The organism is Streptomyces sp. NPDC014894 (genome assembly GCF_043080985.1).
Taxonomy (GTDB): domain Bacteria; phylum Actinomycetota; class Actinomycetes; order Streptomycetales; family Streptomycetaceae; genus Streptomyces.
This window is the reverse complement of sequence record NZ_JBIBWD010000015.1, coordinates 1-56,449: the sequence shown is the minus strand read 5'-3', so window position 1 is coordinate 56,449 and position 56,449 is coordinate 1. Positions and strand designations below refer to the sequence as shown.

Genomic DNA, 56,449 nt, shown 5'->3' with positions numbered 1-56,449 from the left:
AGCCCCCGCCCGCCGGTCGAGATCGGCGACTCCTGGTCGTACAGGAACCACTCGTCGGCGCGGAAGGGCCGGTGGAACCACATCGCGTGGTCCAGCGAGGCCATGTCGTACCCCCGCCGGCCCCACAGCGGCTCCACCGGGATCCGCACCGCGTCCAGCAGGGTCATGTCGCTCGCGTACGTCAGCGCGCAGGTGTGCACCAGCGGATCGTCGCCCAGCGGGCCCACCGCGCGCATCCACACCGCGCTGCGCGGGTCCGACTCCTTCTCCGCGATCTCCTCCGGCGTCCAGCGCAGCCGCTCGGTGTAGCGGATGTCGAAGGGCACCCGGCGGGCCATCAGCTCCAGCGCCTCCGGCAGCGCCCCGAGACGCTCCCGGATCTCGTCGGCGACCGAGGGCAGCGTCTCCGGCTCGGGGAAGTCCAGCCGGGGCGGCAGCTGGTGCTCGATGCCGCCCTGCTCGGGCCGGTGGAAGGAGGCCGTCAGATTGAAGATCGTCCGGCCCTCCTGGACGGCGGTCACCCGGCGGGTGGTGAAGGAGCGGCCGTCCCGCACCCGCTCCACCTGGTAGACGATCGGCACCCCCGGGCGGCCCGGCCGCAGGAAGTACGCGTGCAGCGAGTGCACCGGACGGTCCCCGTCGGTGGTGCGGCCCGCCGCGACCAGCGCCTGGCCCGCGACCTGCCCGCCGAAGACCCGCTGAAGGGACTCCTTCGGGCTCGGCCCGCGGAAGATGTTGACCTCGATCCGCTCCAGATCGAGCAGATCCACCAGACGCTCGGCCGGATTCGCCATGCCAGTTCTCCTCAGTGCGCAGAAAGCCGGAGCCGGGTCAGAGGCGGCCGACGGAGGTGACCCGGACGACCGCCCGGCCCTCCTCGTCGGAGGCCGCCAGATCGACCTCGGCGCTGATGCCCCAGTCATGATCGTCGCTCGGGTCGGCGAAGATCTGCCGCACGCGCCACAGACCGTGCGGTTCGTCCTCCTCGATCAGCAGCAGCCGGGGCCCGCGCGCGTCCGGACCGGTGCCCAGGTCCTCGTGCTCGTCCCAGTACCCGTCCATCGCCGCGCCCCAGGCGTCCGCGTCCCAGCCGGACTCCGCGTCCAGCTCGCCGAGATCGCCCACCTTGTCGAGCGCGGCCAGCTCCACCCGCCGGAACATCGCGTTCCGCACCAGCACCCGGAAGGCGCGGGCGTTCGCCGTGACCGGCTTGACCTGATCGGCCTTCTCCTGGGCCTGCTCGGCGGTCTCCACCTCGGGATTGGCCAGCTGCTCCCACTCGTCCAGCAGGCTGGAGTCCACCTGGCGCACCATCTCGCCCAGCCAGGCGATCAGGTCCTGGAGATCCTCCGACTTCAGATCGTCCGGGATGGTGTGCTCCAGCGCCTTGTACGCGCCCGCCAGATAGCGCAGCACGATGCCCTCGGTCCGGGCCAGCTCGTAGAACGAGGTGAACTCGGTGAACGACAGCGCCCGCTCGTACATGTCCCGGACCACCGACTTCGGCGAGACCGGGTGGTCGCCGACCCACGGGTGGCTGGTGCGGTAGGTGTCGTACGCGTGCCACAGCAGCTCTTCCAGCGGCTCGGGGTGGCTCACCTCCTGGAGGCGCTCCATCCGCTCCTCGTACTCGACGCCGTCGGCCTTCATCAGGGCGACGGCCTCGCCCCGCGCCTTGTTCGTCTGCGCGGCGAGGATCTGGCGCGGATCGTCCAGCGTGGACTCCACCACCGAGACCATGTCCAGCGCGTACGACGGGGACTCGGGATCGAGCAGCTCGAAGGAGGCCAGCGCGAAGGTGGACAGCGGCTGGTTGAGGGCGAAGTCCTGCTGGAGATCGACGGTGAGCCGTACGATCCGGCCCTGCGCGTCCGGCTCGTCGAGGCGCTCCACGACACCGCCGGCCAGCAGCGAACGGTAGATCGCGATCGCCCGCCGGATGTGCCGGAGCTGATTCCGGCGCGGCTCGTGATTGTCCTCCAGCAGCCTGCGCATCGCGTCGAAGGCATTGCCCGGCCGGGCGATCACCGACAGCAACATGGTGTGCGTGACCCGGAAACGCGAGGTCAGCGGCTCGGGCTCGGACTCGATCAGCTTCTCGAAGGTCGCGTCCGACCAGGCGACGAAGCCGTCCGGGGCCTTCTTGCGGACGACCTTCCGCCGCTTCTTCGGGTCGTCGCCCGCCTTGGCGAGCGCCTTGTCGTTCTCGATCACATGCTCGGGCGCCTGGGCCGCGACCAGCCCCGCCGTATCGAATCCGGCCCGGCCCGCGCGGCCCGCGATCTGATGGAACTCCCGCGCCCGCAGCGTCCGCACCCGGGTGCCGTCGTACTTGGTGAGCGCGGTGAACAGGACCGTGCGGATCGGTACGTTCACCCCGACGCCCAGGGTGTCCGTCCCGCAGATCACCTTCAGCAGCCCCGCCTGGGCGAGCTTCTCGACCAGCCGGCGGTACTTGGGCAGCATGCCGGCGTGGTGCACGCCGATGCCGTGCCGTACATAGCGGGAGAGATTGCGGCCGAACTTCGTGGTGAAGCGGAAGCCGCCGATCATCTCGGCGATCCGGTCCTTCTCCTCCCGCGAGCACATATTGATGCTCATCAGCGACTGGGCCCGCTCCACGGCCGCCGCCTGGGTGAAGTGCACGATGTAGACGGGCGACTGCCGGGTCTCCAGCAGCTCGGTCAGCGTCTCCGTGATGGGGGTGCGCCGGTACTCGTACGAGAGGGGCACCGGGCGGGTCGTGGAGCGCACCACGGCGGTGGGGCGGCCGGTGCGCCGGGTCAGGTCCTTCTCGAAGCGGGAGACGTCGCCGAGGGTCGCCGACATCAGCACGAACTGCGCCTGCGGCAGCTCCAGGATCGGGATCTGCCAGGCCCAGCCCCGGTCCGGCTCGGCGTAGAAGTGGAACTCGTCCATCACGACCTGGCCGATGTCGGCGTCCTTGCCGTCGCGCAGCGCGATGGAGGCCAGCACCTCGGCGGTGCAGCAGATCACCGGGGCGTCGGCGTTGACGGACGCGTCGCCCGTCAGCATTCCGACGTTCTCCGTGCCGAAGAGCTTGCACAGGTCGAAGAACTTCTCCGAGACCAGCGCCTTGATCGGCGCGGTGTAGAAGGTGACCTGGTCGTTCGCGAGGGCGGCGAAGTGGGCGCCCGCCGCGACCAGGCTCTTTCCGGAGCCGGTGGGGGTGGAGAGGATCACATTGGCCCCGGAGACCACCTCGATCAGCGCCTCCTCCTGAGCCGGATAGAGCGAGATCCCCCGGTCCTCGGCCCAGGTGGAGAAGGCCTCGAAGAGGGCATCGGGGTCGGTGTCCGGCGGCAGCTGATCAATGAGGGTCACACCCCCCATCTTGCCTGTCCCCGTCCCCGTTCCGGGAACCGGGCGGCGGGCCGAAGATCACGAACGATACGCTGGCCTGTCAACTGGGCTCGGACGGCCGAGCGATGGCCGCCGCCACGGCGGCCGACCGACGGGGTGGGGACACGTACATGATGGGACCGGCGCACTCGCTGTCCGGGGCGGCCGCCTGGCTGGGAGTGGGGGCGGCGACCGCCGCGGCGGGTCACCCGATGCCCTGGCCGGTGCTGGTCGTCGGCGCTCTGATCTGCGCGGGCGCGGCGCTCGCACCGGATCTCGACCACAAGGCGGCCACCATCTCGCGGGCCTTCGGGCCCGTCTCCCGGGTGCTGTGCGAGATCGTGGACAAGCTCTCCTTCGCCGTCTACCAGGCGACGAGGAAACCGGGCGACAAACGCCGGACCGGCGGCCACCGCACCCTCACCCACACCTGGCTGTGGGCGGTCATGATCGGCGCGGGAGCCTCCGGGATCGCCGTCGCCGGCGGCCGGTGGGGCGTTCTGGCGATCCTCTTCGTCCATCTGGTGCTGGCGGTCGAGGGTCTGCTGTGGCGGGCCGCGCGGGTCTCCAGCGACATCCTGGTGTGGCTGCTGGGCGCGACCAGCGCCTGGATCCTGGCGGGCGTCCTGGACCAGCCGGGCAATGGCTCGGACTGGCTGTTCACCGCCCCCGGCCAGGAGTATCTGTGGCTGGGCCTGCCGATCGTGCTGGGCGCCCTGGTCCATGACATCGGCGACTCGCTGACGGTCTCGGGCTGCCCGATCCTGTGGCCGATACCGGTGGGCCGCAAGCGCTGGTATCCGCTGGGCCCGCCGAAGGCGATGCGCTTCCGGGCCGGCAGCTGGGTGGAGCTGAAGGTGCTCATGCCCGTGTTCATGCTGCTGGGCGGGGTGGGCGGCGCGGCCGCGCTGAATGTGATCTGACCGGGCGGTGCGGTCCGGGGCCTCGGCCCGCGACCCGGCCCGGGCGGTCCCGCACGTGGGGCCGGGAGGGCATGTGGGGCCGGGAGGGCCCGGCGACCCGCCCGCCCGGACCGATCGCCCCGCGCCGGACCGAAGCGCCGGAACGGACGTCCGGGGACCGCGACGGTGAACGGCCGACGAGCCCGGGCCCGGCGATCACACCGCCGGGCCCGGGCTCGTCCGCGTCTCGCGGGCATGCCTACCCGTGCCAGGAGCGCCAGAGCGCCGCGTACGCCCCGTCGACCGCGACCAGATCGTCATGGCTGCCCAGCTCGCTGATCCGGCCCTGCTCCACCACCGCGATCAGATCCGCGTCGTGGGCGGTGTGCAGCCGGTGGGCGATCGCCACCACGGTGCGGCCGTCCAGGACCCGGGAGAGGGAGCGCTCCAGCTCACGGGCGGCCCGGGGATCGAGCAGCGAGGTCGCCTCGTCCAGGACCAGGGTGTGCGGATCCGCGAGGACCAGCCGGGCCAGCGCGATCTGCTGGGCCTGCGCCGGGGTGAGGGCGAGCCCGCCGGAGCCGACCTCGGTGTCCAGACCGCTCTCCAGCGCCCGTGCCCAGCCCTCCGCCTCCACCGCGGCGAGCGCGGCCCACAGCTCCGTGTCGCCCGCCCCGCTGCGGGCCAGCCGCAGATTGTCCCGCAGCGTGCCCACGAACACATGGTGCTCCTGATTGACCAGGGCCACATGCCGCCGTACCCGCTCGGCCGTCATCCGGGACAGCTCGGCGTCGCCGAGCGCGACCCGGCCGGTGCGCGGGGCGTAGATCCCGGCGAGCAGCCGGCCGAGCGTCGACTTCCCGGCCCCCGACGGGCCGACCAGGGCCAGCCGGGTGCCCGGCTCGACCTCCAGGGAGACCTGGTGGAGCACGTCCACGCCCTCGCGGTAGCCGAAGCGGACCTCCTCCGCCCGCATCTCACGGCCCTCGGGCCGCACCGAGTCGTCGCCCGCGTCCGGCTCGATCTCCCGGATGCCCACCAGCCGGGCCATCGACACATGCGCCACCTGCAGCTCGTCGTACCAGCGCAGAATGATGCCGACCGGGTCCACCAGCATCTGGGCCAGCAGTGCGCCCGTCGTCAGCTGGCCGATGTCCATCCAGCCCTTCAGGACGAACACACCGCCGATCAGCAGCACGGAGATCAGCACGGTGGTGTGGGTGAGGGTGATGACGGGATAGAACACCGAGCGGAGGAAGAGGGTGTACCGCTCCCAGCCGGCCCACTCCCGCACCCGCTGGTCGGAGAGCGCGATCCGGCGGTCGCCGATCCGGTGCGCCTCCACCGTCCGCCCCGCGTCGACGGTCTCGGCGAGCACGGTGGAGACCGCCGCGAATCCGGCCGCCTCCGAGCGGTAGGCCATCGGCCCGCGCCTGAAGTACCAGCGGCAGACCACGATCAGCAGCGGCAGGGCCACCAGCACCGAGAGCGCCAGCGGCGGCGCGGTCACCGCGAGCCCGCCGACCAGCACCGTCGCCCACACCACGCCGATGGTCAGCTGCGGCACCGCCTCCCGCATCGCGGAGGCGAGCCGGTCGATGTCGGTGGTGATACGGGAGAGCAGATCGCCGGTGCCGGCCCGCTCCAGCACCCCCGGCGGCAGCCCCACCGAACGGACGAGGAAGTCCTCGCGCAGATCGGCGAGCACCTCCTCGCCCAGCGTCGCGCCGCGCAGATGCATCATCCGGACGAAGACGGCCTGGACGACGACGGCTGCCGCGAACACCGCGACCGTGGGCCCCAGCCGCAGTTCGCGCGCTCCCTCGGTGAGCCGCTCCACCAGCGAGCCCAGCAGATAGGGGCCCACCATGGAGGCGACCACGGCGAGGGAGTTGCAGGCGACCAGCACGCCGAAGGCGCGCCGATGGCGGCGCAGCATCTCGCGGACATAGCCCCGCACCGTCGTGCTGTCGCCGACCGGCAGGGTCTCCGCCGTGTCCGGCGCGGCCGGATCGTACGCGGGCGGCTCCATCCGGAACAGCTTCGGCACTCGTCTTCGGGGCGCGCGGCTCACGCGGTCTCCTCCAGCTTCGTCAGGGCGTCCGCGCCGGACGGAGCGGTCCGCGGCCGCCGGGCGGCGGCCTCCTCGTCGGTCTCCCGGGTGACGACGGCCCGATAGCGGGCCTCGTCGCGCAGCAGCTCGCGGTGGAGTCCGACGGCCACCGCGCGCTCCGCCTCGACCAGCACCACCCGGTCGGCCAGGTCGAGCAGGAGCGGCGAGGAGGTGAGGACGACCGTGGTGCGCCCCGCGCGCAGCCGTTTCACGCCGGCCGCGATCCGGGCCTCGGTGTGCGAGTCGACGGCCGACGTGGGCTCGTCGAGGACGAGCACCTCGGGGTCGGTCACCAGGGAGCGGGCCAGCGCGAGCCGCTGGCGCTGGCCGCCGGAGAGCGAGCGCCCGCGCTCGGTGATCCTGGTCTCCATCGGATCGGCGGCGTCGTCGGCGGAGGCCCGGGCGAGGGCCTGGAGCACATCGCCGCAGTGGGCGGCCTCCAGCGCGTCCGCGGGGACGACGGCTCCGGAGGCGGGCACGTCGAGCAGCTCCCGCAGGGTGCCGGAGAGCAGCACCGGGTCCTTGTCCTGGACGAGTACGGCCTTCCGGGCCGCGTCCAGCTCCAGTTCGTCCAGCGGAGCCCCACCCAGCAGCACCGAGGCCCGGCCGCCGTCGGCCGGATGGCCGCCGAGCCGGTCGGCGAGCAGCCCCGCCGCGTCCGGGTCGCCGCAGACCACGGCGGTGAGCAGGCCCTCGGGGGCGAGGACGCCGGTGACCGGGTCGTACAGATCGCCGGCGGGGGAGTCGAAGACGGCGCCGGAGCCCGCGGTCTCGCGGCGCAGCGACAGCACCCGGGCCGCGCGCTTGGCGGACGGACGGGAGTAGGAGTACGCCATGGCGATCTCCTCGAACGTCCGCATCGGGTGGGCGGCGAGCAGCACCGCGCTGTACACGGTGACCAGTTCGCCGACGGTGACCCGGCCGGCGAGGGCGAGATTCGCGCCGTACACCACGACCGACAGCATCAGCGCGCCGGGCAGCAGCACCTGGATCGCGGAGATCAGGGACCACATGCGCGCGCTGTGCACGGAGGCGCGGCGCATCTCCTGGGAGGCGCTGCGGTAGCGGGCGAGGAACAGCTCCTCGCCGCCGATGCCGCGCAGCACCCGTAGTCCGGCGACGGTGTCCGCGGCGAGTTCGGTGGCGAGCCCGGCCTTGTCGCGCTGGACGTCGGCGCGGCGGGTGGCGACGGGCAGCAGCGGCAGCACGGCCAGCGCGAGCACCGGGATGCCGAGGGCGACGACCACGCCGAGCGCGGGCTGATAGATCACCAGGCCGACGCAGATCGCGATCAGCGCGGTGGCGGCGGCGACGAACCGGGAGAGCGACTCGACGAACCAGCCGATCTTCTCGACGTCCCCGGTGGAGACGGCGACCACCTCGCCCGCGGCGACCCGCCGGGTCAGCGCCGAGCCCAGCTCGGCGACGCGGCGGGAGAGCAGTTGGTGCACCCGGGCGGCCGCGGTGATCCAGTTGGTGATGGTGGCGCGGTGCAGCATGGTCTCGCCGACCGCGATCGCCACCCCGAGCAGCGCGATCAGCCCCGCCGCCTGGGCCAGCCGGACGCCGGAGCCGTCGACCACCGCCTGGACCGCCATGCCGACGCCGATCGGCAGGGCGGCTATCCCGAGTTGGTTCACCAAACCCCAGAAGACGGATATCGCCTGACCGCCCAGTTGTTTTCGGCCGATCCAGATCAGGAACCGGGCACCGGACCGGACATCTGGGTCACCTGGGTCGGTATACGGAAGGTCGCGAATTTGCATGACGTCCCAGCACGTTCGAGGTTGGCGCAAAGAGTGCAAGGCTCGCCGTTCGTGGCCCGTTTCCGCAATCTCTTTCGGGACGGCACCGGCATATCGCGCCAGGGCGTACCGGGGGTACCCCGACACCGGGGGCCGGGGCGCGGGCCCTCGCACGGGCCCGCGCACCTTTTCTCACTCCGAAGGTTTGTCCGAATCCACACCGCTGCGCTCGGTGCGCCACTCGCCGCGGGTGAAGTCGGGGATCGGCAGCGGCGCGCCCTGGGCCCTGATCGAGGCATGGCTGAGCGGAACCGGCGCGGACCAGGTGGCCGCGTCGTACACGTCGAAGTCGGGGGCGAGGCCCAGCCGCATGCACTGCGTCAGCCGGAAGACCATCAGATAGTCCATGCCGCCGTGGCCGCCGGGCGGATCGGCGTGCTCCTTCCACAGCCAGTGGTCCCAGTCGGCGTACGCGGCGAAGCTGCCCCACTGGTGGTTGGAGTGGTCCGGCTCCAGATAGACGCGCGCCGGGTAGTCCTCGAAGACGCCCTTGGTCCCGCCGAGGCTGTTGATCCTGCTGTACGGGTGCGGGGACGACACATCGTGCTCCAGCCGGATGACCCGCCCCTTCGCCGTCCGGATCATGCTGATCGTCCGGTCGCTGGAGACGTACGACTCCTTCCAGCTGGGGTCGCCCGCCGGCATGTGCGCCTCGCGGTACTCGGCCATGCTCAGCGCCGGGGTCCCGAAGCTGGAGACGGACACCGCGCGGTCGCCCCGGTTCACGCCCATGTAGTTGGCGATCGGGCCGAAGGCGTGGTTGGGGTAGAGGTCGCCGCGCAGCCGGGTGTGCCAGCGCCGCCGCCAGGGGCCCTCGTAGTAGTCCGGGTGGAAGAGCAGATCGCGCAGATCGTGGTGGTACGCGCCCGCTCCGTGCAGCAGCTCGCCGAACAGCCCGGCGTGCGCCATCCGCAGCACCCGCATCTCGTTCCTGCCGTAACAGCAGTTCTCCAGCTGCATACAGTGGCGGCGGGTGCGCTCGGAGAGGTCGACCAGCGCCCACAGCTCCTCCAGCCGCATGGCGGCCGGACACTCCACGCCGACGTGCTTGCCGTTGAGCAGCGCGGACTTGGCCATCGCGAAGTGGGTCTCCCACGGGGTCGCCACATAGACGAGGTCGAGATCGCCGCGGGCGGTGAGATTCTCGTAGTCGTCCTCGTCCTTGGCGTAGACCGCGGGCGCGGGCCGGCCGGCCTTCACCACGGTGGCGGCGGCCCGTTCGGCCTGGGCCCGGACGGGGTCGCAGACGGCGACCACCTGGACCCCGGGCATCGCGAGGAAGACCGGCAGCATGCTCTGGCCGCGGTTGCCGAGGCCGATGATCCCGAGTCTGATCGTGCCGCGCCGCTGGAAGGGCACGCCGGCCATGGTGCGGCCCTGGCGGGCGGGCGCGGCCGCCTCGGCGGGGGCCGCCGAGCCGTCGGCGGCGGCGGCCGTCCCGGCGCCGAGCGCCCCGAGGGCCAGCCCGGCTCCGGCGGCTCCCGCCGCTCCCGCCGTGGTCCGCAGAACGCGACGACGGCTCACGGAGCCGTCGTCGTCGCCGTCGTCCTGGTTCAGTGGTGGTGCTGCGTCGTTCATCGAGCCTCCACAAGCGCTGATGGTGCGCGGCCGGTTGCCGTCTCACGCTCGCAACCTCGTGGAGGACCCTGACGGGTGGGGCGGCCGGTGCGCAAGAGCACCGTTTGGACTCTCGCGCACCGGCACATGGACTCTTGGCCGGGCGTTCGCCGTCTGCCGTCCGTCCGCCGCCGGTCCTTCGCCGATGCGTCTCCGATGCGTCGCCAGTGGCGGAGGGGCTGGTTCCGGCCATGCGGCGCGCCGGGGGTGCGGGAGCCGGCGCCGAGGCTCGCTCCGGGAGGCGGCGCCGAGGGGTGACGCAACCCCGGGTGCCGGGGGTACGGGGGGGGAGTGGCCGGGTCCGCCGCCTCAGCGAGCGAGGTCCGGACCCTCCAGCTGTGCCCACAGCTCGCGTTCGCACGGGGAGAGCGGCACCCCGCGCGACAGCCGTTCGGGATGACCGGCGGGCGGCTCGTCGAGCCGGGGCGCGGGGGCCCCGGGCCGGTCCGGGCGCGGGGCGGGGGCGTCACCGTACGGGGACGAGTCGTACGGGTGAGAGTCGTACGGGTACGGGGCGTACGGGCCCGAGTCGTTCGGATACGGGGCGTTCGGGTGCGGGGCCGGGGCGTCCGGTCGGCCGCCGGGGGGCTGGGCGGACGGGGAAGCGCCGGGGGCCAGCCATCCGCGCGACGCCTCCCGATGGGCGTCGGCCGGAAGCACTCCGAAGACCGCGGCCTGCGAGGCGAGTCCGCGCACCAGGGACATCCCGATCCGGTGCGCGGTCCGTCGCAGGGACGGCCATCCGCTCGACGTCGCCATCACGCCCTCCTCCGCGTCCGGTGGACCGGTGGTTCCGGTGTCTGACGCACTTACCCCGGCGGAGTCGGAAGACTCTCCTCCGCGGGATCGTGGCGGAATAAGGCCCTCCCCCCGCCGCCCGGGCGGAGGCCGTTCAGCAGTGCTGTCCGGATCCGTCCGCGGGCGGCGCGACCCCTCCGTCCACCAGGGTGGAGAGCAGCCCGCCGAAGATCTCGCGCTGCTCGGCGGTGAGGGGGGCGAGGATGTCCTCGGCGGCCGCCCGGCGCGCGTCCCGCAGCGCGCGGAGCGTGGCCCGGCCGGTGTCGGTCAGCTCGATCCGTATCACCCGGCGGTTGGCGGGATCGGGGGCGCGCCGCACGCAGTCGTTCGCCTCCAGGCCGTCCACCAGGGAGGTCACCGCCCGGGGCACCACCTCCAGCCGGGCCGCGATGTCCGCCATGCGCGGGGCCGACTCGTACTGCGTGAGGGTGCGCAGCAGCCGGGACTGGGCGGGGGTGATTGCGATGTCCGCCGACTCCAGCTGTCGCTTCTGGCTGCGGTGGAGGCGGCGGCTCAGCCTCAGCAGCTGCTCGGCCAGCAGGCCGTCGGGGTCGGGGGTGCTCATACGGGAACAATATCAGGACCCCGTTCATTGTGAAGATAGGTAACAGTGAGCTAGGCTCTTGAAAGGGGTTCGGGACGCCTGTCCGGGACCCTGCCGCACGCCCTCCCGGGCCCTCGCCCCCGCGAGCCCCGGCCCGGAAGGCCTTCCACCCCTCGAAGGAGCACATGCGCACCGAACCGCCCCCGTGGGAACCGCCGACATCCCCGGCAGCCCCGTCCCGAGCGGTCGACGGATCCGAGCAGCAGCCCGCGCAGGTGCGGCGGATCCTCCGGCTCTTCCGCCCCTACCGAGGCCGGCTCGCCCTCGTCGGCCTGCTCGTCGGCGCGGCCTCGCTCGTCTCCGTCGCCTCGCCGTTCCTGCTGCGCGAGATCCTCGACACCGCCATCCCCCAGGGCCGCACCGGGCTGCTCACACTGCTCGCCCTCGGCATGATCCTCACCGCCGTGCTCACCAGCGTCCTCGGAGTCCTCCAGACCCTGATCTCCACCACCGTGGGCCAGCGCGTCATGCACGATCTGCGCACGGCGGTCTACGCCCGGCTCCAGAGCATGCCGCTCGCCTTCTTCACCAGGACCCGCACCGGAGAGGTCCAGTCGCGGATCGCCAATGACATCGGCGGCATGCAGGCGACGGTGACCTCCACCGCCACCTCCCTGGTCTCCAATCTCACCGCCGTGATCGCCACCGTCGTCGCGATGCTCGCGCTGGACTGGCGGCTGACCGTCGTCTCCCTGCTCCTGCTGCCGCTCTTCGTCTGGATCAGCCGCCGGGTCGGCCGGGAGCGCAAGAGGATAACGACCCAGCGCCAGAAGCAGATGGCGGCGATGGCCGCGACCGTCACCGAGTCGCTCTCCGTCAGCGGCATCCTGCTGGGCCGCACCATGGGCCGGTCGGACTCGCTGACGCGGTCCTTCGCCGAGGAGTCGGAGAAGCTCGTCGGCCTGGAGGTGCGCTCCAGCATGGCCGGCCGCTGGCGGATGTCGATCATCGGCATCGTGATGGCCGCCATGCCCGCCGTCATCTACTGGGTCGCGGGCTTCGCCCTCCAGAGCGGCGGCCCCGCGATCTCGCTGGGCACCCTGGTCGCCTTCGTCTCGCTCCAGCAGGGCCTGTTCCGGCCCACCGTCAGCCTGCTCTCCACCGGAGTGGAGATGCAGACCTCCCTCGCCCTCTTCCAGCGCGTCTTCGAGTATCTCGATCTCACCTCGGACATCACCGAGCCGGAGAACCCGGTCGCGCTGGAACGAATCCGCGGCGACGTCCGCTTCGAGAACGTCAGCTTCGGCTACGACCCCGCCCAGCCGGTCCCCACCCTCGACGGCGTCGAGGTGACCGTCCCGGCCGGCTCCGGCCTCGCGGTCGTCGGAGCCACCGGCTCCGGTAAGTCCACGCTCAGCCATCTCGTGCCCCGGCTCTACGACGTGACCGGCGGCCGGGTGACCATCGACGGAGTCGACGTCCGCGACCTGGACTTCGACACCCTCGCCCGGGCCGTCGGAGTCGTCTCCCAGGAGACCTATCTCTTCCACGCCTCCGTCGCCGACAATCTGCGCTTCGCCAAGCCCGACGCCACCGACGCGGAGATCGAGGAGGCCGCCCGCGCGGCCCAGATCCACGACCACATCGCGTCCCTCCCCGACGGCTACGCCACCCTCGTCGGCGAACGCGGACACCGTTTCTCCGGCGGCGAGAAGCAGCGGCTGGCGATCGCCCGCACGATTCTGCGCGATCCGCCCGTGCTGATCCTGGACGAGGCCACCAGCGCCCTGGACACCCACACCGAACACGCCGTGCAGCGCGCCATCGACGCGCTCTCGGCCGGCCGGACGACGATCACGATCGCCCACCGGCTCTCCACCGTCCGCGACGCCGACGAGATCGTCGTCCTCGACTCCGGACGCATAGCCGAGCGCGGCACCCACCAGGAGCTGATCGACCACGACGGGCGCTACGCGGAGCTGCTCCGCCGCGACGCCCCGGCCCCGGTCGTCTCCTGACCCGTCCACCCAGGCCCGCCCCGCCCCGGCCCACCCCGGACCGGCTCTGCCCGACCTGCCCGGTCCGGCTCGGCCCTGCCCGGTCCGGCTCGGCCCTGCCCGGTCCGGCTCGGCCCTGCCCGGTCCGGCTCGGCCCTGCCCGGTCCGGCTCGGCCCTGCTCGATCCGCCCTGCTCGATCCGCCCGGTCCGGCTCCGCGCGCTACGGCGTGAGCGCGGGTGCGCGGTCCAGCAGCCGTTCGATCCCGCGCACGGCGGCCCGGCCCGCCCGATTGGCCCCGATGGTCGACGCGGAGGGGCCGTACCCCACCAGATGCACCCGCTCGTCCCGTACCGCGCGGGTGCCGTCCATCCTGATGCCGCCGCCCGGCTCCCGCAGCCGCAGCGGGGCGAGGTGGTCGATCGCCGCGCGGAAGCCGGTCGCCCACAGGATCGCCTCGGCCTCCACCGTCCGGCCGTCGTCCCAGACCGCTCCGGTGGGAGTGATCCGGTCGAACATCGGCAGCCGGTCCAGCACGCCCTCGGCACGGGCGCGCCGCACGGCGTCGTTCAGCGGCAGCCCGGTCACCGAGACCACGCTCTCCGGCGGCAGCCCCCGGCGCACCCGGTCCTCGACCCGGGCGACGGCCTCCCGGCCCGCCGCCTCGCCGAAGTCGCCGTCCACGAAGACGGGCGGTCGCCGGGTCACCCAGAAGGTCTCGGCCGCGTACGGCGCGATCTCCATCAGATGCTGCGTCCCCGACGCACCGCCGCCCACCACGATCACCCGCTGCCCGGCGAACTCCTCGGGCCCCCGATAGCCGGCCGTGTGCAGCTGGCGCCCGAGGAAGGTCTCCTGCCCGGCGTACCGGGGCCAGAAAGGCCGGTCCCAGGTGCCGGTCGCGCTGATCAGCGCCCGAGCGGACCAGTTCCCCTCCGAGGTCTCCACCAGCAGTCGCCCGCCCTCGCCCTCGCGCACCGCCGTGACGTCCACCGGCCGCCGCACGCCCAGTCCGAAGCGCTCCTCGTAGGCGGCGAAGTACTCCCCGATCACCTCCGACGAGGGCCGCGAGCCGTCGGCCCCGGTCAGCTCCATACCGGGCAGCGCGTGCATTCCGTGCACCTTGCCGTACGTCAGCGAGGGCCAGCGGAACTGCCAGGCTCCCCCCGGCCGCGGCGCGTGGTCGAGCACCACGAAGTCCCGTCCGGGCGTCAGCCCCACCCGCCGCAGGTGATAGGCGGCCGACAGTCCCGCCTGCCCCGCGCCGACGACCACCACGTCCACGTCCCGCACCGCGATATCGTTCACGCTTCTACTAACTCACCCGCTCCCGTGGATCTTCCCGCCCCGCCGCGACCCGTCCGCCGGATCCTTCCGCCGCGGCCGGGCAGGATGTCCCCATGCCCAGCCCCTTCACCACTCAGCTGCTCGACATCACCACCGGCTCCCACGAGACGGTGACCGATCTCACCGAGGCCTGCGCCCGCTTCCTCCGCGCGGCGGCCGACGGCCGCGACGGCCTCCTCAATGTCTTCGTCCCCCACGCCACCGCCGGCGTCGCCGTCATCGAGACCGGCGCGGGCAGCGACGACGACCTCCTCGCCGCCCTCCGGACCCTCCTCCCCGCCGACGACCGCTGGCACCACCGCCACGGCACCCCCGGCCACGGCCGCGACCACGTCCTCCCCGCCCTCGTCCCCCCACACGCCACCCTCCCGGTGGTCGCGGGCCGCCTGGAGCTGGGCACCTGGCAGTCGGTGTGCCTGGTCGACACGAACGTCGACAATCCCCGTCGGCAGGTGCGGCTGAGCTTCCTCGGCTGACCGGGACCGTGCCGGGGGCGGCCCGTCGTCCCGGTGGGCGGTCGAGGGGCGCAGGCGGCTGCCGCCGGCCTTCCGGGGAGCGCTTCGGCGGGCGGCCGCGGCCGGGCGGGGCGCTTCGCGGGGGGCGGACCCGGGGCGATCGCGGGTGCCGGAACGCGCCGTCGGGAATCGGTCACGCCGATCCGCTCCCCGGCGCGGTTCAGCGCCGGCCGCCGGTGATCCGGCGCGAGCGCACGCGGGGTGTCGGTAAAGGTCCTCGCCCGGACGCTCGTTGCCGATGTTCGTTGCCGACGAGCACCACCACCGGCTTGGCGGGTGCGGTGGTGGCGGCGCTCGTCGGTGACGCGAAGTCGCTGATGTGTCGCCCGCCGGGAGGACGGGCCCGAGGGCGTGTGCGCCGGAGGTCATGGAGGCGCGTGTGGCGCTGTCGGGGCCCGTGGGCTTCGGGTGCTGTGCGTCAGTCCGATGGGGTGCGGGGGGTTTCCGCACCCGGCGGGCGTCGGCCGAGGGCGTCCGGAAGGCCCTGGGGCGGAGGCCCGGCGCCCGGCGGGGGGCTGGATCAGAAGGCGGTCATGCTGATCAACTCGCCCATCCTGGTCCAGCGCTGCTGCGAGGAGGACGCGTTGCATCCGGACACGCTGACGGCGAGGAACGAGGGGTAGTTGGTGGAGAGGCACATGCCGGGGTGGGCGGCGAGCCTGATCAGTTCGCCGTCGAAGGTCCAGCGCTGCTTGGACGAGGAGGCGTTGCAGCCGTCGACGCTGGCAGCGTAGAAGGACGGGTAGTTGGTGGAGAGGCACTGGCCGGGGTGGGCGGCCAGTCTGATCAGTTCGCCGTCGACGGTCCAGCGCTGTTGGGACGAGGAGGCGTTGCACCCCTTCACGCTGGCCGCGTAGAACGAGGGATAGGCCGTGGCCAGACACTGGTTGCCGACGAGCGGGGCGACCGCGCCGGGCGCGGCCGCGCCGGCCGGTTCGGCGGTGGCCGCCGCGGCGGGCGAGGGCAGTGCGAAGGCCGCCAGCGAGAGCAGCACGGGTAAGAGGAACTTGCGGGACACCTTGGCCATGACGAGACACCTTTCGGAGCGGGCGGACAGCGGATGCACGTCGGCGGGGCGCGTGTGCCGGTCCCGGGCGGCGGATCCGGTTGATGAGAGCCTTCAGTGGCTCCCCTCCGCCGTGACGCCGTATGCGTTCCGCGTGCAGTGATGTCCGCCATACGTCATACGTGATGTGTGGGACGGGTTGATGTGCGGAATCGAGCCCGGCGCGCCGAGATCGCCGGGCTCACGGCCGGGGCGGCCCGGCCGTTCGTCCGACGCGTCCGGCGCCCGCGGCTTCGACGGGCTTCGACGGGCTTCGCGGAACCTCCTCCGGCCCGCGCGTCCCGCCGGGGAGCCTCCCGGTCAGCCCCACGACGTGTCCCTGCGAGGTGGGCGGGGAGTGCGCCTCGGCCGCGCGCACCCGTACGGCCCGTTCGCGAGGCACGCCGCCGCACCCCTCGTGGACGCGCCGCCGCCGGCGATCCCCGGCGTCAGATCCGGCTGAGCCTCCCGGGCTGAGAGGGCTGAGTTGGCTGAGAGGGCTCAGGGGGCGACGGCGGCCCGCGCCGCCGTGGCGCGGGCCGCCGCCGCCCGGTGTCCGGCCGGAGCCGACTACCAGGAGGACTTCGTCACCCCGGGCAGAAACCCGGCGTGGGCCTGTTCGCGCATCCGTACGCGGGACAGGCCGAACTTGCGCAGGTAGCCGCGGGGCCGCCCGTCCACGCCGTCCCGGTTGCGCACCCGGACCGCGGCGGCGTCGCGCGGCTGGCGGCGGAGTTCCGCCAGGGCGGCGCGCCGTTCGGCCTCGGTGGACGAGGGCCGCCGGACGATCTCCTTCAACTCGGCGCGCCGGGCGGCGTACCGCGCGACGATCGCCCGGCGCTTCTCGTTCTGCGCGATCTTGCTCGCCCTCGCCATCAGACCTTCCCCCCTCGCGCCCGGACGCGGGCGACGGCCGCCTCGACGCCGATCGCGTCGACCGTCCTGATCGCCCTGGCGCTGAGCGTCAGCCGGACGTGCCTGCCCTCGCTCGGCAGCCAGTACCGCTTGCGCTGGACATTGGGGTCGAAGCGCCGCGAGGTGCGCCGGTGGGAGTGCGAGACGCGGTTGCCGAAGCCGGGCTTGGCCCCGGTCAGTTGGCAGTGCGCGGACATCCAGTGACCTGCCTCTCTCCGTGGGAACGGTTATTGGAAATGGAAATCATTGCCATATAGTAGCGGCATGGCACGCAACGAGATCCGCCCGGTCATCAAGCTCCGGTCCACCGCCGGCACCGGCTACACCTACGTCACCCGCAAGAACCGCCGGAACGACCCCGACCGCATGGTCCTGCGCAAGTACGACCCCATCGCCCGCAGGCACGTCGACTTCCGCGAAGAACGCTGACCCGGCCCTCCCCGTCCCCGAAGGATCACGTCATGAAGCCCGACCTCCACCCGCCCTACGGCCCCGTCGTCTTCCGCGACAAGGCCGCCGGCTCCGCCTTCCTCACCCGCTCGACCATGACGAGCCACAAGACGATCGACTGGGAGGACGGCAACACCTACCCCGTCGTCGACGTCGAGATCTCCAGCGCGAGCCACCCCTTCTACACCGGCACCGCCCGCGTCCTGGACACCGCCGGTCGCGTCGAGCGGTTCGAGCGCCGCTACGGCCGCCCGGAGGCCGTCTGATGGAGAGCACCGCACGACTCCCGGTCGTGATCGTCGCCGGGCTGCACTCCGACGCCCGCCGGCGGACCGTCGACGGCCTGCTGCGCTCCGTACCGGACAGCGTCGCCCTCCACCACGACCTGGCGACCGCCGCCGACGACAAGACCGTACGGCGCGAGATCCGCGACGCCTCGGGCCCGATCTCGCACGGCGAGGCCCCGCTCGTCAACGACTGCGCCTGCTGCGCCCTGCGCGAGGACCTCGTACCCGAACTGGAACGCCTCGCGGCCGCCGGGACCACCCGGCTCGCCGTGGTCGAGCTGTGGGACTCGGTGGAGCCCAGGACCATGGCCGAGGTGATCGCCCACGCGACGGAGAGCGTCGACCTCGCCAATGTCGTCACCGCCGTCGACCCTTCGCTCGTCCTGCCGTATCTCGCCAACGGCGACGATCTGGCGGAGGCCGGACTCGCGGTGGCCGCGAGCGACCGGCGCACCGTCGGCGACACCTGGGCCCGTCAGCTGGAGTACGCCCCCGTCCTCGCCCTCGTGGACAGCGAGGACGCCGACGACCAGGACCGGGCGCTGCTCGCCCAGCTCCATCCGACCGCCCGGCAGGCGGCCGTCGGCTCGACCCGGCTCGCCCGGCTGGCCTTCTCCGGCTTCGACGTGGACGCGGCGGCCGCCGCCCAGCACCCGGCCTGCGCCCTGCTGCCGCAGGAGACCGAGGACGCCGGCGTCGCCACCCTCGTCTGGCACAGCCGCCGCCCCTTCCATCCGGAGCGGCTCTACCGCGCCCTGGAGGATCTGTGCTGCGCGGCGGCGCGCAGCCGGGGCCGGTTCTGGCTCGCGGACCGCCCGGACACCCTGCTCGGATGGGACGCGGCCGGCGGCGCGCTCTGCGTGGAGAGCGCCGGACCGTGGCTGGCCTCCCTGCCGGACGCCGCCTGGGAGCTGATCCCTCCGGTACGCCGGGCCGCGGCCGCCATGGACTGGCACCCCCGGCACGGCGACCGCTGCCAGCATCTGGTCTTCACCTCGCCCGGCCTCGACCGGGCGGGCGTCCAGAGCGTGCTGGAACGCTGCCTGCTCACCGACCAGGAGTACGCCGCCGGTCCCGAGGCGTGGAAACGCCTCCCCGCCGCCTTCGACTCCCTGCTCGGCTCCGCCGCCTGACGTCCGTTCCGGAACCCGCCGCGAGCCCCGTGTCCGACACGGGCCCGCGGCGCCTCCCGTACAAGCCCCGCACCGTCTCCCGTACGAAGGAAGGCCCGATGCCCCGCCGTTCCGAGATCCGCCGGCCCCTCAGCTCCCGTCCCAACCCCCTTGACGCGGCCGGGATCACCCTCGTCGACTACAAGGACACCGATCTGCTGCGGAGGTTCGTCTCCGACCGGGGGAAGATCCGCAGCCGCCGGGTCACCCGCGTGACCGCGCGGCAGCAGCGCCGGATCGCCGCGGCGATCAAGAACGCCCGTGAAATGGCCCTGCTGCCCTACCCGAGCCGTTAGTCCCGTCCTTTGTCCTCCGTCCTCCGGCCGGCGCCGTCGCTTCCCGCGGCCGCGCCGGCCGTCGGCGTGTCCGGGGCCGCGCGGGGTTCACCGCCCGCGCGGCCGTTTCGCGGGGCGTACGGGACGAAAGGGCCCGCCGTCCGTGCCCGTTCGGCGGGGGCGCGGACGGCGGGCCCTGCGGCGCGCCGGGTCCCGGTGGTCAGTGGTCCGCGACCACGCCGGTGAGTTCGTTCGTCGTCTTCGGCAGAGTGACCGACGCCCGCTTCTCGCCCGAGTCGAGGTCGAAGGCGTGGAGCGCGCGCTTGCCCGGCTCGCTGACGTACGCGGTGTGGTCGCGCACGAAGAGCACCGGCCGAGGCTGCTGCCAGTCCAGCGGCTCCTTCCACGCGCCGATCGCCGGAATGCTCTTCGTCACCTCACCCTTCTCCGGGTCGATGACGTGCACGGCGCCGTCCGTGCCCAGGACGAGCGCCTCGCCGTGCGGGCCCCGGGCCAGCGAGCGGAACGAGTAGGCGGCGCCGAGGTCGACGAGGCGCAGCTGACCGGTGCGGGTGTCGATGAGCGACACCCGCTCGGGGCGCTCCAGTTCCGCGTCGCGGTCGGTCTTGTAGTCGCCGAGCAGGATCGGGGAGTGGTCGCTGCCGGCCTGGTTGCCGATACGGCCGTAGGCTTCCGGGGCCTTGACCTTGGTGAACTCGCCGTCCTTGTAGATCAGTACGCCGTTTTCGCAGCCGACGGCGATCGCCTCGCCCTCGGCCGCGGCCTCCCCGTGGACGCCCGGGCAGTCGGTGCTGCGGGCGATCTCCTCGCCGTTCCGGTCCAGGACGACGGCGCCGACGCGCTTCTCCTCGTCGCCGAGCGTGGTGAGCAGCTCGCCGTTCCTCAGCTCGACGGCCACCCCGTGGTGCGGCTTCTCGGTGGTGTGCGTGCGTCCGCGCGGCGTGCCGTCGGCGAGGTCGGCCGGGTCGAAGACGCGGACTTCGCCGGTGCCGTCGATGAAGAGGGCGGTCCGGCCCGCGTGGCGTACGACGTGGCCGGGCTCGGCGCCCTTGAACTCGATGTCGGTGAGAGCCTGCGCGGAGGTGTCGAGGACCCGGAAGCCGGTGTCCGTGGAGACCATCACATGGGTGTCGTCACCGGCGGGGTTGACGCGGTTGAAGCCGGGCATGTCGAGGGTCTTGGCCGGCTTCAGCGTTTCGCCGTCCAGGATGTAGAGGCCGCCGTCGAAGGTGGCGACCAGCGGTTCCTTCACCGCGACGGGGGAGCCGCCCGGCGTCTTCCCGTCCGCCGTCCGCGCGATGTCCCTCTTCTCCTCGCCGCCGCAGGCGGTGAGGGCGGCGGAGACCGCGAGGGCGAGCGCCGCTCCGGCGGCCGTGCGGCGGCGTACGTGGATTCTCATGGCTGTGTTCCTTTCGTCGCCGCGGGGTGCGGCGTCAAGCCGCTGGGGTCGCGGCATGGTCTGTGCGCCCGGCCCGCCGGGGGGCGGTCGGGGTGGTGGCGTGGTCGGGGGAGACCGGGAAGGCCGGGGGAGCGCGCGGTCAGCGCGCGGTCAGACCGTCGGTCAGGGCCTTGGTGTTGGCGCGCATCATCGACAGATAGGTGTCCGCGCCGCCGCCCTCGGCGGTCAGCGACTCGGAGTAGAGGGTGACGACGCGCACCTCGTCGCCCAGCGCCTCGCGCAGGACCTCCGCCAGGCGCTGGGGGCGGGAGGAGTCGGCGAAGATCGTGCGTACTCCCGCCGCGCGCATCGCCCGGGTGAGGGCGTGCAGATCGGAGGAGCTGGGGGAGGCGAGCGTGGTGCCGCTGGGGATGACGGCCCCGATGACGCGGAAGCCGAAGCGGTCGGCGAGGTAGCCGAAGACGTGATGGTTGGTCACGAGCGCCCGGCGGTCCTCGGGGACGCGGTCGAAGGACCGGGTCATCCAGGAGGTCAGATCGGCCAGTTCCTTCGCGTAGCGCTCCGCGTTGCGGTGCACGGCGTCCCGGTCGACGCCGGTCACATGCTCGGCGATCCGGTCGGCGATGAGACCGACGGCCTCGCGGACCCGGTCGGGGTCGGTCCAGAAGTGCGGATCGGGCCGCCCGCCGGAACCGGAACCGGCACCGGAGGCGGCACCGGAATCGGAATCGGCCCCGGACCCGGACCCGTGTCCGCCCTCGCCGGACCGGTGCATGAGCGGTTCGACGGCCGCGCCGACCTCGACGGCGGGCACACCGGCCCGCCGGGCGTTGTCGACGTGCCGCAGGACGTTCTCCTCCAGCCCGAGCCCGTTGAACACCACGAGGTCGGCCTGTTCCAGGGTGGCCGCCTCGGCCGCCGACAGCCCGAAGGAGTGCGGATCGGCGTTCGGCCTCATCAGTACGGTGACCTCGGCCTCGTCCCCGGCGATCTCCCGGGTGACGTCGCCGAGGATGTTGGTGGTGACCACGATCCTGGGCCGGTCGCTCTCGGCCGCGCACGCCGGAACGGCGGCGAGCACCAGGAGCGGGCCGAGGAGGAGCCGGAGGGCGCGGAGAGGACCGCGGGTACGGAGAGGACCGCGGGTACGGAGAGGACCGCGGAAGGGGCGACGCCTCGCCGGTGTGTTCATCGGCCGGTCTCCACCATCAGATCGGGGCGGATGTCGAGATCGAAGGAGCGCGCGACGCGCAGGGAGTCGTTGTAGTCGATCTCGGCGATCCGTCTCCCCGCCGGGTCGCTGACATACGCACGGCTGTGGTCGACGGCGATGTCCGGCGCGCCCGCCTCCCCGGGGCGGACGCCCTCGCGGACGGGCAGGGCCTTGAGCGCGGCCTCGGCGGTGCGTTCGCCGGACTCGATGTCGAAGGCGCGCAGGGCGCCGTCGGCGCCCAGGGCGAGCAGGGGCGCGCCCTCGCCCGCCGTGCCGGCGGCGAGCACGGGGCCCGTCTCCACCCGCTTCCAGGCGCGGTCGGTGACGTTCAGCACCCATACGGAGTCGTCCCCGGCCAGTGCCGTGAGCGTGTCGCCGCCGGGCCGGAGACGGAAGCCGTCGGCCCGCTCGCTCGCGGGCACGTCGCTCGGATACGGGATCGCGACCGCCGAGAACCCGTTCCCGTTCCCGTTCCCGTCCCCGCCCGCCTGGACCAGTACGGCCCCGTCGGCGCAGCCCAGCACGACGCCGCGCCGTGTCACGGCGTCGCCCCGCGGGTCCCGGCAGGGCGTCCTCAGCGCCGCTCTCTCCCGGCCCTCGCGGTCGAGCACGGACACCGCCGCGCCCCCGGGGCCGGGAACGGCCAGCAGGTGTTCCCGGAAGGGGATCACGGTGGCGTACCGCCCGGGCAGGGTCCGGCCCGCGCCGATCCCGCCCTTCTCCATCCCGTCGCGCCGGTGCAGCGCCGTGCCCTCCGCCGTCGTCACAGCGGTGAGCGTCTCGTCGCTCCGGACCCGGGCCTCGCCCCGCGCGGCCGTCCGGCCGGCGGCGCGTATGTCCGCGCGGTAGTAGTGGACATGGTCGCCGTGGTCCACCGTCCAGACGCCGGTGTCGAGCACCGAGACGCCGCCGGGGGAGTGGAGGAAGCCGAAGCGCCCGTCGCCGGTCAGAGCGGTGACGCCCGCGACCGCCGGGACCGGGTGCGCCTTCCCGGTGATCAGGTCCAGCACCCGTGTGTCGCCGGTGGCGGAATCGCTCAGCACCAGACGTGACTGCTGCTCGGCGGACTCCCTGGCGCCTTCGACATGGCCGTGCGGGGGCGACGCCGACGGCTCCGGAGTCCTCCCCGGCTCACCGCCCGCCCCGCAGCCGGTCGCGAGAACAGCGGTGAGAACGGCGGTGAGGGAGGCGGTGAGCGCGAGGACGAGCGGGGCGCGCCGACGGGCCGGGGCGCTGCTGCGGACGGTCATGAGCGGGGTACTCCCAGGTCTGCAGCGGATCGGTCGTCGGCGGGTGCGGGTGCGGGTGCGGCGGCGGCCGCGACCGGTCGGGGCGCGCGGCGCGGGCGGAGGGCGGCGGCCGTACGGGAGAGGAAGAACTGCGCCACGGCGACCGCCGAGATCGTCGCGCCGGCGGCGGTGTCCAGATGCCACGACAGAAGCAGCCCGCAGAACGTGGCGCTCGCGCCCAGCACCGCCGCCCCCGCCATCACGGCGGGCACGCCGCGCGCCCACGGGAGCATGGACGCGGGCGGGGCGATGAGCAGGCCGAGTACGAGCAGCGTCCCCACGATGTGGAACGAGGCGACGATCGCCAGCGTCAGCAGGCCCAGCAGCACGGCGTGGGCCCAGCGCGGACGCAGCCCCAGGGTGTGCGCCTTGCGCTCGTCGAAGGCCAGCGCGACGAAGGCCCGGTGCCCCAGCGCGGTGACGGCCGACGCTGCCGCGAGGGCGACGGCCAGCACGAGCAGATCCTCCTCCCCGACGGCGAGCACGTCCCCGAAGAGGAAGCCGGTCAGATCGACGGCGAAGGACTGGGAGCGGGAGACGACGATGACGCCCAGCGAGAGCATCCCCACGAAGAGGAGTCCGATGCTGGTGTCCTGCGAGAGCCGCGGGGTCCGCCCGATGAGGGTGACTCCGGCGGCCATGACGACCGCGCTCGCCGCGGCTCCGACGAGCGGACTGCCGCCGAGCAGCGCCGCGACGGCGACGCCCGGGAGCAGCCCGTGGGACATCGCGTCCCCGAGGAAGGCCATCCCCCGGAGGACCACCCAGGTACCGGCGAGCGCCGTGACGGCGGACACCAGCAACCCGCCCACCAGGGCTCTTTGCACAAAGGTCACCTCGAAGGGACCGGTCAACCACTCCATGCGGCAACACTATAATGAAAATGATTATCACTACAGACAGGATGTCGCCATGGACGCCGCCCCCACCTCTCCCCGCATCCGGCTCACGGCGGTCGACGCGGGATACGCCGGCCGTCCGGTGCTGCGCGAAGTCACCGTCGACGTACCGGCGTTGGGAGTCACCTCGCTGATCGGGCCGAACGGCAGCGGGAAGTCGACCCTGCTCGCGGTCGTCGCCGGTGTGATCCGCCCGACATCCGGAACGGTGCGCCACGAGGGCGGCCTCCCGCCCGCCTTCGTCCCGCAGCGGAGCGCCGTGAGCGACGCCCTCCCGCTGACCGTCCGGCGTACGGTCGAGATGGCCCGCTGGCGCGTACGGGGTCCGTGGCGGCGGCTGACGAAGAGCGATCACGCGGCCGTCGACGAGGCGCTGGAACGACTCGGCGTCGCCCGCCTCGCCTCCCGGCAGCTGGGCGAGCTGTCCGGGGGCCAGCGCCAACGCGCCTTCATCGCCCAGGGCATCGCCCAGCGCTCGGACCTGCTGCTGCTCGACGAACCCTGCACCGGACTCGACCCGGAGTCGCGATACGGCATAGAGAGGCTGCTCGCCGAGGTCGCGGCGGAGGGCGTCACCGTGATCCAGGCCACCCACGACCTCGCCGCGGCCCGCGCCGGACGCCACTGCCTGCTTCTGCGCGAAGGGCGGCTCGAAGCGGCGGGCCCTCCGTCGGACGTACTGGCCGCGGCCTCCCTCGCGGCCTCCGGCCTCACCGGGCGCGACGCCGCGAACACAGTCTGATCAGGCGGCGCGGCCCCGCCGACCCGGACGCTCAGGCGGGCTTCGCGTAGTCGCCGTACCCGGTCCAGTCGAGCGCCACGCAGGGCTCGTCGCCCACCACCCAGGCGTCGTGTCCCGGCGCGACCTCGATGAAGTCGCCGGGTCCGGCCTCGGCGCTCTCCCCGTCGTCCATGACGATCTTGATACGGCCGCTCACCACGTAACCGGTGTGGGCCGACTGACAGCTGTCGGTCCCCGCCAGCGGTTTCACATGATCCGACCAGCGCCAGCCGGATTCGAAGACCGCCAGACCGACGGGCCCGCCGGCCGTGTGCAGTAGATCCAGTCTGCCCTTGCCGTCTTCGAACGGCCGTGTCTCGTCGGCGGTGTCGAAGCTACGGATCACCAGCCCCGCCATGGTCTCTCGCCTCCTGGACAGGAACGGCCCCGAGTCACCTACCAGCCTAGTACCGCTCCCGGCGAAGCCCCGAACGCCGCCGAACGCCGCCGGACCCGCCGAGGCTGACGGCGTACGGCGGAGGCCGCCGCGCGGGACGTGGCAGCCGCGCCGGGACGCCCGGGCGGGGAGTCCGTTCCCGGCCGTGGGCCGTGGGCCGTCGCCCGCCGATCGCGTACGCACCGCGCCCCGCGACCCCGCGCCCACGCTCCGGGGCCGCCGGACGGCGTACGCCCCGGCCGATTCACCCGGCGCGCCGCGAGGACGGCAGGGCTGCGGAGCCCGGGCGCCCGGTCCGAGGCCGTACGGCGTACGGTCCCGGCCCGCCGCGCCGCCGCCGGACCCGGCGGCCGGTCGTCTCCCGGGCGGATTCCGGGTGTTGGCCGGGCGTCGGCCGGAAAGCCGTGCGAACGGCCCTCGTTGGGGCGGATGTCTGGTCATCATGGGAAGGCGGGACGGACGTCGACGCTCTCGGGACATGAGGAGTGCTGGTGGGCGAAGAGGGGGAGAGCGGCGGCGTTCAGGCGCTGCGGGCCTGGGCCGGGGAGGCCGTCGGGCGGGCGATGGCGCTGCTCCCGGCGGAGGCGTCGGGAGCGGTCGTCGAACTCCGGCGCGCCCACGACGAGGCGGTCGCCGAACTCGAATCGCTCTCACGCCTGCTGGACCACGACCCCGGGCTGCGCAGCTCGACGACCCTGTGGCTCGCCGGCGCGCTCACCCTGCGCCACGCGGCCGGGGGCGGCACGCCCGCGGACCGGGAGCGGGCGCACGGTCTGCTGCGCGAGGTTCGGGACCCGGGGACGAGGATCGGCGCCGCCGCCTCCGTCGAGGACCGGCGGTGGGCCGCGCTGTTTCTGCTGACGCACGCGATGCCGCTCCAGGAGACGCTGGGCGGGCTCGCGCCGGAGCCGGACGCGACCGCCGTGTTCGACATGATCATGCGAGAGGGGCCGGACGGGATGGCCGCCTTCGCGGCCGAGGTGCGGGAGCTGGTGACCGAGGCGGCCGAGCTTCCGCTCCCGCCGGAGAATCTGAGCAGTCTGCGGAAGGTGCGCGACCTCTACGCCCGGCCCTCGGCCGACGGGATCGCCGATCTGTTCCAGGGCCTCGTTCCCGACGACGGCGGTCCGGGCGCCGATCAGCTGCGGTCGATGATGACGAGCTGGCTGACGGCGGCGACCGCGGGCACGGATCCGTACGGCGGCTCGGGCCCGGCGCCGTACGCCTCCCCGCACCCCTCCTCCGACACCGGCCCGCACCCCTCCTCCGACACCGGCCCGTACGCCGGCGACCCGCGCGCCACCCCGGACCGCTCCGGCGCGACTGCTGCCGGCGCCCCGGACGAATCGGACCAAGACCCGACCCCGATCCCGACCCCGGACCCGGGCCCGGACCCGGACCCGATCCCGGCCTCGCCCCCGGATGCGGACCCGGACCCGTACGCGAAGCGGAACCCGGACCCGGCCCCCGGCGGCGGAAACGGCGGCGACACCCCGCCCCCGCTCCGTACCCCCGGGGATTTCCGCGGGCTCCTCGCCGCGCTCCAGGCCGTCAACACCACCTCGGTGGATTTCGTGAACCATGTCGGCGGCGGCGACCCCGCCGCCCTCGATCAGCAGCTCGGGCGACTGCGCGGCGCGCTGGACGGACTGCCGGACGGCGTGCCGGGCAGGGACGCCCTGGAAGGGCTCATGGCCCTGCTGCTCCATATGAGCGACGGCGCCGGCGGCACCCTCCAGGACCAGGCGCTCGGCCTCGCGCACCATCGAACGCTCGGCGACTGTCTGCGGCGCGCGGCGGAAATGCCGATCCCGATGGCCGACGGCTTTCCGGTCATGGCGGATGTGATGGAGCTGATGGCGGACGTCCGCACCGCCGGGCAGGCCGAGGAGGCGGACCGGCTCGGCGAACTCCTGCTCAAGGCCGAGGAGCTGGCCGACACCGTCCCCGAGGACCACGACTTCCGCTTCGCCGTCCTCGTCGCCCGGGCCCTGGCGCGTCTCACACTCGGCCGGTTCACCCTGGACCGGGAGTCGATCCTGAGCGGCCTCGCGGATCTGGAGGACGCCAGGACGGCCGCGGGGACCAGCGGTCTTCCGATCGGGGACGAGGAGCTGGAGGCCATGGTCCCCGACCTCGTGGCGCTGCGTTCCTGTCTCACCGACGACGCGGCGGACGTCCCCGACCGGGATACGCCGCCGCCGGACGCCCCCGCCGACCGGCTGCACTCCGCCGCGAACCGCCTCGGCATGCGCTACAGCCTCACCCGGGACCCCGCGGACCTCGACGCCGCCATCACCGCGCTGGAGCGGCTCCGCGAGCACATCCGGGAGGGCCGCGCCCCGCGCGTCGCCGCCACGGCCCTCTGGTCGCTCGCCGAGGCCTACCGGACCCGCCGGCACCGGAAGCACGCCGAGTCCGCCGCCACCGGCGTGGAAGCCTCCGCCGCTCCGGCCACAAACACCGAAACCGAAACAAACACAGGCGTAGAAGCCGACACCGACGCCGCCATCGACGCGGCGAACGAGGCCCTGGCGACCCTCGCCGCCGACGTCCTTCTCCAGCACGGCGCCGAACACCGTCTGACGACCGCCCGCAACGGAGCCTCCCTCGGCGTCCGGGCGGCCCTCTGGGCGGCCTCGCACGGCAGGGTGGAGGACGCGGCCGCCGCCCTGGAGCTGGGCAGGGCGCTGGTGCTGCGCGCGGCCGCCACCTCCCGGGCCGTACCGGACCTGCTGGAGGAGCGCGGCCGTCCCGAACTCGCCGCCGCCTGGCGCGAATCCGGCGCGGCCGACAGCGCCGAGCTGACCGGCGAGCTGCCCAGCACCCTGCGCCGGCAGGCCCTGGAGGCCCTCGGCTACCGGGAGCGGGGAGGGCTGCTCGGCGCCCCCACCCTGCGCGAACTGGCGGACGGCGTGGGCGAGGCGGGCGCGGACGCGCTGATCTATCTGGTCCCCGGCAGCGGCGGCGACGCCCCGGGCATGCTGCTGGCCGTGGGCCCCGAGATCGGGATCGGCGTGGGCCCGCTGCCCATGCTCTCGGAGGCGGCGAGCGGCCCCTTGGAGCGGTACGTGGACGCGGCCAACGCCCGCTACCCGGACGACGCCGACGGCGGCCGGGAGCGCGACTGGGAGGAGGCCCTCTCCGATCTGTGCGACTGGGCGTACGAGGTGGCCGCCCACGTCCTGGCCGGGCTGGAGGAACATCTCCCGGGCGACGCGGCCGACCGCCGTACGCCCCGGGTCGTCCTGGTCCCCTGCGGCCGGCTCGGGATCGTGCCCTGGCACGCGGCCCGCTTCCCCGCCGGCGCCCCGTACGAGTACCTCTGCCAGGCCCTGGTGATCAGCTACGCGGCCTCCGGCGGCCAGTTCCTGAGCACGGCGCGCCGCGCGCCGCGCGATCCCGTCTCGGCCCCGGCCATGGTGGCCGACCCGAACCTCCTGCTCACCTACGCCGAGCTGGAGGTGCTGGAGCTGCGCGAGACCTTCTACCCGGGCTCGCGGCTGTACGGCGACTTCGCCGGACTCCCGGCCGACTCGGTGCCGGCCGGCACCCCCGCCGAGCTGCTCGCCCTGCTCGCCCAGGACCACTCGATGGTCCATCTGGCCACGCACGGCATGGCGGGGACCCGGCCGACGGAATCGGCCCTCTATCTCGCCCCCGACGACGCCGGAGGGGAGCCCGGCAGGCTCACCGTGACCGGGCTACTCGACCGGCCGAGGCCCTTCGGGCAGGAGCCGGCCGACGGTCCGCTGATCGTCCTGAGCGCCTGCGAGACCGATCTGAGCACCCGTGACCATGACGAGGCCCTCAGCCTCACCACGGCGTTCGTCTCGGGCGGCGCGCGTGATGTGATCGGGTCGAGGTGGACCACCCGGGACTCCGCGTCGATGCTGCTGATGACGGTCTTCCACCACCATGTGCGCGCCGGGCTCGGCCCCGTCGACGCGCTGCGCGCCGCGCAGCTGTGGATGCTCGACCCGGACCGCGAGGATCCGGGCTGTCTGAGCGAGGTGCTGCGGGCGGAGATCGGCCGCCCCGATCTGCGACGGCCCGCCGTCTGGGCCCCGTTCATCCACCAAGGCCACCCCGGCAGGGGGGAGGAGGCCGTATGAGCCCGGCGAACCCGGTGGACCCGGGTGACGACGACAGCGGGGCGAAGGTCCTCGACCTCGTCCACGTACACCTCGACAGCATCCGCTCCCAGCTGACGGACGAGCAGTTCCAGCTGATGCGCGCCCGCCTGCGCGAGCTGGCGGCCACCCCGCCGGACAACGCCAGGTCCGTGCGCCGGGCCTTCCAGGCCCTGCGTCTGTCCCTGGTGCCGCTGATGTTCGGCCATCCGGTCCGGCAGGCGCTGGACTCCTTCCGGCTGGCCGGCGCGGCCTCCGCCGGCGAGTCCGCGGTCCTGAAGTCGCGGGATCTGCTGGCGCTGCTCGCCGAACCGCCGCCGCCCCTCGGCACCGCGGCCGTCATCGCCGCCGTCAGGCGCAGACTGCGGCGGGCCCCCGCGCTCTCGGCCGCCGAGGTCGGCGCCCGGTACGGCGGTTCCGCGCCGCCCCCCGAGCTGATCCGGTTCCGCGTCGAGGCCCCCGGTCAGGGCGACCGCTATCCGGAGTTCCAGTTCGAGCCCGGCGGGGGAGCGCCGTACGAGGTCGTCCTGGAGGTCAATCGGGTGCTGCTCGCCGACGCCGACCCCTGGGGAGCCGCCGACTGGTGGCTGAGCGACAACGCGTGGCTGGGCGGGGGACCGCCCGCCGATCTCATCGGCGTCCGGCCCGACCGCGATCTGGTGGACGCGGTCGTCGCGCTGGTGGAGGGGGACTGATGCGGGAGAAGGCCGTGCCGCCCTCCGTGTACCGATTCCAGCCGCACTGGGAGGTGCTGCCCGCGGGCACCCAGCTGTGGCGTATGCACGCGTCCCGGTTCACGGCCGTGGAGTTCAAGCCGTTCATCCCGGACGACCGCGCGCCCGGCCGCTTCCACGGCACACCGGAGGACCCGTACCCCTGTCTGTACGCGGCGACGGACCCGGAGACCGCGCTCGCCGAGACCCTGCTGCGGTCGATCCCCATCGACCGCGGCACCGGAATGCGGCTGGTCCCCCGGCGGGCGGTGGTGGGCAAGTCGCTGAACGGGGTGCGGACCCGGTGCGAGCTGAGACTGGTCTCGCTGGACTCCGGCGCGGCTCTCGCCGCCGTCTGCCAGGACCACCGGCTGCTGGAGAGCGAGGGGCCGGAGCACTACGCGAGCACCCGGCTCTGGGCGCGGGAGCTGCGGGCCGAGGCGTCGCAGGCCATGGGGATGATCTGGGGCTCGAAGCGGAATCCGTCGCGGCGGGCCCTGGTGCTCTTCGGGGACCGGTTCGCGGACTGCCCGGACGGGCCGCTCGAAGCGCTGCCCTACCGCAGCATCCCGGACCTCGGCTCCCCGGAGGGCGTCAAGGAGGTGAACCAGCTGCTGGAACCCCTCCGTTCGGCGATCGACGACGCCGTCCACGTCTGAACCCGGAGTCCTGTCCTCCGGGCCCGGCCGGAGTCCGGTGGGAGCCCCAGCCCCTCCGTACGCCCCCCCCGTACGCCGCTCCGTACTTCCCTCCGTACGGCGATTCCGGCACGGACGGGAGCCGCCGTACGGCACCGCGCGCCACGCCTCCGTACGCCTCCGTCTCCCGGTCACGGCCTGCCGCCGGACCCCGGTCGCGCCCGTGTCGCCGTCGGCACGGACCGTCATCACCTGGGGGAACGGCGTCCGGAGGGGGACCTGGCTGTCGGCCGCTCACCCCCTTCCGTCGATAATCCGGGTGTGAACCAGCACCCCCTTCCCCTGCCCCCCGAGCACATACCCGCCGGGGCCGCCCCCTGGCGGTCCGACGACGCCCGGAGGTGGGCGGCGGCGGTGCCGGGCAAGTGGGCCGGTCCGCTGTACGCGGCGATCGCGCTGATCGCGGGGGCGGCGTGGGCCATCGCCTGGGAGCCGGAGTTCGCCTGCACGGCGGCGCGGCCGTGCGGTACGGAGTGGTGGGGGCTGGCTCATTTCGGACTGCTGCTGCTCTGTCTGTACTGGATCTGGCGGCAGCCCCGGCTCGCGCTGGCCGGCGCCGCGGCGCTCGCCGCCACCAGTCTGCTCCGTCTGACGGACGCCGATCCGGTCAACGGCACGGGCGACTCCGGTTTCCTGGCCGCCCTGGGCTTCGTCGCCCTCACGCTGACGCACCGGCTGGCCGCCCGGCGCCGGCAGCGGGCGCTCGCCGAGGAGGCCGCCGGGCCGGGCCGGCACCCCCTCCCCGAGGCGGCGGACCGCTTCGTCCGCGGACGCGTGTCGCTCATCGTGGCGGCGGTGCTCTTCGCGGTGTCGGCCTTCGCGCTGTGGCAGGCGCTGGGCGTCGTCGGCGCCTACGAGGAACGGGCCGCCGCCGCCGACCGGGTGAGCGCCCAGATCGTCGAGGTCGAGACGTCCGACGAGGATCTGTCCCCGATGGTGGCCGAGTCGGCCGGCGAGCGACGCCACCGGGTGGAGACGGCCTTCCCCGAGGACTACCCCGTCGGCACCCGGGTCGAGCTGGCCGTCGACGGCGACTGGATACGGCTGGTGTCCGAGCCGTACGACATCTTCGGCTGGGAGATGCTGCTCCTGGCCGCGTCCGTCCCCGGCCTGGCGTTTCTCGCCAACGGGCTGACCGGGCACCGCCGCGCCCGCGCCCTGGACGGCGGACGCGTTCCGGTGCTGAAGGTCCTGCTGCGACAGGGGGACGAGGACGGCCGCGCCACCGTGTACGCGGCCGACGACACGGCGGCCGAGCGGCCCCTGCTCACCTTCCACTCCCTGGACGCCACCCGCGACCCCGAGGACGACTCCTCCTTCCCCGGCCACGAGGAGGGCATGGAGCAGTACGTCGAGGAGGCGGAGGACAGGGCCGGCCCCGAGGGCGACCCGGAGGAGCCCCTGCGGGAGGCGATTCTGTACGGCGTCCCCCACGAAGGCGCCGAGGTGATGTTCCTCGCCCCCGTGTGGGTCCCGGACGGCGAGCCGGTCCACGAGGTCGAGGTGGAGCGGAGCGTGACCCCGGTACGGCTCGCGGGGCGCGGGATGGGCGGGCCGTTCGGCTCCGGGAAGAGCGCGGACCGCCGTGCCCGTACGCGCCGCCGCCCGGTGGACGAGATCGCGGCGGAGCTGCCGCTCCCGTCGGCCGCTCCGCTCAGCTGGTCCGCCGACCGGGCCTCGCGCGGCGTGGGGCTGTTTCTGCTGCTGGCGCAGGGCGGCGGCGTCTGGGCCCTGCTCGGCGACGGACTGTCGTGGCAGTGGATTCTGGTGGCGCTCGCCCTGCCCACGCTGATCAACTCGATCGCGACGGCGCTGAACTGGCGGCTGACCGCCGACCGGGACGGCGTCTGGGTGGCCGGCCCCTGGCGCGTACGGCACATCCCCTGGGACTCCGTCATCGGCGTCCGCCACACCCCCGACAGCGTCGAGATCACGCTGACCGGCGGCAAGGAGATCGAGCTGTCGCCCGTCGGCTTCGCCCGGCTTCAGACCAGGCTGGGCAGGCCGTCGGCGGCCCTCGAAGCCGCCGATGCCCTGCGGGCGCTGCTCCACCGCCCCGACCTGCGCCCCGAGCGGAACGCGGAACCGTCCGAACAGGGCATGCCGCTGGGTCCGGTGATCGTGGTCGTGGCGGCGGTGTGGGCCGCGGTGGTCGTGCTGCTGCTCTGAGAACGGGCCGCGCGGCCCGCCGGGCCCGTACGCGCGGTACACGCCGTACGCGTCGGCGCGTCGGGACGCCGGCCGGACCATGCCGGTCGGATCGTGCCGGTCGGACGACGGCGGTCGGACGAAGCCGGTCAGACGACGCCGAGCAGATCGTCGAGCGGGGCCGGTACGCGGCCGGGTTCGAGCGCCTCGACGAGGACGTGGCCGTAACGGATCTTGCGGCCCTTCTTCGTGCCGAGGAAGCGCCGCAACTGCTGCTCCGGGGCACGGCCCAGCTGCGCGGGCTGACGGAGGAAGGTCCGCAGGGCGCGCAGTTCGCCCTCGGCCCCGACCAGCTCCGCCACCCGGGGAGCGCCCAGCGCGCGGATGAGTTCGTCCTCCAGATCGGCCGCGCAGACGAAGAACCCCCGCTCCGGCGCGCCGGCCCGCGCCAGGCCGCGGGCGTAGTACCCGTGCTCCGCCTCGTCGCACAGCCCCGTGAGGCGCAGGCCCAGCCCGGGCGGCCCGAGGAGACCCGCGTAACGGGCGATGTTCATCGCACCGCCCATCGACAGCACGCAGACGCCCTCGGCCGCCAGGTCCCGGCCCCGGCGCGCGGCCAGCGCGTCGACCGCCGCGGCGTCGCTCAGCCCTTCGAGCAGAACGACGGTCCGGACGGGCAGCCGCCCGGCCAGCTCGCGCGCGGGTGCGCCGTCTCCGCCGGCCGCCCACGCGGCGACCGCCTTCCGGAACGCTCCCATGTCGGTCATGGGGCGAGTCTCCGCTCTTTCCGGCCACGGCGGTAGGGAATTACCGCGGGCGCGCCGCCCGGCGGGGATGCGTCGCGGGAAGCGGCCCCGACCGGTCCGGTACACCGGCCCCGAGCTGCCCCGGGACCGTCTCGCGCGGGCGCCGTCCGGACCCCGGTGGCCCGGCTCGACCTCGGCCCCTACGGTGGGACGGAGGCGGAACCGCGCGCGGCGATGCCCGACGCGCTCCGTCCGCGTTCGAGGAGGCGCGTCATGCGGTCGGATCCCGAGTTCCGGGTGCGCCGGGTCTACGATCCGCCCGATCCAGCCGACGGCCGGCGGATCCTGGTCGACCGGCTGTGGCCGCGCGGTCTGTCCAAGGAGCGGGCCGGGGTGGACGAGTGGCTCAAGGACGTGACGCCCTCGGGCGAGCTGCGGACGGCCTATCACGCCGGACGGCTGGACTTCGCCGCCTTCCGGGACCGCTACCGGGCGGAACTGGCCGAGCCCGAGCGGGTGGCGGCCGTTGGGCGGCTGCTGGAGCTGGCCCGAGGCTCTGCCGTCACCCTCGTCACCGCCGTCAAGGACCCGGAGCACAGCCATGTCCCGGTCCTCGTCGAGCATCTGAAGCGGCGCGGGGACGATCCGCGTCGATGAGGAGACACCGCGTACCCGCGCATCACCTGTACCCCCGCACCGCGTACTCGCGCACCGCCTGCACCCCGTACCCCCCTACCCCCTACCCCGTACCCCCGACCGCAGAGCGCGGCGCTCACGCACTTCGCGCCCTTTGACCCGTAAACCCGCTCTTTGTCGCGATCAGGCGGTTCGAATCCGATCCGCCAGGGGAACACTTAGGTGTGCCGTGGGGCTGGTGAGGCGGGAGGGACGTAAACGGCGGACAGCGGACAAGGGGGCGTGCGTCACACAGGCAGGGAAGGTGACAGCGCTATGACCGGGATGCAGTTCGGCATCTTCACCGTGGGTGATGTGACCCCCGACCCGACCACGAACCGTACGCCGAGCGAGGCGGAGCGTATCCGGGACACCGTGGCCATCGCCAGAAAGGCGGAGGAGGTCGGACTGGACGTCTTCGCCACCGGCGAGCACCACAACCCGCCCTTCGTGCCGTCCTCGCCGACGACGCTCCTCGGCCACATCGCCGCGCTGACGGAGCGGATCATTCTGTCGACGTCGACCACGCTGATCACCACGAACGACCCCGTCAAGATCGCCGAGGACTTCAGCGTGCTCCAGCACCTGGCCGGCGGACGGACCGATGTGATGCTGGGGAGGGGGAACACCGGCCCGGTCTACCCCTGGTTCGGGCAGGACATCCGCCAGGCGATACCGCTGACCGTCGAGCACTACGGGCTGCTGCGCAGGCTGTGGCGCGAGGAGGTGGTCGACTGGGAGGGCAAGCTGCGCGGCCCGCTGCAGAGCTTCACCCTGGCCCCCCGCCCCCTGGACGGCGTACCGCCCTTCGTGTGGCACGGCTCCATCCGCACCGCCGAGATCGCGGAGCTGGCGGCCTACTACGGGGACGGCTACTTCGCCAATCACATCTTCTGGCCCGCCTCCCACACGCGCACGATGGTCGAGCTGTACCGGAAGCGCTTCGAGCACTACGGGCACGGTCCGCCCGAGGCGGCCGTCGTGGGCCTGGGCGGACAGGTCTTCATCCGCCCGAACAGCCAGGACGCGGTACGGGAGTTCCGTCCGTACTTCGACAACGCGCCCGTGTACGGGCACGGGCCGTCGCTGGAGGAGTTCAGCTCGATGACACCCCTGACGGTCGGATCCCCCCAGCAGGTGATCGAGAAGACCCTCGGCTTCCGCGAGTACGCGGGCGACTATCAGCGCCAGCTCTTCCTCGTCGACCACGCCGGACTCCCGCTCAAGACGGTGCTGGAGCAGCTGGACCTCCTCGGCGGGGAGGTCGTGCCGGTGCTCCGCAAGGAGTTCGCCGTCGGCAGGTCCCCCGAGGCTCCCGACGCGCCCACCCATCAGTCGCTGCTGCGGGCGCGCGAGGCGGAAGCCGATCCCGGGACGCCGGCCGCCCCGGAGGACTGAGAGGAGCGTGACGGGATGGCCACCAAGATCGCGATCATCACCGCCGGACTGCGGGAGCCCTCCTCCACCCGCATGCTGGCCGACCGGCTCGAAGCGTCGGTGCGCGCGGAACTGACCCGGTCCGGGGACACGGTCGAGTCCTCCTTCGTCGAACTGCGGCCGCTGGGCCGCGCGATCGTGGACGCGACGCTCAGCGGATTCCCGACCGAGCCCCTGGAGGAGGCGTTCGGCACGGTCGCCGGGGCCGACGGCGTCATCGCGGTCACCCCCGCCTTCAACGCCTCGTTCAGCGGGCTGTTCAAGTCCTTCTTCGACGTGCTCCCGGAGGACACGCTCGACGACATGCCCGTGCTCATCGGGGCGACCGGCGGCACCGAACGGCACTCCCTCGTCCTCGAACACGCGTTGCGGCCGATGTTCTCCTATCTGCACGCGATCGTGTCGCCCCGGGGCGTGTACGCGGCGACCGACGACTTCGGCTCCCACGAGAGCGGCGCGGCCCTGGGCGACCGGGTCAGCCGCGCGGCGGCCGACTACGTACGCCTCGTCCAGGGCTGCGGCCCGCGCCGGGCGCGCGATCCCCTCACCGATGACGTCGCCGCCATGGAACGGCTCCTCCAGGGCGACTCGTCGTGAACCGCGCCGCCGCCGAGCGGTGACCCGGGCCGGACCCGCCGGCCCGGCCCGGTGACCTGCGCCGGTGATCTGCTCCGGTGACCTGTGCAGATGACCTGGGTCGGTGACCTGGGTCAGGGCCGCCGGACCGGACCGCCCGCCCGGCCGCCTCAGTCGATCGAGACGTCCCCCCGGAGCGACAGCGCGTCGCCGAAGCGGCCGAGGGTCAGATCCGTCGGTGTGATGTCGAGCCGGATCGGGTCCACGTCGACGCTGACGGACGGGAGGTCGCCGAGGGTGAAGCCGATGCCCCGGAGCGCTTCGCCGACGAGATCGCCGAGGGTGGAGGAGAGGGCGTCGGCCACCCAGGAGGCGATGACGCTGACGAGGTCGTCGTGCGGATAGATCTCCAGGTCGAAGGAGCTGACGCTGTCGGTCGTGGCCGTGAGGGTGGTGCCGGACATCGAGAGGGCGAGGGTGACGACGGGGTCCGGTTCGAGCCGCAGATCGTAGTACGCGTCGGTCGAACCGCCCCAGAGCCAGTCGATGCCGGCGCTTCCGCTGCCGGTCACGGCGGCCTGGACGCGCACGGTCGGTATGTCGGCGTCCACGACCTCGCACCGGATCCGGTCGACGACGATCGTCGCCTGGTAGTAGCCGGTGCCGATGCCGAAGTCCTCCGAGTCTCCGGCGTTGAACGGCGTCCCGTCGAGATACGCCGTGGCCGCCTCGGTGATCCGCTGGACCGTGTCCTTGCCGAGCAGGGCGAAGAACGGGCCCGTCGGCCAGTCGTCCGGGAAGGGCGGCTGCGGAATCCCGTGCTCCATCAGATTCATGACGGCCACGGCCCGCCCCGGCCGGATCACCGGGACCGGGGTCGACAGATTCAGCACCGGGATGTCCGGCTGGGGCAGGGTGACGCCCGAAAGGATCCGGCGGGCCTGGTCGAGGACGGCGGGCAGCACGACATTGTCCAGAATCACTCGCTGGACCTCGCCGATGTCACTGGCCACGGCCCGGACGGGGTTCAGGGTGAGCAGGCCGGACGAGGACGTACTGGCCTGGATGTCCACCGTCACGGTCACATCCCCCTCGACCAGATTCCCCCCTTCCGTGTCGACCACGACATGCACCTGGCGCAGGACGGCCTGGAAGGCGCTCCCGTCCAGCGAGGCGCGCAGCACGCCGGCGTGCCGCGCCGCCTCGTCCTCGGTGAACCGCCCCGCCCCGCCCTCGGCGAAGCGCGCGCGCAGCTCGTGCTCGGCGTAGCCGGGCGGGGTGAGGTCGAGGACGGGGGCGGTTCTGACGTCCCAGGTCACCGTGATGGGGGCGTCTCCGGCGTCGTACGGTTCGGAACCGGTGAAGTAGCGCGGATACAGCTGGTCGTAGATCTCCTCGGCCGCCCTGTTCACGATGCCGACATCGGCTCCGACCGCAAGGTCGTACGTCATGTTCCGACTCCCTCTGTCCGAGGTGATGGTCACGGGCCCCGCCCGGGGCGGCGCCCGGTCGTGCGGCGGCGGCCCCGCCCACCGACCTCGGTGCCCGGCGCCGCCGATCCGGTATCACGGTCCCGCGTCCGGGGAGACGGACATCCCGGTAAGGGGACATGTCCGGTAAGAAGCCTATGTTTCCTGCCAAGATGGCCTGATTTGGTAGTAGGAAACGGCTGAGGGCGGGGCAAAACCTACGACAGCCTCCCCAGGTCATACCGGTGCGCAAGGGATACGCGCCCCCTCCCGCGCTCCTGGCGCTCCGGCGTGCGAACTGACCTGATGAGCACCGTCCGAGCGTCGTTTTGCGACAGCACGCGGCAAGCGGTGGTGCGTCCGACCGGGGGTGCCTTTGGATGGCGACGTGAGCGAATCCACGTTCGATCTCGCGGTCGGAGTCGGTACCGACGCCATCAACTCGGGCCTCCAGAAGGCCCACGACCAGCATCGCGACGGATTCCGGGGGAGCGTCGCCCCGGACCCCGTCGAGGGCACGGCCTACACCTTCGCCTGGGACTTCCTGGACGCCCCCGCCCTCGTCCTCGCCCCGCCCGACGCGGACCTCTGGGGCAAGATGATCAAGGCCGACGGAGTCACGGCCCTCCCGGACTCCGGAGTGCTCCAAGTCGTCGCCGAACAGCTCCAGGCGGACTGCACGGTCGGCGGCACACCCCTGCCCCGCGTCACCGGAAAGGTCACGGTGGCCCTCCAGGTCACGCCGTCCGGCGGCGGCATCACCGCCGTCCCCCTGGGCGCCTGGCTGGAGAACCTGCCCGACGGCCCCACCAGCATCATCGTCAAGAACATCGTCGTGCCCACCCTCCTCAACCAGGGCGCCACCCTGCTCCAGTCGCTCCAGATCCCCGCCCAGGGCCTCTTCGGGCAGACGGTCACCCTCAGCCTCGTACGCGTGGACGTCATCCCCACCCACCTGGTGCTCGCCTCGACGACCGCGGTGAGCACGGCGACCACGGCGAGGGCCGAGCCCGCCGAGCCCGTCGACTGGCCGACGGACAAGCAGGTGTTCACGCTGATCGGCAAAGAACTGCTGACCACCCTGCTGACGGCCGCGATCGGACAGTACGCGGACACCCAGCTGGCCAAGGACGAGAAGACCGTCCAGTACGTCGCCTCGGCCCGGTGGGACGCGACCTTCCGGCGGGTCACGAACCTCAGCATCGGCTCCGACCCGACCACCGCCTCGGCCGGCGTCGACATCGACTGGCACGCCGAACTCGACCTCGTACCCCTCTCCCCGGACGGCAGCGGCGGCTGCGCGCTGACCAAGGCGGGGCACGAATCGTGACCGGCGCCCCACCGGGCCGAGCACGAGACGGCCGCCGCCCAGCCGGCCGGCACGGGAACACCGACCGGGCCGGCACCGGGAACACCCGCCGGACCGACGCCGGGAACACCCGCCCGGCCGGCGCGGAAACCCCCGCCGGACCGACGCCGGCACACCGACCGTCAGGAGACGCACCGCCATGGGAGCAGCCCCCGTCGAGTTCGACGTCGCCTACCAGCCGGACCCGCCCGTCGTCACGGTCCAGGCCACCGGCCTCACCGACACCGCTCTCACCGTGCAGGTGACCGGCCTCGACCTCGAACAGGTCGCCTTCAACCCCAAGACACCCCTCGCCGACGTGCTGTCCGGCCTCGTCAACGATCTGGCCCAGGCGGCCCCCGGGATCGTCAAGGACAAAGTCACCGGCCTCACCCCCGACATCCCGCTCGGCGAGCCCATCGGCTGCTCCTTCCCGATCGGCGGCGGGACCGTCCTGATACGGCTGACCTCGCCGGAGCTGAGCGCCCACGGCGACATGCTCATGGTCAGCGGGACCGCCGACGTCTCCTGACCCGCTCCCGTCCGCCGGTCCACGCTCTCGTCCGCCGGTCCACGATCCCGTCCACCGGTCCACGACACACCGCAGGAGACGTACGTGAGCACTCCGTACCCCGCACCCCGGCCCCTGTATCTCGCGGACACCCCCGGCTACCCCCTCGCCCGCACCGTGGAGATGCCCGACACCGTCGGCTACCCCACCGGCTCCCTCAGCATCCGGCTCGGCGCGCTCAAGATCCACGCCGAAGGGCGGCCGGAGCCCGTCGCCGGACAGCACGGCGCGTACCGCATCCCGGCCCTCGTCCTCACCGGCCGGTACGCCCTCGACGCCCGCCCCGACGACATCCGCGACCTCGACACCGCGGGCGGTCTGCGCCCGCTCGCCGACGAGGCTCTCCGGCCCACCCTCCCCGCCACGAGCCGCGCCGCCGTCGCGCACGACCCGCCCGACGACGCCACCCTGCGCAAATGGCGCGACCGCGCCGACTCCCACCGCGACCGACTCATGCGCACGGAGAAGGGACAGCGACTCCTCATCACCTACGGGCAGACCAACGAGACCTTCTACGGCGTCTTCGACACCTCCAGCACCCTTCGGAAGAACTGGCGCAAGAACGGTGTCACCCGGAACATGTCCGAGCACACCTTCGCCGCCACCGACCCCCAGACGCCCGCCGACGACGCCGACCCGGTCAACGACTGGACCGACCCCGACCAGCGGACCAGCTACAACTCCAACGCGTTCATCCAGTACGTCAACGTCACCAGCGCCCTCTCCTTCGAGATGAGCTTCGCGGCCGCCGAGGACCAGGACGACTACGGCGACGCCCTCGACGCCGCCCAGCGGTTCGCCACCGCCGTCAACGACACCGGCAACACCGGCGACAGCACCAGCCCCATGACCCAGCACGAGGTCTACGACTCCATCGAACAGCACTCCGGCGAGGTCCGCGCCACCACACCCGAGGAAGTGGCGCGCTACATCGGACTCGTCCACGGCACCTACGCCGAGGACCCCGAGAACGAACCCGAGGAGTGGCTGACCCTCACCGACGAACACCGCGCGCGCTACCGCGCATTCGGCAAGGAGGCCTACGAGGCCAGGGCCCGCGAACGGGAACCGGCCACCGACACCCTCCACCAGGGCGACTGCCACGCCCGCCTCGACAACGTCCGGATCACCCTGGACCCGGCCGGCGGCGAACCCGCCGTGACCCTCCCCCCGCTCGCCCTGCACATCGACGACGCCGACTGGCACGGCCCCTCCGGAGAACTCGCCCGAGAGCGGCTGCGGACCATGCGATTCGTCCAGGAACTGCTCCGCGACTCGATCGCCGAGACCCTCCGCCACGCGGCGCTCACCGGCCTCGACGGCTACCGCCTCCCCGGGGACGGGCGGTCCTGAACCGTGCTCATCCTCGATCCGAGCGCCCCCGCCGAGGACGTCACCGCCCACATCTGGACCGGGCCGCTCGCCGACGACCGCCCGCGCTACGACACCATCCTCGACGAAGCGCTCGCACCCCAGCGGGACTATCTCAGCGACACCGAGCGCGCGCTCTACCGACACGGCAAACGGCTCCGCCCGGCGATCCTCCTCCTCGCCGCGCGCATGGTGCTCGGCCCCGGGCCGCTGCCCGGCAAAGTGCTGCAGGGCGCGGTCTCCCTGGAGATGCTGCATGTGGCGACCCTCATCCACGACGACGTCGTCGACGGCTCGGCGCTCCGCCGCGGACTGCCCTCGGTCAACGCCGCGCGCGGCACCGAGACCGCCGTGCTCGTCGGCGACCTCCAATTCGTCCAGGCCGTCCGGGGCTTCGTCCGCACCGTCGACCGGGACCGCGACATGACCCTCATCGAGCTGGTCCTCGACACCGCCTTCCAGATCGGCTGCGGCGAACTCGACGAACTGCGCACCGACCTGAACCAGGAGCCGGCCCGGCTGATCGAGCACTACTGGCGGACCGCCGACCGCAAGACCGCCGTCCTCCTCGGCCTCGCCGCCGAGGCCGGCGTCGCCCTCGCGGACGGGCGCACCGCGGACGCCCGCCGCGCCGGCTTCGCGGGCCGCCGGCTGGGCCGGGCCCTCCAGGTCATGGACGACCTCTTCGACCTGGCCCAGGACGAGGCCGACTCCGGCAAACCGCGCGGCATGGACCTCCTGCGCCGCCGGGCCTCCCTGCCCCTGGTGTACGCGATGGAGGAACTGGGACCCGACCACCGGGTGAGCCGGGTCATGCGCGGGGAACCGCTGGAAGCCGGAGAGCTGGAACGCTGCGTCGCCCGCGTACGCGCGACCACCGGCTACTCCCGCGCCTACGCCGACGCGCGCGCCCAGGCGCTGGAGGCCATCGAACTGCTTCGCCCCTTTCCCGCGGGCCGCTACCGGTACGCCCTGGAAGACCTGGCGCTGCACATCGTCGACCGGCGGCCCTGACCGCCCCTCCCACCACCACCACGCACCGGGACCACCCCTCCCGAGAAGGAGCGACGCCATGACCTCGGCCCTGGTCGACTTCGTCTACGCCACCCTGCGCAAGCGGGTCGATGATCCGGACAGCCGGTACTGGCTGCCGAAGACCCTGGAGCCGATCCGCACCCCCGACGGCCGCGCCCTGTCGCCGCTGGCGGTGGACTCCTGGGCGCTCGGCGAGCTGTCGGGCGACACGGGCACGACGGCCGCCGACTCCATCGCCGTCGCCTGGTGGAACTTCGTGGGCCACGCCTACGACCTGGCGAGCCGCGACGGAGCGAGCGGCATCCCGGAGAGCCTGGACGACTTCGACAGCCAGCGCGACCGCGACGACCAGTTCCCCGCGCTGACGCTGCTCTCCGTCACCGTCGCCGGTCTGCCGAACGCCTCCGCGGGCGATCTGCGCGATGTCGTCGCGACGGAGAACGGCTACCGGGGCACGGCACGGATCACGGCCGCCGCCTACGACAGCCACGGCTATCAGCCCCGGATCACCGTCGAGGGCTCCTACCGGCTCGTCCAGCACGTCGTGGTGATCGACGACCCGGAGGGCGAGGAGAGCGCCGCCCGCGACTCCGGCGCGGCCGCGCTCGACGAGACGCTGAAGCCGCCGACCGAAGTGCCCGCCGAGGGACTGAGGAAGTACGGCGTGGACTGGCCGTCCCAGACGATCGAGGGGAGCGGGTCGTTCCTGTTCACCATCGAGAACCTGGTGTTCGACGTCCTGCTGAGCGTCGAGACGGCCGGGAGCGGATCCGGCCGTACGGCGAAGACGACGGTCGAGTCCGTCACCGTGGTCTCCACACCGGTGTACGCCCTGGACCAGGACCGGCTCACGATCGACGGCGACACGATCACGGATCTGAACCGCAAGGCATGGAAGGGAGCGGCCGTCCTGGCCTTCGACAGCCCCGACGCCGCCGAGGCCCTCACCGCCAGGCTCTCCGACGCGATCGGCGCGGACGACTTCCGCGCCCAGTTCTCGGGAGCCGTCACCGACCAGCTGGCGACGGCGCTCGACGGCGCCCTCGGCACGGGCGCGCTCCCCGAGGGCGGCCGGGCCCCGTCGGGCGACGGCCCCCTGGACGTCTATCTCTTCGACCGGGTGCGGGCCGCCCTCGACGACCCGGGCTCCGGCTTCTACCCGCCGACCGTCGTCCGGTCGTCCGACGATCCGCCGCTCGACCCGCTCTCGATCGACACGATCGACCTCGGCGACCACCAAGTCATGGGCGTGCCGGTCAACTTCACCCTGAACGACGTCACGATCAACGGCGTCGCCGATGTGTCCGTCCCCGCCGAGGACGCCGTCCTGGTCGCCGAAGGCGTCGACGCGACCCTGAGGTTCGGCCGGATCTCCGGCACGCCGATCACCGTCGACGCCTCCGTCGTGGCGACCTTCGTCAACAGCGGCGACCATCTCGACGGCACCATGACCACCACCGTGAGCCAGGCCTCCGCGGCCCTCGGACTGACCTTCTCGGGGCCCGACGCCGACAACCTCACCCTCGGACTGCGCTCGCTCACCGTCGACATCGACCCGGACCGGCTGGACATCGGCGTCCACGTCGAAGGACTGCCCGACCAGGCGGTGCACTCCGTCCTCAACACCTCCGACATCAAGAACGGCTTCATCCAGGGCGTCCAGGACGGCATCGGCCTGCGCCAGGACGAGATCGCGGGGGCCCTGACGGACAACGCCCGCAAGGTGATCGCCCGGCAGCTGGCGGGCTGACGAGAGGGAGGGGCGGCCGCAGGACCGTCCGCCCGCGCCCGCCCGCCCGCCCGCCCGTCCGCCCGCTCCCGCAGCCCCGCGCCCGTACGCCCGCGCCGAGCGGTCCGTACGGGGGCGGCCCTCCCGTACGCCCGCCCGCCTCCGCCCGGAAGGTCCCGTATGCGGTTCACCGAACTCCAAGCGCTGCTCGACCGGCACACCGCCGGGGACACCCTCACCCTCGCGGCGGCCGATCTCGGCAGCGGGCCGGCGGCCGCGCTCGTCGGAGTCTGGTTCGAGGACAGGACGTTCACGGTCCGGGCGGTCAGCCGGGAGGACCGGCCGGAGTCGAGCACCGTCGTCCTCGGCGGCGAAGTCGCCGTCCTCGGGCTCACCGGCGCCCCCGTCACCGGCGTCGAGTTCGGTCTCGACCCCGTCGACCGGGAGCCCACCCTCTTCGTCCCCCTGGCGACGCCCGCCGGCTGGACCCTCGCCGACTCCTTCCCGGACACCGGGGGCAGCGATCTGGCCGGCCTCGCCTTCGGCGACCGCCGGCCCGAACTGCTGCTCACCTCCGTGCCCCGGCCCGCCCGCGACGGCCGCCCCGTCCTCGGCGCCGGTCTCACCCTCCACGCGCCCGAGGTCCGGGACCCGGCGCCGCTCGGGCCGCTCGCCGATCTGGTGCGCGCCCCGGGCGGTCTCCTCTCGCTGACCGGCCAGGTGCTCCGCCGCCCGGTCGGCGCGCGGGTCGTGACGGACATCGCGCTCTCCTCCGTACCCGAGCCGTCGGCGGAGTTCGGCGGGGACTTCGCCCTCTGGGCCGGATCCGGCGGAGACGGCCCAGCCCTGGCCTACGGGCTCCGCCTGGTCGCGGACCTCGTGCCGGGGGCGGGCGTCGGCGTGACGCTGAGCGCTCCGCTCCCCGTGACCGGTGACGAGATCGTCCTGACGGCGGACGTGCTGCCGGGCGGCGACGTCGATCTGAGCGTCCTCGAAGGGTGGTACGGCACCGGAGCGGCCGTACGACAGCTGACCGCGCAGGGGTTCGCCCTCGGGGACGCCGTCCGGCTCGCGGACGTCAGCGCCTTTGTCGATGTGACGGCGGTCGCCCGGGGGCCGGCCGAGGCCCTGGCCGCGATCACGGCCGAGGCGGTGGCGCGGCCCGAGGTCTCCTGGCCCGTCGTGGGGGACGATCTCGCCGTGACGGGCGTCGGGGCCCGGCTGACCGTCACCGCACCGCTCCGGCCGAGCCGTTCGGCCGCCGTCACCGGACACGGGGACTTCACCTTCGCGGGCGCGATCGCCCTGCGGGCCTCGGCGGAGATCCCGCCCGGCGACTTCGAACTGACCCTGGACGAAGGGAAACAGGCCCGGCTCGTGGACGTGCTCCGGCACTTCCTCCCGGGGGCCGACCTCGGCGGCGCGCCGGATCTGACGCTGAGGAAGTTCCGCGGCACGGCCGCCCCCACCCGGGGCGAGTACACGCTGTCGGCCGCCGTGGCCACCGAGTGGCACATCGGCGTGGGGGCGTCCGTCCTGCGGCTCGACGAGGCGACCCTGGAGCTGGCGCGCGAGGCGGAGCGGGCGGAGTTCCGGGAAGGCACGGCGACGACCCCGGCCGCGCACCTCCCCGACGCGGGCGCGAAGACCGCCGGGACCCTCGCCGCGAAGGCGGGGCTCGGCCCGGCCGACGGCGGCGGAGGCGTCCTCTTCGACGCCGCCTGGCACCTCCCCGGAGCCTTCGAACTCGGCGGCGCCCTCCCGGAGGTGGACCTGACCGCCCTGCTCGAAGCGCTCGCCTGCCGCGTCGACGTCCCCCTGCCCGACGGCCTGCCCGAGGTCGAACTGCGGGACACGACCGTGAGACTGCGCCTCGGCGGGGCCCGCGCGGGCGACGCCGACGAGGGCGGAGGCTATGAACTGGCCGTCGGCGGCACGGTCGACTTCGCCGGGACGAAGGCGCTGACGCTGGTCGGGAAGGCGGCCGAGGGCGACTCCGGCACCCTGTTCGCCGCCGCCTTCTGGCAGGACGGCTGGACCTGGTCGCCGGACCAGGTCCCCGGCTGGTCCGAGGCCCTGGGCCTCCTCGGCGGCATCACCTTCGCCAAGTCCGGTCTGGCCGTCTGCTCCGCCGACGGCGTCGCCCTCGCGTCGGACTCCGCCCCGGACACGCTCCCGGACGCCCTGGACAAGGGCCTCACCTTCTTCACCGAGATCGGCTTCACCGGACCGCTGGAGCCGCTCGGGGCGCTGCTCGGGGGCGACGCGGGCGGCGTCCGACTGGAGGCGGTCCTCGCCTCACCGGTGCTGGACTCGGTGTTCCGGGCCTCGGTGGCCGAGAGCGGACTGCGGCACGGCTTCGGCGGACTGGAGGTGGAGATCCAGCCGGCCCGGCTCAGGATCACCCTCGCGACCTCGTGGAACTTCACCGTCCCCGCGATGGGCACGGCGCCGGAGACACCGCTGCGGTTCGACGCAGGCGGCACGGTGTCCGAGGAGGGCCTCTCGCTCTTCCTCACCCTCCGGCCCGCCGACTCCGCTCTCGGCGCCGACGCCGTCGCCGGCCGGCTCGACCCGGGCCGCTCCGCCTTCGCGCTGGACCGCCGGGGCCGTACGATCCTCCCGGCCGCCGCCGTGCGCGGCCCGGACGGACGGCTCGGCCACACCCGGCCGGGCGTGGCAGGCCGGACCGGGCACGGAACTCCGGGCGTCGCGGGTCGGACCGGGCACGAGGCCGCGGGCGTGGCGGGCCGGACCGGGGACGGCGGTCGGACCGGGTACGGCGGCGACGCGCGGACCGGGTACGCCGCCGCCCGCCGTGCCCCCGAGGGCGACCCGCCGCCCGGCCCCGCCTGGAAGAACGCCTTCGGCATCGAGGGCTTCGACATCGAGGCGCTCTGGGCCCAGATCGGCGGCGGGACGAGCGGGCTCACCCTGGGCATGGGCGGCACCATCCGGGTCGGCCCGGCCGGACTGGAGCTGGACGTCGTCGGCGGTCTGGAACCGGAGCCCTTCGTCACCGTGTTCCGCTTCTCCCTCACCACCGCCGACCGGGACAAGGGCGTCTCCCTGTGGGACGTCCTGGCGATCGTCGTCGCCCCGCCGGAGGCGCTCGCCTTCCTGAAGAAGATCGTTCTGCACGAGCTGATGTTCTGCGCCGTGACGGCCCCCGGCGGCTGGACCAGCCCGCTGGGCGAACACTGGGACCAGGGCTGCCGAGGCAAGGGGAACATCGACTTCTTCGGCGACGAGTGGCGCTTCGAGGTCGGCGTCGGCAACGACGGCGTGTACGCCGACAGCGCGATCGCCCGGCCCGTCACCATCGGCGAGTGGTTCACCCTCTCGGACAAGGACGGCGTCAAGGGCCCCCGATATCTCCTGGACACCCGGGGCATCAAGGAACACCGCCTCCCCGAGACGATCCTCTCCCTCTCCGGCAGGATCGCCCTCCTCGGCGCCTCCGCCGCCGTCGAGGCCCGGCTCGGCGCCGACGGCTTCGAGTTCGCCCTCGAAACCGACCTTCTGACCATCCTGGAGTCGCGGATCAGCTGTGTCCTCGACACCGACAGCGGACTGCACGCCTCCGCCGACGTCGGCCTGGACTTCGGCGTGGAGCTGCCCCGGGGCGCCCTCCTCGGAGGCATCCCCATCGCCGGCGGCACCCTCGTCGGGGTCAAGGCCGGGGGCGGCTTCGACCTGAGGATCGACGGCGACACGGCGCGGCTGCGGCTGACGGCCGACTGCGACGCGTATCTCGCCGGCGTCCACCTCGTCGGGTTCGCTCTCGACCTGACGTTCGACGTCCGGACGTGGGACGACATCGTCGGCTATCTCCAGGACAACCCGGAGAAGCTCTTCGAGAGCCTGGGGCAGGGCGTGTGGGACGCGATGAAGGGATGCGCCACGAGCAGGGCGGCGGAACTCACCTGAGGTGTGCGCGCGTGTCCCGGTCCGATGCCCGAGGGCCCGGGCCCGGCGCGAGAACGCCGTACACGCCGTACACGCCGTGCACCCACGCCGGAGGGCCCGGCCGGACCCGGCGACGCCGGGTCCGGCCGGGCCCTCGTGGGCCCTGGGGGCAGCGGCCCGCGCGCCGTGCGCGCGGGCCGGGGCGGGCGGTCAGGCGGTGCCGCGCCACGCGCCGGTCTCGGAGCCGCGGGCCTCGATGAACTCCTTGAAGTTCTTGAGGTCGCTCTTGGCCCCGCGGCGCACGAAGCCGAGTTTGTCGCCGACGGTGTCGGCGATGCCCTGCGGATCGTGGTCGAGCTGGAGCATGACCTTGGTACGGGTGTCGTCCAGGCGGTGGAAGGTGACCACGCCGGCCTGGCGGACCTCGCCCTCGACCGTGGTCCAGGCGATCCGCTCGTCGGGCAGCTGCTCGGTGATCTTCGCGTCGAACTCGCGGCTCACCCCGTCCACCTTCGTGACCCAGTGCGTCAGGGTGGGGGTGCGCTGTTCGATCCGCTCCACCGCGTCCATGAAGCGCGGGAACTCCTCGAACTGCGTCCACTGGTTGTAGGCCGTGCTCACGGGCACGGCGACCTCGACGGATTCCTCGATCTTCGACATATGCGCTCCCCATCGTCGTTTCGAACGGGTGACAGAGCGTCGCGTACCCGGATACCCGCCCCTGACACCACCGGTCCGGAAGCCCGCCGCGTGGTGCGGTGGGCGCGGCGGGACGACACTGGAGCGAGGAGGCCGTTCCGCGAATCGGAGGCGTCATGATCATCCTCGGAGTCATTCTTCTGGTCATCGGCCTGGTGACCAGCCTCAACGTGCTGTGGACGATCGGTATCGTCCTTATCGCGATCGGGGTCGTGCTGTGGGCTCTGGGAGCCCTGGGGCACGCCGTCGGAGGACGGCGGCACTACTGGTAGACCGGTCGCGCCGTTCGGCGGACCGGACCGGCGGCCGTCAGCGTCGGGGTTCGCGCAGGGGGCGCAGGACCGTTTCCTGGACCACGTGCGCGACGAGCCGGCCGTCCCGGCTCCACACGTCGGCGAAGGCCAGCCCGCGGCCGTCCGACGACGACGGGCTGCGCTGGGAGAACAACAGCCACTCGTCCGCGCGGAACGGGCGGTGGAACCAGACCGCGTGGTCGAGGGAGGTCAGATAGACCGCGGAGGGCCGTCCGCGCAGCGGCCGGGGAGGTTCGACCGCGAGGGCGGCCGTCGGCGCGAGGAAGAGGTCCGAGGCGTAGGTGAGCGAGCCGGCGTGGATCAGCGGATCGTCCGGCAGCTTCCCGGAGGCGCGGATCCACAGCTTCTGCTCCGTCGCGCCGGGGGAGGAGGGCTCGGCCGGATCCGGCGCCCGGCGGACCTCCAGCGCGTGCCGGTACATCTGCTGTTCGAGGTCCTCCCGGTCGTGCGCCGCCCAGACCTCGTACAGATCGGGCAGCGCGGCCGGGTCGGGCGCCGCGGGCATGACCGGCTGGCGGTCATAGCTCCGCTCGGCGGACTTGAAGGAGGCGGAGAGGGTGAAGACGACCTCCCCGTCCTGCTCCGCCGACACCTGGCGCGTCACGAAGGACCCGCCGTCGCGCAGCCGTTCCACCCGGTAGACGACCGGCAGCGCCGTGCTCCCGGCGCGCAGGAAGTACCCGTGCAGCGAGTGCACGGTCCGCCCCTCGGGGACCGTCCGGCCCGCCGCGATCAGGGCCTGGGCCGCGACCTGTCCGCCGAAGGCCCGCAGCGGCAGACCCTCGTGGCACCAGCCGCGGAAGACGTCGCGCCCGGTCCCTTCGAGGCTCAGGAAGTCGACCAGGCCGAGGTCGAGCCCGTCGGAGGGAAACGTGTTCAGCATCGGCGGCCTTCGCGGTCGGAGGGGCTTCCTGCGCCATGGAAAGTGAACGTGTCTCGGCTGTTCGTCTCGATGGCGTCGGATCGGATGGCGGCGGCCGGGAGCGCCAGTCACCCTTCACCACCAGTGCGGAGCCGCTGGAGGTGAGAGTGCGTGACATCGCCCGACGTAAGCTAAGTTAATTGGCACTAACGTCGCTGTCCAGGGCCTGAGGCCGCTGGCGGCGCTACGGGCGGCTCCCTTGCACATGGACCGCCCCGCACGTCGGCTCCCGCACGAGCCCGTTCCCGCACGAGCCCGTTCCCGCACGAGCCCGTTCCCGCACGAGCCCGTTCCCGTACGAGCCCGCTCCCGCACGCGTCGGCCCCGTACGCGCCGCCCCGGGACGCCGGTCAGCCCAGGCCGGGAATCGAGGAGACGGCCAGATCGATCAGTTTGATGCCGACGAAGGGCAGCACGAGCCCGCCGAGGCCGTAGATCGTCAGATTGCGGATCAGCAGATCGTGCGCCGAGGCCGGGGTGTAGCGCACGCCCCGCAGGGCGAGCGGGATCAGCGCCACGATGATCAGGGCGTTGAAGATGATCGCCGAGGTGATCGCGGACGTGGGGCTGTGCAGCCCCATGACGTTGAGCGCCTCCAGACCGGGGTGGGCCCCGGTGAACATCGCGGGGATGATCGCGAAGTACTTGGCGACGTCGTTCGTGATGGAGAAGGTGGTGAGCGCGCCCCGGGTGATGAGGAGCTGTTTGCCGATCTCCACGATCTCGATGAGCTTGGTGGGATTGGAGTCGAGGTCGACCATGTTGCCGGCCTCTTTGGCGGCCGAGGTGCCGGTGTTCATGGCCACGCCGACGTCCGCCTGGGCCAGCGCGGGCGCGTCGTTGGTGCCGTCGCCGGTCATCGCGACGAGCCTGCCGCCCTCCTGCTCCCGTTTGACGAGGGCGAGTTTGTCCTCGGGAGTCGCCTCCGCGAGGAAGTCGTCGACCCCGGCCTCCGCCGCGATGGCCCGCGCGGTCAGCGGATTGTCGCCGGTGATCATGACCGTGCGGATGCCCATCCGGCGCAGCTCCGCGAACCGCTCCCCGATGCCGTCCTTCACCACGTCCTTCAGATGGACCGCGCCGAGGACGCGAGGCCCGTCCCAGTCGTCCACGGCGACCAGCAGCGGAGTGCCGCCGGACGCGGCGATCGCGTCGGCGAACCACCGCGCCTCGGCCGGGACCGTGCCGCCCCGCGTCCGCACCCAGCCGATCACCTCCGCCGCCGCGCCCTTGCGGACATGGCGCGCGGTCCTGTCGTCCCACCACAGATCGACCCCGCTCATCCGGGTCCGCGCGCTGAACGACACGAACCTGGCCCGGCTCAGCTCCCCCTCGGCGGGCTCCCGCAGCCCGTGCTTCCGTTTGGCGAGGACGACGACCGACCGTCCCTCGGGCGTCTCGTCCGCCAGCGAGGAGAGCTGGGCCGCCCGGGCGAGGGACCGCTCGTCCACCCCGGGCAGCGCCACGAAGTCGGCCGCCTCGCGGTCGCCGAGGGTGATCGTGCCGGTCTTGTCGAGCAGCAGGGTGCTGATGTCGCCCGCCGCCTCGACGGCCCGGCCCGACATGGCGAGGACATTGCGCTGGACGAGCCGGTCCATGCCCGCGATGCCGATCGCCGAGAGCAGCGCGCCGATGGTCGTGGGGATCAGGGTCACCAGCAGGGCGACGAGGACCGTCATGGACGGCGCGGCGTCCGCGTAGGCCGCCATGGGCTGGAGGGCGAGGACCACGAGGACGAAGACGGTGGTCAGGGCGGCGAGCAGGATGTTCAGCGCCAGCTCGTTCGGGGTCTTCCGCCGGGAGGCGCCCTCGACCAGGGCGATCATCCGGTCCATGAAGGAGTGACCGGGCCGGGAGGTGACGCGGACGACGACGCGGTCGGAGAGCACGGTGGTCCCGCCGGTGACGCCGGACCGGTCGCCGCCCGACTCCCGGACGACGGGCGCGGACTCGCCCGTCACGGCCGACTCGTCCACCGCCGCGACGCCGTCCACGACCTCGCCGTCCGCGGGGATCGTCGCCCCTGCCCCGACCACCACGAAGTCGAACGGCTGGAGTTCGGCCGCGGGCACGGTCTCCGTCTCGGCGGACGGCACATGGGTGCCGATCCGCCAGTTGTCGCGCAGCCGTACGGCGAGGGTGTCCGTACGCGCCCGGCGCAGGGACTCCGCCTGGGCCTTCCCCCGGCCCTCCGCGACGGCCTCCGCGAGATTGGCGAAGATCACCGTCAGCCAGAGCCAGACGCTGATCACCCAGGTGAAGACGGACGGGTGGACCAGCGCGGACAAGGTGGTGAGCAGCGATCCGGCGGCGACGACGAACAGCACGGGATTCCTCGCCAGCGCCCGCGGATGCAGTTTGCGCAGCGCGTCGGGGAACGACCTGAGCAGCTGTACGGGGTCGAAGAGACCGCTCGCCCCTCTGCGCCGGCCCGGCGGCCGCCGGCCTCCTCCGTCTCCGTCCGCCGGGACGGGCGCGGGCGAGGGCGCGCGGTCCCGGGAAGCGGTCGGGACCTGCCGGTGCGTGGCTGAGGACATCGCGGAGACCTTCTGATGGAAGACCGGCCCTGTGCGTCCCGGGCGCGCCGGGACGGAGGGCATGGGAGCCGTGCCGGCCGTGCCGCCGCCGGGGGAGCGGCGACGGCAGGGCCGCACGCGGACGCGACGGGGGAAGTGCCGTCGCGTACCCGGCCGGACGGGATCGCCCTCCGCCGTCATGCCGCTGACGTGCGCGACCCGGAACGGCCGAAGGGGAATCTAGGCCCGGCGGCACGGCCGCGCGGGCGCGTCGCCGAGGATTTGACGGCCTCCTGACAGCAGGCCGCCGCCGTCGTCAAACCCCCGTCAAGAGCGGTCCGTTGTCCATCAGAAGACCGTCAAGACTCCCGCCTCGCGAGCAGCCCGGGCCCACCGGACGCGGCCCGGTGAGCGGCTCATGGGCCGGAGCGAAGGGCCTATCGCGCCGACCGCTCCACCGCACGGTCGGCCGGCTCCCCGGGCTCCGCGCCCGAGAGCCCGGGGAGCCCGGGGCGGCCCGGCGGGACGCGGACGACCAGGGCCATCAGGGCCGCGACGAGGCAGACCGCGCTCAGCGCGGTCCACACCACGTCGTAGGTGCCGAAGAGATCCCGCGCGGTCGCGCCCAGGAAGGCCGAGGCTCCCGCGCCCAGTTGGTGGGCGGTGTTGACCCAGCCGAAGACGATGGGGCCGTCGTCGCCGTAGACACGGCTGCTGAGCGCGATGACCGGGGGCACGGTGGCGACGTCGACCAGGCCGTAGACGACGACGAAGACGATCATGAAGGGGGTGACCTCGGAGGTGAACACCATCGGCAGCGCCAGCAGGGTGAGCGCGCGGACCGCGAAGTAGCCGGTCAGCAGCCGGCGGGGATCGAAGCGGTCGGTGAGCCAGCCGGAGAAGACCGCGCCCAGGGCGGAGAAGACGCCGATCAGGGACAGCATCGACGCCGCGGCCGTGGTCCGCATGCCGTGGTCGTGGGCGGCGGGGGCCCAATTGCTCCACATGATGCCGTTGGTGGAGGCCCCGCAGATGACGAACACGCCCGCGAGAAGCCAGAACGGTCCGGTGCGCGCGGCGCGGAAGAGCACGGCCAGGGTCCGCCGTGCCGCGCCGGACGTGACCTCGGGCTTGGGCGTGAACTCGGCCGCCCCGTACGGCTTCACGCCCACGTCCGCCGGGTGGTCGCGCAGCAGCAGAAGCGTCAGGGCGGCCACCGCCAGCGCCACGAACGCGAGCGTCACCACCGGCGGCTCCCAGCCGTAGTGGTCCACGGCCCAGGCCAGGAGCGGCAGGAAGAGCAGCTGGCCCAGATGGCTGGAGGAGCTGAGCGCCCCGGTGACCAGACCGCGCCGCTCGACGAACCAGCTGTTGGTGATGCTGGCGGCGAAGGTCATGGTCAGACAGCCGCTGCCGAGCCCGATCAGCACCCCCCAGTACGCGACCAGCTGCCAGGGCCGGGTCATGACGCTGGTGAGCAGAGCGCCCGCGGTGAGGAACAGGAGCGCGCCCGCGACCACCCGGCGGATGCCGACCTTGTCCATCAGGGCCGCCGCGAAGGGCGCCGTCAGCCCGAAGAGCACCATGTTCACCGAGGCCGCGAGAGCGATCTGACCCCGGTCCCACGCGAAGCTCTCGTGCAGCGGATTCACCAGCAGTCCGGGGACGGTGGTGAAGGAGCCGGCCGTGACGATGGCCGCGCCCGCGGCGGCGGCGATCACCCAGGAGCGGTGGAGACGGGGCCCGGACCGGCGCGGCGCGGCGGTGGGCGGGGTGCGAGTCGGCTGAGGCATCTCCCCAGCCTGGGCGAGGAGTCACGCTCCCACGAGTGGCTGGATGGACCACATGCGCAAGAATGTGGCCATGCCTGTCTTCTCCCACCCCGGCCGGCACCGCGTCGCCGTCCTCGCCCGCCAAGTCCTGCTCCCCATCGAACTGGGCATCGCCCACCAGCTGTTCGGCCAGGCCAGAGCGGGCGGCTCGGCGGAGGGGGAGCCGTTGTACGAGGTGGCCACCTGCGCGCTGCGGGCCGGTGAGGTGCGCACGGACGGGGACTTCACCGTCAATGTCCCGCACGGCCCCGAGGCGCTGGCCGAGGCGGACACCGTCATCGTCCTGTCGTCGCACGAGGACTACGTCCAGGACGACCCGGCCCTGCCTGCCCCGCTCGCCGCGGCCTTCGCGTCCGTACGCCCCGGCACCCGGATGGCCTCCATCTGCACCGGCGCCTTCGTGCTCGCCTCCGCCGGACTCCTGGACGGGCGTCCCGCGACCACCCACTGGCGGTACACCGACGCCTTCTCCCGGCTGTTCCCGCGGGTCGAACTGGACCCGGACGTCCTGTACACCGACTCCGGGGACGTGCTGACCTCGGCGGGCTGCGCCTCCGGGATCGATCTGTGTCTGCATATGATCCGGCGCGACCACGGCACGGCCGTGGCGAGCGACGTCGCCCGCCGCACCGTCGTGCCGCCGCACCGCGAGGGCGGCCAGGTCCAGTACATCCGGCGGCCCGTGCCGGACCCCGCCGCGTCCAGCACCTCGGCCGCCCGCGCCTGGGCGCTGCGGCATCTCCAGGAGCCCATCACCCTGGGGCGGCTGGCGGCCAGGGAGGCGATGAGCGTACGGAACTTCAACCGCCGCTTCCGCGACGAGGTCGGGATGACGCCGATGAACTGGCTCGTCCAGCAACGGGTGGAGCGGGTGCGGGAGCTGCTGGAGGAGTCGGATCTGACCATGGAGCAGATCGCGGCCCGGACCGGGCTGGGCACGGCCGCCAATCTGCGCCAGCACTTCCACACGGCCATGGGCACCTCGCCCAGCGCCTATCGCACGACGTTCCGCGCCCCGGGCAGGCCCCGGACGGCCGGTGCGTGAGGCCGTGCGACGGCTGCCCGACCCGGCCGCGCGACGACGGAGCGGGGCGGCCCCGGCCGGGGCCGCCCCGCGCGGGCCGGGGGCTCAGCCCGCCCGTACCGGCGCGGACGGAGCGCCGGAGAGCGGGCCGATCCGGTGGAGGACCTCGTCGTGATGGCCCTCGCCCAGCAGACCGGCCGGGAACAGCACCGCGTCGGTCGTCTCCGCCGACCGCTTGCGCGCGTACTGCCGCAGCACCATGAGGATGGCCTTGTTGTCGGCGGAGACGGTTGCCTCGACATACCGGGCGCCGAGGTCCCGCTGCCGGTCGGCCGCCGCCTCGAAGAGCCGTACGCCGAGGAACGGAACGCCGTGCCGCGGATTGACCGCGGTCTGCCAGACGAAGTACGTGTCCGGCCGCTCGGGACGCCGGTAGCCGATGAGGAAGCCGACGATCTCGTCGTCCACGGTGGCCAGCAGCGAGCAGTCGGCGAAGTCCCGGAACCACAGGACGTAGAAGTAGGGGCTGTTGCCGTCCAGACCGGGGGTGTTCCTCACCAGCTCCCAGACGGCGAAGCCGTCCTCGGGGCGCGGGGTGCGGAAGACGGCCTTCTTACGGGGGGCCGAGTGCGCCTCGGCGGCCGAGGCCGTCATGCCCGGCCCGTCCCGCCGTCGGTGAGCAGTGGATAGACGCCGTTCTCGTCATGGTCCTCACGGCCCGTGACGGGCGGGTTGAACACGCAGATGTAGCGCGAGTCCGTTTTCGGCCGCAGGGTGTGCCGCTCGTGTCCGTCGAGGAGATACATCGTGCCCGGCGTGATCGTGTGCGTCTCGCCGGTCTCCTCGTCGGTCAGCTCGGACTCGCCCTCCACACAGAGCACGGCCTCGATGTGATGCGCGTACCACATCGTCGTCTCGGTGCCCGCGTAGACGGTCGTCTCGTGCAGCGAGAAGCCGACGCCCTCCTTCGCGAGCACGATGCGTTTGCTCTCCCAGGTGCCCGAGGCCGCCCTCACATGGCGGTCGGTGTTCTCGATGTCCTTGAAGGATCGGATGAGCATGGCGGGGCGGTGCCTTCCTGTTCGGCGGTGATCGGGCGGATTACGCGGTTTCACGGATGGAACGGGACAGCACGCTCATCCCCTCGCTCACCTCCTCGGCGGTGACGGTCAGCGGCGGCAGGATCTTGACGACCTCGTCCAGGGGGCCCGAGGTCTCCAGCAGCAGCCCCAGTTCGAAGGCGCGGGCGCAGATCGCCGACGCCCGGCCCCGGTCGGCGAACTCGACGCCCCAGACCAGACCGCGGCCCCGGAACCGGGCCTCCCCGTGCTCGCCGGTCAGGGCGCGCAGGGCGTTCTCGACCTGTTCGCCGCGGGCGAGGGTCTGTTTCTCCATCTGGCCGTCGGCCCAGTAGGCGTCGAGTGCGGCGGCGGCGGTGACG

48 protein-coding genes (1 of these 48 cut by a window edge) are annotated in these 56,449 nt (G+C 73.2%); 23 read left to right on the top strand and 25 right to left on the bottom strand.

The features are described from left to right. Together ACF089_RS29305 and ACF089_RS29300 are read right to left on the bottom strand one after the other, a co-directional pair. On the bottom strand, positions 1–794 hold the 5' portion of the coding sequence (locus ACF089_RS29305; RefSeq protein ID WP_392032898.1) for an acyl-CoA thioesterase. 85 nt of this gene lie to the left of the window's left edge; the window shows 794 of its 879 coding nt (coding positions 1–794); the start codon lies at positions 792–794; its stop codon lies off the left edge, out of view. 37 nt (positions 795–831) lie between these two features. Further along, positions 832–3,354, bottom strand: a complete 2,523-nt coding sequence (locus ACF089_RS29300; protein WP_392032895.1) for a DEAD/DEAH box helicase — start codon at positions 3,352–3,354, stop codon at positions 832–834. 140 nt (positions 3,355–3,494) lie between these two features. Here ACF089_RS29300 and ACF089_RS29295 point away from each other — a divergent pair, with 140 nt between their 5' ends. Next, positions 3,495–4,286: a metal-dependent hydrolase gene (locus ACF089_RS29295; protein WP_392032892.1), complete on the top strand. Its 792-nt coding sequence runs from the start codon at positions 3,495–3,497 to the stop codon at positions 4,284–4,286. A gap of 238 nt (positions 4,287–4,524) precedes the next feature. Here ACF089_RS29295 and ACF089_RS29290 read toward each other — a convergent pair whose 3' ends face one another. From ACF089_RS29290 to ACF089_RS29270, 5 genes are all read right to left on the bottom strand, one after another. Next, positions 4,525–6,297 carry an ABC transporter ATP-binding protein gene (locus ACF089_RS29290; protein WP_392033200.1) on the bottom strand — a complete coding sequence of 591 codons (1,773 nt, stop codon included), beginning with the start codon at positions 6,295–6,297 and terminating at the stop codon, positions 4,525–4,527. A gap of 38 nt (positions 6,298–6,335) precedes the next feature. Continuing rightward, positions 6,336–8,144 carry an ABC transporter transmembrane domain-containing protein gene (locus ACF089_RS29285; RefSeq protein WP_392032889.1) on the bottom strand — a complete coding sequence of 603 codons (1,809 nt, stop codon included), beginning with the start codon at positions 8,142–8,144 and terminating at the stop codon, positions 6,336–6,338. Between the two features lie 171 nt (positions 8,145–8,315). Further along, positions 8,316–9,761 carry a Gfo/Idh/MocA family protein gene (locus ACF089_RS29280; RefSeq protein WP_392032886.1) on the bottom strand — a complete coding sequence of 482 codons (1,446 nt, stop codon included), beginning with the start codon at positions 9,759–9,761 and terminating at the stop codon, positions 8,316–8,318. Positions 9,762–10,109: 348 nt separating this feature from the next. After that, on the bottom strand, positions 10,110–10,559 hold the full coding sequence (locus ACF089_RS29275) for a DUF6059 family protein (RefSeq protein ID WP_392032884.1): 450 nt from the start codon (positions 10,557–10,559) through the stop codon (positions 10,110–10,112). Positions 10,560–10,692: 133 nt separating this feature from the next. Then, positions 10,693–11,163 (bottom strand): MarR family winged helix-turn-helix transcriptional regulator, encoded by a 471-nt coding sequence (locus ACF089_RS29270; protein WP_392032881.1) that lies wholly within the window; start codon positions 11,161–11,163, stop codon positions 10,693–10,695. 164 nt (positions 11,164–11,327) lie between these two features. On the opposite strand from ACF089_RS29270, the gene ACF089_RS29265 reads away from it, so the two are divergent. Next, a complete protein-coding gene (locus ACF089_RS29265; RefSeq protein ID WP_392032879.1) occupies positions 11,328–13,160 on the top strand; it encodes an ABC transporter ATP-binding protein in 1,833 nt (610 codons plus the stop codon). Positions 13,161–13,360: 200 nt separating this feature from the next. On the opposite strand, the gene ACF089_RS29260 is transcribed toward ACF089_RS29265, so the two are convergent. Continuing rightward, the gene (locus tag ACF089_RS29260) at positions 13,361–14,431 is read right to left on the bottom strand and encodes an NAD(P)-binding domain-containing protein (protein WP_392033197.1); all 1,071 of its coding nucleotides are present in this window, start codon (positions 14,429–14,431) and stop codon (positions 13,361–13,363) included. Positions 14,432–14,538: 107 nt separating this feature from the next. Between ACF089_RS29260 and ACF089_RS29255 the strand changes: the two genes are divergently transcribed. Next, positions 14,539–14,961: a YjbQ family protein gene (locus ACF089_RS29255; RefSeq protein ID WP_392032876.1), complete on the top strand. Its 423-nt coding sequence runs from the start codon at positions 14,539–14,541 to the stop codon at positions 14,959–14,961. Between the two features lie 559 nt (positions 14,962–15,520). Here the strand turns inward: ACF089_RS29255 and ACF089_RS29250 are convergent. The 3 genes from ACF089_RS29250 to rpmB form a co-directional block, all read right to left on the bottom strand. After that, positions 15,521–16,027: a ricin-type beta-trefoil lectin domain protein gene (locus tag ACF089_RS29250; RefSeq protein ID WP_392032873.1), complete on the bottom strand. Its 507-nt coding sequence runs from the start codon at positions 16,025–16,027 to the stop codon at positions 15,521–15,523. Positions 16,028–16,615: 588 nt separating this feature from the next. Beyond that, on the bottom strand, positions 16,616–16,921 hold the full coding sequence (gene rpsN, locus ACF089_RS29245; RefSeq protein WP_392032871.1) for a 30S ribosomal protein S14: 306 nt from the start codon (positions 16,919–16,921) through the stop codon (positions 16,616–16,618). Further along, complete coding sequence (gene rpmB, locus ACF089_RS29240; RefSeq protein ID WP_392032868.1) at positions 16,921–17,157, bottom strand: 50S ribosomal protein L28; 237 nt, start codon at positions 17,155–17,157, stop codon at positions 16,921–16,923. Before rpmB ends, rpsN begins: the two co-directional genes overlap by 1 nt. 67 nt (positions 17,158–17,224) lie before the next feature. Here rpmB and rpmG point away from each other — a divergent pair, with 67 nt between their 5' ends. The 4 genes from rpmG to rpsR all read left to right on the top strand — a co-directional run bounded on the left by rpmG (position 17,225) and on the right by rpsR (position 19,165). After that, positions 17,225–17,389 (top strand): 50S ribosomal protein L33, encoded by a 165-nt coding sequence (gene rpmG / locus ACF089_RS29235; RefSeq protein WP_392032865.1) that lies wholly within the window; start codon positions 17,225–17,227, stop codon positions 17,387–17,389. A gap of 32 nt (positions 17,390–17,421) precedes the next feature. After that, positions 17,422–17,676: a type B 50S ribosomal protein L31 gene (locus ACF089_RS29230; protein ID WP_392032862.1), complete on the top strand. Its 255-nt coding sequence runs from the start codon at positions 17,422–17,424 to the stop codon at positions 17,674–17,676. After that, positions 17,676–18,830, top strand: a complete 1,155-nt coding sequence (locus ACF089_RS29225; RefSeq protein ID WP_392032859.1) for a CobW family GTP-binding protein — start codon at positions 17,676–17,678, stop codon at positions 18,828–18,830. The genes ACF089_RS29230 and ACF089_RS29225 overlap by 1 nt, the downstream gene beginning before the upstream one ends. A 98-nt stretch (positions 18,831–18,928) precedes the next feature. Further along, entirely contained in the window at positions 18,929–19,165 is a 237-nt protein-coding gene (gene rpsR, locus ACF089_RS29220) for a 30S ribosomal protein S18 (RefSeq protein ID WP_392032856.1), read from the top strand. A 199-nt stretch (positions 19,166–19,364) separates the two neighbouring features. Here the strand turns inward: rpsR and aztD are convergent, their stop codons facing one another. The 4 genes from aztD to aztB all read right to left on the bottom strand — a co-directional run bounded on the left by aztD (position 19,365) and on the right by aztB (position 23,929). After that, positions 19,365–20,564 (bottom strand): zinc metallochaperone AztD, encoded by a 1,200-nt coding sequence (aztD, locus tag ACF089_RS29215; RefSeq protein ID WP_392032853.1) that lies wholly within the window; start codon positions 20,562–20,564, stop codon positions 19,365–19,367. Between the two features lie 139 nt (positions 20,565–20,703). Next, the gene (gene aztC / locus ACF089_RS29210) at positions 20,704–21,756 is read right to left on the bottom strand and encodes a zinc ABC transporter substrate-binding protein AztC (RefSeq protein WP_392032850.1); all 1,053 of its coding nucleotides are present in this window, start codon (positions 21,754–21,756) and stop codon (positions 20,704–20,706) included. Continuing rightward, on the bottom strand, positions 21,753–23,027 hold the full coding sequence (locus ACF089_RS29205; protein WP_392032847.1) for a hypothetical protein: 1,275 nt from the start codon (positions 23,025–23,027) through the stop codon (positions 21,753–21,755). The genes aztC and ACF089_RS29205 overlap by 4 nt, the downstream gene beginning before the upstream one ends. After that, positions 23,024–23,929 carry a zinc ABC transporter permease AztB gene (gene aztB, locus ACF089_RS29200; RefSeq protein WP_392032845.1) on the bottom strand — a complete coding sequence of 302 codons (906 nt, stop codon included), beginning with the start codon at positions 23,927–23,929 and terminating at the stop codon, positions 23,024–23,026. Before aztB ends, ACF089_RS29205 begins: the two co-directional genes overlap by 4 nt. 49 nt (positions 23,930–23,978) lie before the next feature. Here aztB and aztA point away from each other — a divergent pair, with 49 nt between their 5' ends. Further along, positions 23,979–24,707, top strand: a complete 729-nt coding sequence (gene aztA / locus ACF089_RS29195; protein WP_392032842.1) for a zinc ABC transporter ATP-binding protein AztA — start codon at positions 23,979–23,981, stop codon at positions 24,705–24,707. A gap of 31 nt (positions 24,708–24,738) precedes the next feature. On the opposite strand, the gene ACF089_RS29190 is transcribed toward aztA, so the two are convergent. Continuing rightward, complete coding sequence (locus ACF089_RS29190) at positions 24,739–25,104, bottom strand: cupin domain-containing protein (RefSeq protein WP_392032839.1); 366 nt, start codon at positions 25,102–25,104, stop codon at positions 24,739–24,741. A 530-nt stretch (positions 25,105–25,634) separates the two neighbouring features. Here ACF089_RS29190 and ACF089_RS29185 point away from each other — a divergent pair. The 4 genes from ACF089_RS29185 to ACF089_RS29170 all read left to right on the top strand — a co-directional run bounded on the left by ACF089_RS29185 (position 25,635) and on the right by ACF089_RS29170 (position 32,856). Beyond that, on the top strand, positions 25,635–29,258 hold the full coding sequence (locus tag ACF089_RS29185; protein ID WP_392032836.1) for a CHAT domain-containing protein: 3,624 nt from the start codon (positions 25,635–25,637) through the stop codon (positions 29,256–29,258). Beyond that, positions 29,255–29,971 carry a hypothetical protein gene (locus ACF089_RS29180; RefSeq protein WP_392032833.1) on the top strand — a complete coding sequence of 239 codons (717 nt, stop codon included), beginning with the start codon at positions 29,255–29,257 and terminating at the stop codon, positions 29,969–29,971. The genes ACF089_RS29185 and ACF089_RS29180 overlap by 4 nt, the downstream gene beginning before the upstream one ends. Next, positions 29,971–30,648: an RES family NAD+ phosphorylase gene (locus ACF089_RS29175; protein WP_392032830.1), complete on the top strand. Its 678-nt coding sequence runs from the start codon at positions 29,971–29,973 to the stop codon at positions 30,646–30,648. The genes ACF089_RS29180 and ACF089_RS29175 overlap by 1 nt, the downstream gene beginning before the upstream one ends. A 300-nt stretch (positions 30,649–30,948) precedes the next feature. Further along, on the top strand, positions 30,949–32,856 hold the full coding sequence (locus ACF089_RS29170; protein ID WP_392032828.1) for a PH domain-containing protein: 1,908 nt from the start codon (positions 30,949–30,951) through the stop codon (positions 32,854–32,856). A 128-nt stretch (positions 32,857–32,984) separates the two neighbouring features. On the opposite strand, the gene ACF089_RS29165 is transcribed toward ACF089_RS29170, so the two are convergent. Next, positions 32,985–33,602, bottom strand: coding sequence for a TOPRIM nucleotidyl transferase/hydrolase domain-containing protein (locus tag ACF089_RS29165; protein WP_392032826.1), 618 nt, complete (start codon positions 33,600–33,602; stop codon positions 32,985–32,987). Between the two features lie 252 nt (positions 33,603–33,854). Between ACF089_RS29165 and ACF089_RS29160 the strand changes: the two genes are divergently transcribed. The 3 genes from ACF089_RS29160 to ACF089_RS29150 all read left to right on the top strand — a co-directional run bounded on the left by ACF089_RS29160 (position 33,855) and on the right by ACF089_RS29150 (position 36,290). Beyond that, positions 33,855–34,238 carry a DUF488 domain-containing protein gene (locus ACF089_RS29160; RefSeq protein ID WP_392032824.1) on the top strand — a complete coding sequence of 128 codons (384 nt, stop codon included), beginning with the start codon at positions 33,855–33,857 and terminating at the stop codon, positions 34,236–34,238. 303 nt (positions 34,239–34,541) lie between these two features. Continuing rightward, positions 34,542–35,654 carry an LLM class flavin-dependent oxidoreductase gene (locus ACF089_RS29155; RefSeq protein ID WP_392033194.1) on the top strand — a complete coding sequence of 371 codons (1,113 nt, stop codon included), beginning with the start codon at positions 34,542–34,544 and terminating at the stop codon, positions 35,652–35,654. Between the two features lie 15 nt (positions 35,655–35,669). After that, on the top strand, positions 35,670–36,290 hold the full coding sequence (locus tag ACF089_RS29150) for a CE1759 family FMN reductase (protein ID WP_392032823.1): 621 nt from the start codon (positions 35,670–35,672) through the stop codon (positions 36,288–36,290). Between the two features lie 149 nt (positions 36,291–36,439). Here the strand turns inward: ACF089_RS29150 and ACF089_RS29145 are convergent, their stop codons facing one another. Next, positions 36,440–37,720: a hypothetical protein gene (locus tag ACF089_RS29145; protein WP_392032821.1), complete on the bottom strand. Its 1,281-nt coding sequence runs from the start codon at positions 37,718–37,720 to the stop codon at positions 36,440–36,442. Positions 37,721–38,126: 406 nt separating this feature from the next. On the opposite strand from ACF089_RS29145, the gene ACF089_RS29140 reads away from it, so the two are divergent. From ACF089_RS29140 to ACF089_RS29115, 6 genes are all read left to right on the top strand, one after another. After that, on the top strand, positions 38,127–39,068 hold the full coding sequence (locus ACF089_RS29140) for a hypothetical protein (RefSeq protein WP_392032819.1): 942 nt from the start codon (positions 38,127–38,129) through the stop codon (positions 39,066–39,068). 178 nt (positions 39,069–39,246) lie between these two features. Then, positions 39,247–39,618 carry a hypothetical protein gene (locus ACF089_RS29135; RefSeq protein ID WP_392032817.1) on the top strand — a complete coding sequence of 124 codons (372 nt, stop codon included), beginning with the start codon at positions 39,247–39,249 and terminating at the stop codon, positions 39,616–39,618. Positions 39,619–39,702: 84 nt separating this feature from the next. Then, complete coding sequence (locus ACF089_RS29130; protein WP_392032814.1) at positions 39,703–41,010, top strand: hypothetical protein; 1,308 nt, start codon at positions 39,703–39,705, stop codon at positions 41,008–41,010. 3 nt (positions 41,011–41,013) lie between these two features. Beyond that, entirely contained in the window at positions 41,014–42,042 is a 1,029-nt protein-coding gene (locus ACF089_RS29125; RefSeq protein ID WP_392032811.1) for a polyprenyl synthetase family protein, read from the top strand. Positions 42,043–42,100: 58 nt separating this feature from the next. Further along, positions 42,101–43,813 carry a hypothetical protein gene (locus ACF089_RS29120; protein ID WP_392032808.1) on the top strand — a complete coding sequence of 571 codons (1,713 nt, stop codon included), beginning with the start codon at positions 42,101–42,103 and terminating at the stop codon, positions 43,811–43,813. Between the two features lie 159 nt (positions 43,814–43,972). Continuing rightward, on the top strand, positions 43,973–47,722 hold the full coding sequence (locus ACF089_RS29115; protein ID WP_392032805.1) for a hypothetical protein: 3,750 nt from the start codon (positions 43,973–43,975) through the stop codon (positions 47,720–47,722). 189 nt (positions 47,723–47,911) lie between these two features. Here ACF089_RS29115 and ACF089_RS29110 read toward each other — a convergent pair whose 3' ends face one another. Further along, positions 47,912–48,361, bottom strand: a complete 450-nt coding sequence (locus ACF089_RS29110; protein WP_392032802.1) for an SRPBCC family protein — start codon at positions 48,359–48,361, stop codon at positions 47,912–47,914. Positions 48,362–48,516: 155 nt separating this feature from the next. Between ACF089_RS29110 and ACF089_RS29105 the strand changes: the two genes are divergently transcribed. Next, entirely contained in the window at positions 48,517–48,672 is a 156-nt protein-coding gene (locus ACF089_RS29105) for a DUF6131 family protein (RefSeq protein ID WP_392032799.1), read from the top strand. 37 nt (positions 48,673–48,709) lie between these two features. On the opposite strand, the gene ACF089_RS29100 is transcribed toward ACF089_RS29105, so the two are convergent. The 3 genes from ACF089_RS29100 to ACF089_RS29090 all read right to left on the bottom strand — a co-directional run bounded on the left by ACF089_RS29100 (position 48,710) and on the right by ACF089_RS29090 (position 53,945). After that, positions 48,710–49,597: an acyl-CoA thioesterase gene (locus tag ACF089_RS29100; protein ID WP_392032795.1), complete on the bottom strand. Its 888-nt coding sequence runs from the start codon at positions 49,595–49,597 to the stop codon at positions 48,710–48,712. 389 nt (positions 49,598–49,986) lie between these two features. Then, positions 49,987–52,173, bottom strand: coding sequence for a potassium-transporting ATPase subunit KdpB (gene kdpB / locus ACF089_RS29095; RefSeq protein WP_392032792.1), 2,187 nt, complete (start codon positions 52,171–52,173; stop codon positions 49,987–49,989). 416 nt (positions 52,174–52,589) lie between these two features. After that, on the bottom strand, positions 52,590–53,945 hold the full coding sequence (locus tag ACF089_RS29090; RefSeq protein WP_392032789.1) for an MFS transporter: 1,356 nt from the start codon (positions 53,943–53,945) through the stop codon (positions 52,590–52,592). A 70-nt stretch (positions 53,946–54,015) separates the two neighbouring features. On the opposite strand from ACF089_RS29090, the gene ACF089_RS29085 reads away from it, so the two are divergent. Then, positions 54,016–55,029, top strand: a complete 1,014-nt coding sequence (locus ACF089_RS29085) for a GlxA family transcriptional regulator (protein WP_392032786.1) — start codon at positions 54,016–54,018, stop codon at positions 55,027–55,029. A gap of 84 nt (positions 55,030–55,113) precedes the next feature. Here the strand turns inward: ACF089_RS29085 and ectA are convergent, their stop codons facing one another. The 3 genes from ectA to ACF089_RS29070 form a co-directional block, all read right to left on the bottom strand. Continuing rightward, complete coding sequence (gene ectA, locus ACF089_RS29080) at positions 55,114–55,662, bottom strand: diaminobutyrate acetyltransferase (RefSeq protein WP_392032783.1); 549 nt, start codon at positions 55,660–55,662, stop codon at positions 55,114–55,116. Beyond that, on the bottom strand, positions 55,659–56,069 hold the full coding sequence (locus ACF089_RS29075; RefSeq protein ID WP_392032780.1) for an ectoine synthase: 411 nt from the start codon (positions 56,067–56,069) through the stop codon (positions 55,659–55,661). Before ACF089_RS29075 ends, ectA begins: the two co-directional genes overlap by 4 nt. Positions 56,070–56,109: 40 nt before the next feature. Beyond that, positions 56,110–56,449, bottom strand: a 340-nt coding sequence (locus ACF089_RS29070; RefSeq protein WP_392032777.1) for an aminotransferase class III-fold pyridoxal phosphate-dependent enzyme, incomplete at its 5' end; no start/stop codon positions are given.

What these genes read in the sequence shown, in the direction of transcription:
- kdpB (WP_392032792.1), bottom strand. Translation starts at nt 52,173, where the DNA reads ATGTCCTCAGCCACGCACCGGCAGGTCCCGACCGCTTCCCGGGACCGC.
- ACF089_RS29190 (WP_392032839.1), bottom strand. Translation starts at nt 25,104, where the DNA reads ATGGCGGGGCTGGTGATCCGTAGCTTCGACACCGCCGACGAGACACGG.
- rpsR (WP_392032856.1), top strand. Translation starts at nt 18,929, where the DNA reads ATGCCCCGCCGTTCCGAGATCCGCCGGCCCCTCAGCTCCCGTCCCAAC.
- ACF089_RS29280 (WP_392032886.1), bottom strand. Translation starts at nt 9,761, where the DNA reads ATGAACGACGCAGCACCACCACTGAACCAGGACGACGGCGACGACGAC.
- ACF089_RS29075 (WP_392032780.1), bottom strand. Translation starts at nt 56,069, where the DNA reads ATGCTCATCCGATCCTTCAAGGACATCGAGAACACCGACCGCCATGTG.
- ACF089_RS29175 (WP_392032830.1), top strand. Translation starts at nt 29,971, where the DNA reads ATGCGGGAGAAGGCCGTGCCGCCCTCCGTGTACCGATTCCAGCCGCAC.
- ACF089_RS29285 (WP_392032889.1), bottom strand. Translation starts at nt 8,144, where the DNA reads ATGCAAATTCGCGACCTTCCGTATACCGACCCAGGTGACCCAGATGTC.
- ectA (WP_392032783.1), bottom strand. Translation starts at nt 55,662, where the DNA reads ATGACGGCCTCGGCCGCCGAGGCGCACTCGGCCCCCCGTAAGAAGGCC.
- ACF089_RS29090 (WP_392032789.1), bottom strand. Translation starts at nt 53,945, where the DNA reads ATGCCTCAGCCGACTCGCACCCCGCCCACCGCCGCGCCGCGCCGGTCC.
- ACF089_RS29225 (WP_392032859.1), top strand. Translation starts at nt 17,676, where the DNA reads ATGGAGAGCACCGCACGACTCCCGGTCGTGATCGTCGCCGGGCTGCAC.
- ACF089_RS29160 (WP_392032824.1), top strand. Translation starts at nt 33,855, where the DNA reads ATGCGGTCGGATCCCGAGTTCCGGGTGCGCCGGGTCTACGATCCGCCC.
- aztD (WP_392032853.1), bottom strand. Translation starts at nt 20,564, where the DNA reads ATGAGAATCCACGTACGCCGCCGCACGGCCGCCGGAGCGGCGCTCGCC.
- ACF089_RS29205 (WP_392032847.1), bottom strand. Translation starts at nt 23,027, where the DNA reads ATGACCGTCCGCAGCAGCGCCCCGGCCCGTCGGCGCGCCCCGCTCGTC.
- ACF089_RS29265 (WP_392032879.1), top strand. Translation starts at nt 11,328, where the DNA reads ATGCGCACCGAACCGCCCCCGTGGGAACCGCCGACATCCCCGGCAGCC.
- ACF089_RS29165 (WP_392032826.1), bottom strand. Translation starts at nt 33,602, where the DNA reads ATGACCGACATGGGAGCGTTCCGGAAGGCGGTCGCCGCGTGGGCGGCC.
- ACF089_RS29180 (WP_392032833.1), top strand. Translation starts at nt 29,255, where the DNA reads ATGAGCCCGGCGAACCCGGTGGACCCGGGTGACGACGACAGCGGGGCG.
- ACF089_RS29300 (WP_392032895.1), bottom strand. Translation starts at nt 3,354, where the DNA reads ATGGGGGGTGTGACCCTCATTGATCAGCTGCCGCCGGACACCGACCCC.
- aztB (WP_392032845.1), bottom strand. Translation starts at nt 23,929, where the DNA reads ATGGAGTGGTTGACCGGTCCCTTCGAGGTGACCTTTGTGCAAAGAGCC.
- ACF089_RS29295 (WP_392032892.1), top strand. Translation starts at nt 3,495, where the DNA reads ATGATGGGACCGGCGCACTCGCTGTCCGGGGCGGCCGCCTGGCTGGGA.
- ACF089_RS29110 (WP_392032802.1), bottom strand. Translation starts at nt 48,361, where the DNA reads ATGTCGAAGATCGAGGAATCCGTCGAGGTCGCCGTGCCCGTGAGCACG.
- aztC (WP_392032850.1), bottom strand. Translation starts at nt 21,756, where the DNA reads ATGAACACACCGGCGAGGCGTCGCCCCTTCCGCGGTCCTCTCCGTACC.
- ACF089_RS29105 (WP_392032799.1), top strand. Translation starts at nt 48,517, where the DNA reads ATGATCATCCTCGGAGTCATTCTTCTGGTCATCGGCCTGGTGACCAGC.
- ACF089_RS29230 (WP_392032862.1), top strand. Translation starts at nt 17,422, where the DNA reads ATGAAGCCCGACCTCCACCCGCCCTACGGCCCCGTCGTCTTCCGCGAC.
- rpsN (WP_392032871.1), bottom strand. Translation starts at nt 16,921, where the DNA reads ATGGCGAGGGCGAGCAAGATCGCGCAGAACGAGAAGCGCCGGGCGATC.
- ACF089_RS29085 (WP_392032786.1), top strand. Translation starts at nt 54,016, where the DNA reads ATGCCTGTCTTCTCCCACCCCGGCCGGCACCGCGTCGCCGTCCTCGCC.
- ACF089_RS29135 (WP_392032817.1), top strand. Translation starts at nt 39,247, where the DNA reads ATGGGAGCAGCCCCCGTCGAGTTCGACGTCGCCTACCAGCCGGACCCG.
- rpmG (WP_392032865.1), top strand. Translation starts at nt 17,225, where the DNA reads ATGGCACGCAACGAGATCCGCCCGGTCATCAAGCTCCGGTCCACCGCC.
- ACF089_RS29275 (WP_392032884.1), bottom strand. Translation starts at nt 10,559, where the DNA reads ATGGCGACGTCGAGCGGATGGCCGTCCCTGCGACGGACCGCGCACCGG.
- ACF089_RS29145 (WP_392032821.1), bottom strand. Translation starts at nt 37,720, where the DNA reads ATGACGTACGACCTTGCGGTCGGAGCCGATGTCGGCATCGTGAACAGG.
- ACF089_RS29155 (WP_392033194.1), top strand. Translation starts at nt 34,542, where the DNA reads ATGCAGTTCGGCATCTTCACCGTGGGTGATGTGACCCCCGACCCGACC.
- ACF089_RS29120 (WP_392032808.1), top strand. Translation starts at nt 42,101, where the DNA reads ATGACCTCGGCCCTGGTCGACTTCGTCTACGCCACCCTGCGCAAGCGG.
- ACF089_RS29250 (WP_392032873.1), bottom strand. Translation starts at nt 16,027, where the DNA reads ATGGCCAAGGTGTCCCGCAAGTTCCTCTTACCCGTGCTGCTCTCGCTG.
- aztA (WP_392032842.1), top strand. Translation starts at nt 23,979, where the DNA reads ATGGACGCCGCCCCCACCTCTCCCCGCATCCGGCTCACGGCGGTCGAC.
- ACF089_RS29255 (WP_392032876.1), top strand. Translation starts at nt 14,539, where the DNA reads ATGCCCAGCCCCTTCACCACTCAGCTGCTCGACATCACCACCGGCTCC.
- ACF089_RS29115 (WP_392032805.1), top strand. Translation starts at nt 43,973, where the DNA reads ATGCGGTTCACCGAACTCCAAGCGCTGCTCGACCGGCACACCGCCGGG.
- rpmB (WP_392032868.1), bottom strand. Translation starts at nt 17,157, where the DNA reads ATGTCCGCGCACTGCCAACTGACCGGGGCCAAGCCCGGCTTCGGCAAC.
- ACF089_RS29270 (WP_392032881.1), bottom strand. Translation starts at nt 11,163, where the DNA reads ATGAGCACCCCCGACCCCGACGGCCTGCTGGCCGAGCAGCTGCTGAGG.
- ACF089_RS29290 (WP_392033200.1), bottom strand. Translation starts at nt 6,297, where the DNA reads ATGGAGCCGCCCGCGTACGATCCGGCCGCGCCGGACACGGCGGAGACC.
- ACF089_RS29100 (WP_392032795.1), bottom strand. Translation starts at nt 49,597, where the DNA reads ATGCTGAACACGTTTCCCTCCGACGGGCTCGACCTCGGCCTGGTCGAC.
- ACF089_RS29150 (WP_392032823.1), top strand. Translation starts at nt 35,670, where the DNA reads ATGGCCACCAAGATCGCGATCATCACCGCCGGACTGCGGGAGCCCTCC.